Raw genomic sequence first — 57,671 nt, forward strand, 5'->3', positions numbered from 1 at the left:
GGAACAACCACATCCACATCGCCGCCCACAACGGACCCAACAACACCGTCGTCTCCGGCGACGCCACCGCACTCGACGAACTCCAACACCACACCGAGACCCACAACATCCACGCCCGACGCATCGCCGTCGACTACGCCTCACACTCCCACCACGTCCAACCCCTCCGCGACCGACTCCTCACCGAACTCGCACCCATCAAACCCCGCCCCGCCCACACCCCCTTCCACTCCACCGTCACCACCACCCACATCCAAGACACCACCACCCTCAACGCCCACTACTGGTACGACAACCTCCGCAACCCCGTCCTCCTCCAACCCACCATCGAACAACTCACCCACAACAACCACCACATCTACATCGAAACCAGCCCCCACCCCGTCCTCACCCACCCCATCACCGACACCACCGAGGGCCACAACGTCCACGTCATCGAAACCCTCCGCCGCGACCAAGGCACCCACCACCGCTTCACCACCAGCCTGGCAACCCTGCACACCCACGGCATCGCCCCGTCCTGGCACGCCCACATCCCCACGCATCGCACCACAGCCGACGATCCCCAACTGCCCACCTACGCTTTCCAACACCAGTCCTACTGGCTCGAGTCACTGCCCTCGGACCGAAACGCGACCGGTCTGGGACTGCACCCGGTCGAGCACCCGCTGCTGACCGCGGCCGTCGAACTCGCGGACGCCGGAACGCACTTGTTCACCGGGCGGATCTCGGTCCGCACCCATCCGTGGCTCGCGGACCATGCCGTCCTGGACACCATCCTGTTGCCGGGTACCGCGTTCCTGGATCTCGCACTGCACGCGGTGGAGGCGACCGACACCGTCGCCCTGGAGGAACTCACGCTGGAGAGCCCCCTCGTCATTCCCGCCGTGGGCGCCGTTCAGCTTCAGGTCGCGCTCACCGCCCCGGACGACACCGGCCGACGCACCATCACCATCCACTCCCGCACCGACGACCCGAACACCGACCAACCCTGGACCCGACACGCTGTAGGCGCCCTCACCGCCGACGAATTCGTCTCTGCGACGCCCGCGTTCGATGCGACGAGCTGGCCTCCGCCCGGGGCGGTCGAGCTGGATGTGTCGGACCACTACGACCGGTTGGCCCTGCACGGCCTCGGCTACGGACCGGTCTTCCAGGGTCTCCGGGTCGCCTGGCAGCTCGGCGACGAGCTGTACGCCGAGGTCGACCTGCCCCCGGACACCGATGTCTCCCGCTTCGGCCTGCACCCCGCACTTCTCGACGCCGCGCTGCATCCGATGGGGCTGGCCCCGGCGCCGGAGCCGGTGGCGGATTCGAGCGCGTCGGAGGTGCCTCGCCCGGTGGTGCTCCCGTTCTCCTGGAACGGGGTACGGCTGCACCGCACCGAGTCGACCTCGGTCCGGGTGCGGCTCACTCCCGTCGGCGAACACGCGGTGGCGCTGGAGGTCGCCGACCGCACCGGTGCCCCGGTGGTCACCGTCGAATCCCTCACCGTACGTCCGCTCTCACCCGAGCAGCTCGCCTCGGCGCGCGGCGGCGGTGCGACGGACTCGCTGTTCCGGTTGGGTTGGCAGCCGGTACCGGCCGGCCCGGTCGAGGCGGGTGCCTGGGCCACCCTGAGTGCGGACGGCCGGTTCCACCACGCCGACGCCGAAGGTGTCTCGTACGCCGATCTCGCAGCGCTGCGCGCGGCGTTGCACGAGTCTCCGGGCTCGCCGCCGGGCATCGTCCTCGCGCCGGTCGGGTCCGCACTCGACGGGGACGCCGCCCCGAAGGCGGTACGTACGGCCGTCGGCGAGGCACTGGCCCTGCTCCAGGAGTGGCTGGCGGACGCGCGGCTCGTCGACAGCCGGCTCGTGGTGGTCACCACCGGCGCCGTCGCCACCCGGTCCGGCGAGGACACGTCCGATCTGGCGGGCGCGGCCCTCTGGGGCCTGTTCCGGTCCGCGCAGAGCGAGCACCCCGAGCGGTTCACCCTGGTCGACACCGACGGCAGCGCCGGGTCGCGCCGGGCCCTGGCGTACGCCGTCGCGGGTAGCGAACCGCAACTGGCCCTGCGGGAGGGAAAGATCCTGGTCCCGCGCCTGGCTCGGGCCGGCTCGGCGGGCGCCGGGGACGATCCGGCGCCGCGCGTCCTCGATCCGGAGGCCACGGTCCTGATCACCGGCGGCACCGGAACGCTCGGCCGGCTGGCCGCGCGGCAGCTGGTCACCGAACACGGGGCCAGGCACCTGCTGTTGGCCAGCCGACGCGGACCGACGGCCGAGGGTGCCGGCGATCTCGCCGACGAACTCATCGGTCTGGGCGCCACCGTGACCATCACCGCGTGCGACACCGCCGACCGCGCAGCGCTCGCCGAACTGCTCGACGCGATCCCCGCCGAGCACCCGCTCGGCGCGGTCATCCACACCGCCGGCACGCTGCGAGACTCCGTCGTCACCGGCCTGACGGGTGAACATCTCGACGCGGTCCTGCGGCCCAAGGTCGACGCGGCCTGGCATCTGCACGAACTCACCCGCGACCACGACCTCAGCCACTTCGTCCTCTACTCCTCGGCGGCGGGTTGCTTCGGCAATCCCGGGCAGGCCAACTACGCCGCCGCGAACACGTTCCTGGACGCGCTAGCCCACCATCGTCGGGCCCGGGGGCTCGCCGGCACGTCGCTCGCGTGGGGCCTGTGGGCCGAGACGAGTGCGCTGACCGGCGGCTTGGACCCGACCGACCGGGCCAGGGTGACCCGTGGCGGACTACTGCCGCTCGACACGCGGGAAGGACTCGAACTGCTCGACGCGGCGCTCGGGCTCGGCGCGCCGGCGCTGCTGCCGGCTCGGCTCGACCCGGCCGCGTTGCGCGCGCAGGCGGCCGACGGCACGCTGCCGGCGATCCTGCGCGAGCTGATCCGGCTGCCCGGTCGACGCACGTCGGCCGTCGCTGTGGAGCCGCTCGCGGACCGGTTGAGCGGGTTGTCCGATGTCGAGCAGTCCGCGCTGCTGCTCGACCTGGTGCGCGGCCAGGTGGCGGCGGTACTCGGGCACGCGAGTCCCGATGCGGTGGTCGGCGATCAGGGCTTCAACGATCTCGGCTTCGATTCGCTCACCGCCGTCGAGTTGCGCAACCGACTCAACGGCGCGACCGGCCTGCGGCTGCCCGCGACGCTGGTCTTCGACTACCCGACCCCGGTCGCGCTGGCGGGCTACCTCCGGGACGGCCTCGCGCCACGCACCTCGCCGTCCGCGCCGGCGCTGGCCGACCTGGACCGCCTCGAAGCGAGCCTGGCACGCCTGGAAGCCACCGAGGACGAGGCCACACGCGGTCGCATCACCCAACGCCTCCAGGCGGTGCTCTCCCGCTGGACGGCTCCCACGACCACCGCCGACGCGGACGTCACCGACCGCATCGACACCGCCTCCACAGACGACATCTTCGACTTCATCGACAACGAACTCGGCCGCTCCCTCCAATAGCCCTTCCCCAAACACCCCGTCCACCCGGTCCACCCGCGCGCGCCCCGTCGAGGAGAAGTTCCGATGGCAACGAATGAAGAGAAGCTCGTCGACTACCTCAAGTGGGTGACCAACGACCTGCACCAGACCCGCCGTCGGCTCCAGGAGGTCGAGGCCAAGGAGGCCGGTCGCGGCCGCGAGCCGATCGCGATCGTCGCGATGAGCTGCCGCTATCCGGGCGGCGTCCGCACGCCCGACGACCTGTGGCGACTCGTCGCCGAGGGCACCGACGCGGTGGGCGGCTTCCCGACCGACCGTGGTTGGGGCGTCGAGGAGCTCTACCACCCCGATCCCGATCGGCTCGGCACCTCTTACACCCGCGACGGCGGCTTCCTGCACGACGCGCACCACTTCGATGCGGAGTTCTTCGGGATCAGTCCGCGCGAGGCGATCGCCACCGACCCGCAGCACCGGTTGCTCCTGGAGACGGCCTGGGAGGCGTTCGAGCGCGCGGGGATCGAACCGACCTCGCTGCGCGGCAGCCGTACCGGCGTGTTCGCCGGCGTGATGTACAGCGACTACGGGTCACGGCTCCAGACCCACGCGGCCGAGGAGTTCGAGGGATACATCGGCAACGGCAGCGCGAGCAGCATCGCGTCGGGACGCCTGTCGTACACGTTCGGTCTCGAAGGACCCGCGCTGACCATCGACACGGCGTGCTCCTCGTCCCTGGTCGCCATTCACCTGGCCGCCCACGCGCTGCGTCAGGGCGAGTGCACCCTCGCCCTGGCCGGTGGCGTCACCGTGATGGCCTCTCCGGGCCTGTTCGTGGAGTTCAGCCGCCAACGCGGACTCGCGCCCGACGGCCGGTGCAAGTCGTTCGCCGCGGCGGCGGACGGCGCCGGCTTCGCCGAGGGTGCGGGCTTGTTGCTGCTGGAGCGGCTCTCCGACGCCGAACGCAACGGACACCCCATCCTCGCCGTCCTGCGCGGCTCCGCCGTCAACCAGGACGGCGCCAGCAACGGACTCACCGCACCCAACGGCCCCTCCCAACAACGGGTGATCCAACAGGCCCTCACCGGAGCCGGACTGACGGCCGATCAGGTGGACGCCGTCGAAGCGCACGGCACCGGCACCACCCTCGGCGACCCGATCGAGGCACAGGCCCTGCTCGCCACCTACGGCCAGGACCGACCCGCCGAACACCCCCTCTATCTGGGCTCGTTGAAGTCCAACATCGGCCACACCCAAGCCGCCGCCGGTGTCGCCGGCGTGATCAAGATGGTGCTGGCCATGCGGCACGGCATACTGCCCAAGACACTGCACATCGACGAACCGTCACCACACGTCGACTGGACCGCCGGCGCCGTCACCCTGCTCACCGAGGCCGAACCCTGGCCCGAGACCGACCACCCGCGCCGCGCCGGCATCTCCTCCTTCGGCATCAGCGGCACCAACGCCCACCTCATCATCGAGCAGGCACCCACCGTCGAACCCGACGCGGTGTCGGCGGCCGATCCGACCACCGGGACCGGCGACGCCCGCCCCGTCCCATGGCTTCTCTCCGCCCGTAACCCGCAAGCGCTCCGGGACCAGGCGCAGCGCCTGCACGCGCACATCGACGCACATCCCGAGCTCGATCCGATCGCCGTCGCGCACACACTCGCCACCCGGCGGACCACGTTCGACCACCGCGCGGCCGTCGTCGCCGACAAGCGCGAGGACTTCCTGCTCGGCCTCACCGCGCTGGCCCAGGGCCAGGTGAGCACCACGACGCTCCGCCACCACCACACACCCGCGGCCGGTCGCGTCGCGTTCATGTACACCGGGCAGGGCAGCCAACGACCCGGCATGGGTGGGCAACTGCGATTGGCCCACCCGGTGTTCGCCGATGCCTTCGAGAACGCCTGCGCCCACCTCGACCCGCACCTGGACACGCCACTGCGCGACGTGATCGACCACCACCCCGAACTCCTCGACCAGACCCGCTACACCCAACCCGCACTCTTCGCCCTGCACATCGCCCTCCATCACCTCCTCACCCACCACGGCATCACCCCCGACTACCTCATCGGCCACTCCATCGGCGAACTCACCGCCGCCCACCTCGCCGGAGTCCTCACCCTCCCCGACGCCGCCACCCTCGTCACCACACGCGCCCGCCTCATGCAAACCGCACCCACCGGCGGCACCATGATCGCCATCAACACCGCCCCCACCGAACTGGCCGAACTCCTCGACGGACACCAAAACCTCGTCTCCATCGCCGCCCACAACGCACCCCACGCCACCGTCATCTCCGGCGACCGGCAACTCTGCCTCCACATCGCCGAACAAGCCCGCACGGCCGGCCACAAAACCAAGGAACTCAAGGTCAGCCACGCATTCCACTCACCCCACATGGACCCCATCCTCGACGAGTTCCACACAATCGCGAGCACCCTTACCTACCACCCCCCACACACCCCACTGATCTCCAACACCACCGGCACCATCGCCACCACCGAACAACTCACCGACCCCACCTACTGGACCAACCACATCCGCCACGCCGTCCACTTCCACGACGGCATCACCACCCTCCACCACCAAAACGTCACCACCTACCTGGAGTTGGGACCCGACACCACCCTCACCACCCTCACGCAGGAGACCGTGCACGCGCTCCGCCGGGACGAGTCCGGTGCCCGGGGCGAATCGGCGTTCGTCCCGCTCCTGCGCGGGCACCGGCCGCAGGCTCGGAGCGTGGCAACCGCCCTGGCCACCGCCCACCTGCACGGGGTGTCCGTCGACTGGCCGTCGGTACTCACCGGACCCGCCGGTCCGCCGCCGCCCGTCGACCTGCCGACGTACGCCTACCAGCGGCAGCGCCTGTGGCTGGACGTACCGGAATCCCCGGGCGCCGAGGCCGGGTTCGACGGTGTGGCGGAGGCGCCGGCCGACGCGCGCTTCTGGGCGGCGGTGGAGAACGACGATCCGGATGCGCTGGCGGACGCGTTGCACGTGGATGCCGACGGACAGGCCGCCCTGCGTGCGTTGTTGCCCGCGCTGACCGCGTGGCGGCGGCAGCGCCGGTGGTGGCACCGGGTGGTCTGGCAGCCGGTACCGGAGCCGTCGAGTGCGGTGTTGTCGGGCACGTGGCTGCTGCTCGCGCCGGCGGATCATCCGGCCGCCGACGACGTGTTCGCCGCGCTCGGCCGGCATGGCGCGCGGCCGATCCGGATCGAGGTCCCGGTCGCCGCGGACGGCGCGCCGGACGTGCACGCGTTGTCCGCCGCTTTGGCGCGGCATTGCGATCCGGACGGAGTGCTGGCCCTGGCACCGCTCGACCCGGATCCGGACCCGGACCCGGCCGGTCGGCTGGTGCGGGTGCTGACGGAGAGCGGGATCAAGGCGCCGCTGTGGTTGCTCACCCACGACGCGGTCGCGCTCCGCGGCGACGCCGCGCCGGCGCGGCCGGACCGGGCGCTCGCGTGGGGCTTGGCCCGGGCGGTGGGCACGGGCGCACCGGACGCTCCGGGTACGGTCCGCCTGGTGGATCTGCCCGAGCGGCCGGACGGGTGGGCGACGGCGCGGCTGGCAGGCGTACTGGCGGGTGCCGACATCGAGGACCAGGTGGCGATTCGGGCCACCGGGGTGTTCGTCCGCCGACTGGTGCGGGCCGCGCCCGGTGCCCGGGCGGCCGACGGCGGCGACTGGAAGCCGCGTGGCACCACGCTGATCACCGGGGGCACCACATCCCTCGGTGCCCAGGTCGCCCGCCGGCTGGCCCGACGCGGCGCCGATCATCTCCTGCTCACCCGGGCCGTCCCGGGTGACACATCGGCGCTGGAGGAGGAACTGGCCGGCCTGGGCACGCGGGTGACGGTCGCCGTCTGCGACCCGGCGGATCCGGCCGAGACGGCGCGGTTGCTCGCGCTGGTCCCGGCCGAGCACCCGCTGTCCGCGGTGCTGCACACGACACCCGCCCCGATCGCCGAAACCGAAACCGTGGCAACCACGCTTGAGGACAAGGCCGTTCACCGGTCGGCGGCGGCGAACCTGGATCGGGCCACCGAGCACCTGGACCTGTCCGTGTTCGTGCTCTTCTCCTCGCTGGCCGGCCTGCTCGGCACCTCGCCGGATCCGGCCGACGCCGGTACACACGCGTATCTGGAGGCGCTCGCCCACGCACGCCGGCAGCGGGGGTTGCCGGCCGGTGTGGTGGCATGGGGTCCGTGGGACTCGACCGGCGCGGGGGCGGTCGAGGTGGACGGGCTGCGGCCGGTGGCCCCGCAGCCGGCGATCGAGGCGCTGTTCGAGGCGCTGGCTCAGGCGCCGGATCGGGACGTGCCGAGCCTGGTCGTCGCGGACGCCGCGTGGGATCGCCTGCCTGCCCGCTCCGCGGGGGTGGGCGCGGCCGCGCTGGTGCGCGATCTCGCGGCGACGGGCGCCTCGTCGGGCCCGGCGGACGCCGGCGCGGCGGCCGACGCGGGTGATCGGTCCGTCGAGGTTCGGCGGCGGGTGCTGGCGGCCCCGGACGACGCGGCGGGCGAGCGTGTCCTGCTCGACATCGTGCTCGGGCACGTGGCGGCGCTGCTCGGGCACGGGTCGGGCGCGGCGATCGACGCCGACGAGGACTTCGTCGCGTTGGGTTTCTCCTCGTTCACCGCACTGGAGTTGCGCAATCTGCTGAGTGCCGCGATCGGGGTCGAGTTGGCCACGGTGGCGGTGTTCGACAATCCGACGCCTGCCGCGCTGGCCCGGTTCCTGCGGCTGGAGATCGAGGCGAGCGAGCCGGTCCCGGCCGCGGTTTGAGCGAACTCCCGGTACACGTACGGCGTCCCGCGACCGATTCGGTCGCGGGACGCCGTGCGTGGGTGTGGGCAATCGGTGCCGTGACCGGGAAACACACACGAGCACTCGGTGCCGTGGCCGGGAACGTACACGAGCGCTCGCTCCCGTGGTCGAATCACGAGTGCTCGCTCCCGTGATCGGAAACTTGCCCGGGTGCACGGTGCTCTGGCCTCGGACGGTACACCGGAGCTCGCTCCGTGACCGGAAACATGCCCGGGTGCTCGGTCCGCGCCGGGCGCCGGTCGGTCAGCCCGCGCGCGCCGGTGTGGCCTCGGCCGTGCGCAGGCCGCCCATGGTGAGTTCGAGGAGCCGGTCGGTCTGACCCGCGTCGCTTGGGGCCTGTTCGATGGCCCAGGCGATGCCGTTGGCGATCTTGAGCAGATCGGAGATGTCGGTGTCCTTGCGCACGGTGCCGGCCTGCTGGGCGCGCAGGAGCAACGCGGCGCCGGCCGAGCGCATCCGGGTGTGGCACGAGGACGCGGTCGTTTCCTGTTCGAGCATGGTGGCCATCAGCGACGCGGCGAGCCCGCGGTAGGTCGTCGCGTAGGCGATCACCGAGCGCAGCCAGGTGGCCAGCGCCTCCTCGGGCACAGGTGCGTCCAGCAGGGCCTGTGCCTCGCTGCACAGCCCCTCGACGCCGTCGTGGAACACCGCTTCGAGCAGTGCGTGTCGGGTCGGGAAGTTGCGGTACAGCGTGCCGGGGCTGACCCCGGCGCGGCGCACGATGTCGTCCAGTGGCGCGTCCGGCCCGTGCTCGGAGAATGCCTCGCCGGCCGCGACGATCAGCCGTTCGTAGTTGCGCCGGGCGTCCGCGCGCATCGCACGTGCCGGGGGCTGCTCAGTCGTCATCGCCGATCCCCTGGTTGCACTGTTGCCGAAATCCTGGAAACGGGGCGTCCAGGATACGTCGGGGGCCGAACGGCCTTTGTACACGGTACCCGGCAGGCCAGGCGTCCGGTGCCGCACCGGGCCTGCCGGGGACCGCCTTTCGGTCGATTGCCGAGTCCCAAAGGCGGGATTAGCGCGAGCAAAGAACGGCTTAAGCCCGCGACCGCACCCTCGAACCGACCGCCGCGTGATACCGGCTCGCCCCGGAGCGCTCGGCGCGGTCGATCGGCTCCCCGCCCGTACCGCCCGCCGTTGCCGGGCCGCCGACAGGAATGGCGATCCATGACCGGAATCGATTCCGCAAAGAAACAGAGCACGCTGCCCTCTCTCACCGGCATGCGGTTCTTCGCCGCACTGATGGTGTTCCTCGCGCACGCCTCGGATCAGCGGTTCTTCCGGGACGCCGGTTTCAGCGCCGACTTCAATGATGTGGTGCGCGGTTCCGGATATGTGGGGGTCGCCTTCTTCTTCGTGCTCAGCGGCTTCGTGTTGACCTGGTCCGCTCGGGCCGGCGACACTGCCCGGGCCTTCTGGCGCCGGCGCGCGGCGAAGGTGTATCCGAACACGGTGGTCGCGGTCGTACTCGCCGCGATCTTGTTGAGCACCACCGATCGGGTGCTCGAGGCGAGGGTCCTGATCCCGAACCTGCTGCTGATCCAGTCCTGGATTCCCGACCTGGAGATTTTCCTCGGGGTGAACCCGCCCACGTGGTCGCTGGCCTGCGAGTTGTTCTTCTATCTCTCGTTCCCGCTGCTGCTGGTGGGCATCAAGCGCATCCCGGGCCGCTACCTGTGGCCGGTGGCGGCGGGCGTGGCGGCGGTGGTGGCGGTGATGCCGCTGGTGGCCGAACTCATCCAGGGCGGCGTGATGTTCCCCCCGCCGGTGTCGGTGTCCTTCCCCAGGTTCTGGTTCGTGTACGCGTTCCCGCCGGTGCGGATGCTGGAGTTCGTGCTGGGCATGCTGATGGCCCGGATCGTGCTGACCGGTCGGTGGATTCCGCTCGGTCGGTTGCCCGCGCTGGCGCTGGCGATCGGCGCGTTCGTGGGGCTCAAGCACGCGTCGACGCTGTTCTCCATCGTCGCGGTGATGGTGGTGCCGATCGCGCTGTTGATCTCCTCGGTGGCCGCCGCCGACGTGCGCGGCGCGCGGTCGTGGCTCGGCAGCCGGTTCGTGGTCCGGCTCGGCGAGATCTCGTTCGCGTTCTACCTGTTGCACCAACTCGTGCTGTCCTACGGGCATCGCTGGTTGGGCCTGCACCGGACCTGGAGCACCCCGGGCGCGTTCGGTGTGCTGGCGGCGCTGCTCGTGGTGGCGCTGGCGTTGAGCGCGGTGCTGCACGCCGTGGTGGAGCAGCCCGCGATGGCACGATTCGCCCGGCCGAGGCGTCGGCCCGCCCCGATCGAGCCGGCCGCCGAGTCCGCTTCCCGAGGCGGACCGGGCGCCGGGTCCGATTCCGCCGGCGGTACGGGTTCCGCGTCCGATCCCCGCGGCGGTCCGGACGCCGGGTCGTCCGAACAGCGTCCGACGCTGCCGGCGGCGAACGCGTCGTCCGCTCGCGGCGAGCCGTCCACCGTGGACTGACGGCCCGTCACCTCAGGCCCCCGGTGCCACCGGCGCGGACGTCCGCGTCGCACCTTTCGCCCTCCTCGTTCGTTCGTCGCCCATCGGGCCACGGACCCACGGGGAGGGCGTCCTGTGTTTCCGTTCGGTTTCCCCAGCGTGTCCGCCCGTTGGACGCTCGGTCACGCCCAGCACGGATTTTCAGACAAGATCTGCACTCGGTGACCGGCCACCGCCTGTTGCGTGACGACTCGTGTGATCACCGGGTCTTTCGCCGTCCGGCCGTCGCGGACCAGGGCGAATCCGGTGTCCGCGAGTACTCGGATCGAAGAGACGTTCGGTTGGCGGGTGACCGAAAACCGCGTGCGGGCCGGATCGAACGGCTAAACGGAGAGAGTGTCGGGTTAGCCTGATCCCGCACTGAACCCTGCGGGCCCGACCGACCCGGGGCCTACAGCCGAGGACGTTGACAGCACTCGAGGGGTCATCGTGATGTGCTTCATTCGACACCGCTCCACCTCAGCGATCCAAGTGGGCACCACCTCCGACCGCTGCTGTCCGGGGCGCTGTCCGCGCCCGTAGGGTCACTCGTCTCGCGTCCGAATCAGCCGGAGTCGCCCCATCCGCCCGCCCCGGCGGGGCGTGATCCTCCCCAAGGCATCGGATCGCGACATTCGACGTCGCATTCGTCCGCGCCCGGTTCCGGGTGCGGTCGAACCTGCCGTCCGTCGCCACGTCGGCGAGGTCGGCGAATCCTTCCCGGAGCCATGTGCCCGGGGTGAATTTGGTGTGCGCGGGGGAATGGAGTTGTGCCGTTATGCACGGGGATACGGTCGGATTGGTGGAACGCGGACGCGAGTTGGCGATATTCGGGGAGCTGCTGACCGGCTGCCGGGACCGGCGGGGCCGATTGTTGTTGGTGGAGGGCGCGGCCGGGGCCGGAAAGTCGTCGCTGCTCCTGGGCTTGCGCGAAGAGGCGTCGACGGGCGGATTCCGGATTCTCCAGGCCCGGGGTTCGCGGTTCGAGGAGAGTTTTCCGTTCGGGATCGTGCGTCAATTGTTCGAGCCTTTGCTGGCCTGTGCGCCGCCGGAGCTGCGGGCGGCCATGTGGTCCGGCGCGGCGGAATTGTCGGCTCCGCTGTTCGAATACGCCGGTGGTCTGCTTCCGCTCGGTGACGACGACGCGCGGGGCAGCGCGGCCGAACGGCAGGCATTGTTTCACGGTCTGTATTGGCTGTGCGTGAATGTCGCCGACCGCGAGCCGCTGGTGCTGGTCGTCGACGACGTGCAATGGGCCGACGAGTCGTCCCTGCGTTTCCTGCATTATCTGGCCACCCGGCTGGACGAGTTGCCCGTGGTCGTGGCGGTGGCCACCGAGTCGATGCGCTGGGGGCCGCAGGCGGACGTGGTGCGCGCCATGGTGTCTTCGCCGCTGGCCCGGGTCGTGCGCGCCGAGCCGTTGACCGAGACGGGCGTGCGCGAGTTGGTGATCCGCGTGGTCGGCGCGGATCAGGGCACCGGATTCGCCCGGTTGTGCCACGAGGCCACCGGTGGCAACCCGTTCTTCCTTCGCGAGTTGCTGGGCGAACTCCAGGCGGACGGCGTGGTTCCGGTCGATGGGCCGGGCTCGCCCGCCGTGGTCGTTCCCGAACCGGCCTGCCCCGACGGCGAGGGGGTGCGGGTGTTGTCCCGGGCGGGCGACGGCCGCAGTGTGTCCGTCCCGGTGGGCCCGTGGGCCGGGTCGGCACCCGGCGGCGACACCGTGGCGATGGCCTTCGGGAAGGCCGTCGACCGGAGCGTACGGACCGGCGAGGCGGTCCTGGGCGCCGAGGACCGCGCGCGGGGCGCCCTGGTCGAGGTGGCATCCGGTGCGCGCGCCGACGGGCCGGCCCCCGCCACCGGGCGGGCCGGGTTCACCTCCCGGGCGGGCGGCACGTTCCCGGTGACCTGGCGCAACGAGCCCGCCTCGGCGTTCGAGGGTGTGGGCTCCGGTGTGCCCGGGCCGGCTCCCGGGGGCGGCGCCGAGCGCGGCGACGCCCGGCGCGCGGTGTCCGTCCGTACGGTCTCCGCCGAGGACGGGATCGACGCCCCCACCGAGGACGGTCGTTGCGGGGACGTGGTGGCCCGGGTCTCCCGGCTCGCGCCGGGCAGCGTCTCGCGCAGCGTGGTGCGCCGCCTGCGGCTGTCGCCCGGCCCGGTCGCGGTGTTCGCCGAGGCGATGGCGGTCGTGGGGTTGACCGCGGATCCGGTACTGGTGGGCCAGATCGCCGGGTTGAGCCGGGCCGAGGCCACCGAGGCGGTGGGCGTCCTGGTCGAACTGGGCATGGTGCACGCCGGTTCGCCGTTGCGCTTCGTGCACCCGATCGTGCGCGAGACGTTGTACCGGGATCTACCGCTGCGCCTGCGCCACCGCGCGCATGTGCGGGCCGCGCGGGCGCTGACCGGCGCGGGCACGTTGCGGGGCGAGGCGGCGGGCGAGGCCGCGGACCATCTGATGGAGGTGCCGCCGGCCGCGGATCCCTGGGTCGCGGACGTCCTGGCGGTGGCCGGGCGCGGCGCCCTGGCCCACGGCGACCCCGGGGCGGCGGTGCGCTATCTGCGCCGAGCCCTGCACGAACCGGCGCCGCCCGCGACTGTGCCGGCGTTGTGCGCGACGCTGGGCCGGGCCGAGTTGCGCGCGCGTGGCGGGCACGCCTGCCGCCGACTGGCCCAGGCCCTGGACGCCGCGCCCGATCCCGAGGCCCGGGCCCGGGTCGGTGTGGATCTGGCCTCGGCGCTGGTGGCCGCGTGCCGGCACGACGAGGCGATCACGCTGCTCCAGGGGTTACGCGAGGAACTGGCCGCCGTCCTGCCGACGGACGGCTCCGATCCCGACGGCGAGGGTTTCCTGCGGGTGTGCATGGCGCTGACCGTGGTCGCCCAACTGATGCCCGCCACCCGGCATGTCGCCGCCCGCGAGCTGGCCGGCCTGGGCGAGTGGGCCGGCGAGCACCAGTGCGACGACCCGGCCACCAACCCGGTGCCCACCACACGATGGGGGCCCGACTGCGTGTGCGCCGACATCCGCCGGGTGCTCATCGCCGCCGACACCGTGCAGGCGCTGAGCGAGGGCAGGCCCGCCCAGCAGATCGTCGAACGCGTGCAACACGCGCTCACTCAGGGCTGCTTCGCCTACGGGCGGCTGGTCACCGGGCCGGACGGGGAACTGCATCCCATCCTGCTGCTGGCCGGGGCGCTCGCGCACTGCAACCGGCTGACCGAGTCGGACACGCTGCTCACCCGCATCCTCTCCGACGCGCGCGATCAGAACCTGACCCTGGCCGCGGACGCCGCGCGGGCCTCCCGGGCCTGGGTTCGGTGGCAGCGCGGCATGCTCGCGGAGGCCGAGACCGACGCGCGCACGGCCCTGCGGGCGATCCATCCGGACGTCGCCGCCGACGCCCCGCCACCGCCGGGGAGCGTGTTGTGCCTGGCCACCGCGGCGCTGGCGTCGACCCTTGCCGTCCGGGGCGACCTCACCGGCGCGGCCCGGCTGTTGGAGGACGCGCCGGACCTGGACACGCCACAGACCCTGACCCTGCTGCCGCTGCTGGTCGCCCGGGGGCGGGTACGGCTGGCCCAGGGGCACTCGGAGAACGCGCTCGACGACATCCTGCACGCCAGGGCGCTCTTCCATCGCTGGACCGCGCCGACCCCGGTCGCGTTCCTGCCCACCATCGACGCGGTCACCGCGCTGGTCCGGCTCGGCCGCACCGACGAGGCCCGGGCGCTGGCCGAGGCCCAGGTGCCCGCCGGGCGCGCGTTCGGGGCGCCGCGCACCATCGCCGGCGCGTTGCGGGCCACCGCGCAGACCGCGCGCGGTACCGACCGGGTACGGATCCTGGAGGAGGCCCTCCAGCACATCCGCACCACCCCGGCGGTGCCCGACCACACTCTGACCCTGCTCGAACTGGGCATCGCGCATCGACACAACGACCAGCACATGCAGGCCCGTTGCCGGTTGCGCGAGGCGGCCGACCTGGCCGAGAGTTGCGGCGCGACCGCGCTGGTCACCCGCGCCCGGGAGGAGCTCGACGCGATCACCTCGCGCACCCGGGGCCGGCAGCCGCGCCGGACCGGTCAGACCGGTCTGACGCCCCAGGAGCGCCGGGTCGCGGACCTGGCCGCGGCCGGATACCGCAATCAGGAGATCGCCCACACGCTGTTCGTGACGGTCAAGACCGTCGAGTGGCATCTCAGTCAGGTCTACCGCAAGCTCGGCATCAACTCCCGCGCCGAGTTGGGCGACACCCTGGAGACGGACGGCACCGAGAGCGCCTGACCGACCGACGAAACCGGGACCGGCCGCACGCGGGCCGGTCCCGCGTCGTTGCCTCTGCGGCCCGGGCCGGTCCGCGTCCTTGCCCTCGGCGGCCCGAGCCACACCCGCGTTCCGTGCCCCGGCAGCCCGGGCCGACTCCCGCGTCCCTGCCCCGGCCGCCTCGCGTCCGGGGTCCGCCGGACCTCGGCCCCGGGGCGCCGTCGGTGGTCGGACCCGTCCCGCCGGTGGTTTCCCGTACCGGTTTCGCTACCACCCCTGGGCGGATGGCTGGGGGCATGCTGGGGTGCCCGGGGGGCGTGACCGGGGTCCGGGCGAGACACAATCGTGGTGAGGCTCCGTATACGGCCGCCGGCGTCCGAGTCCGGCCGGCGCCGAGGTCTCGACGGGACGTCGCCCGACGGCGCGCGATACCCCGACCATCCGTCATCGCGTCGAGAGCGGTAGGCCCGGGCCGGCCACACCGGCCGGTCCGTCCGCCTCGACCGAAACCCATGGGGGAAGTCATGCGATATTCGATCCTGGGCCCACTGCACGTCATCGACGAGGCGGGCAACGGCGCCCCGATCAGCGCGCCCAAACTGCGCACACTGCTGGCGGCACTGGTCATCCGAGGCAATCAGGTCGTCTCGATAGATCAACTGATAGACGAGATATGGGGCGAGAATCCGCCCCGTCGGGTGACAGCGGCACTGCATGTGTACGTGTCCCAGCTCAGGCGATTGATCGGCAGGCCGGACGATCCCGAAGGCCCGATCGTCACCGGGGCGCCGGGATATCTGCTGCGGATGGCGCCGGAGGACCTCGACCTGTGGACCTTCCAGCGCCATGTGCAACAGGGGCGCGCGCATCTGCGGGTCGGCGCGTACCGCCAGGCGTCCGAGTCGCTGCGGGCCGCCCGGGACCTGTGGCGCGGGCCGGCGCTCGGGGAACCGTACGGCCAGGGGCCGCTGATCCGCGGGTTCATGACCTGGCTGGAGGAAGCCCGTTTGGAATGCACCGAGTTGCTGGTGGAGGCCGACCTGGAATTGGGCCTGCACCGGGAGTTGGTCGGCCCGCTGTACGCGCTGACCACCGAGCACCCGCTGCGTGAGGTGTTCCATCGGCAGTTGATGCTGGCGCTGTACCGGTCGGAGCGGCAGGCGGACGCGCTGCGGGTGTACCAGCAGGCCCGGGAGACGCTCAACGGCGAACTGGGCCTGGAGCCGGGACGGGCGTTGCGGGACCTGCAATTGGCGATCCTGACCGCCGACGAGCAACTCGACACCAGGCTCGCGAGTTGACGTCGGCCCGTCGGCGGCCCGAATGGGTCGCCGACGGACCGCGGCTCACGCGGTCGGCTCCTCCGCGATCGTGATGGCCTTCTCCGGACAGGCCCGGGCGCCGCGCAGGGCGGCGGCCCGTCGAGCCGGGTCGACCTCGAAGTCGCCCATCTCGTTGAAACCCTCGTCGGTGACCTCGTAGACCTCCGAGGCCAGCGCACTGCACATGGAATGCCCCATGCAGGCATCGGAGTTCACCCGGACGCGCATGCCCGCTACCCCCGTGCCCGGCCGAGCACGAGGTCGAGGTTGTGCAACCCCCGGCCGGGCGAGTAGTGATGCAGCGGCACGGTGCCCTCGGCGACGTGGTAGTTCGGCACGCGCTTGTGCCACTCCTCGATCGCGATGCCGATGATCCGGCGCGCGAGGTGCATCCCCAGGCACCGGTGCGGTCCGGTGCCGAAGGCGAGTTGACGGGTGGCGTTGCGGTCGAAGTCCACCTCGTCGGGGTTCTCGAAGGCGTCCGGGTCCAGGCCCGACATGCCCCAGGACAACAACACCCGATCGCCCTTGCGCATGGTCACGCCGTGCCGCTCGACGTCGCGGGTGACCAGGCGCCCGGTCGAGGAGACCGGTTCGTGTCGGATGAGTTCCTCCACCACGGCGGGGATCCGGTCGGGATTCGCGTTGATCAGGTCCTGGACCTCGGGGTGGCGGGCCAGGTACAGGAAGATCAGACCGAGCTGCGCGGTGGTGCTGTCCAGGCTGGCGAGCATGGTCACGAACGCGGCGTTGATCATCTCGTCGCGGGTGAGTTCACGGCCGTCGAAGCGCCCCTCGACGAGTTGGCTGATCACGTCCCGGCGGCCCTGGGTTCCCTCGGCGCGGCGCTGGTCGATCGCCTCGCCGAAGAAGTCCCACAGCGGCTTGTTCGCCACCCGCAGGTCCTCGTCGGTACGGGCGTTGGGGATGCCCTCGCGCCGCAGCCAGGTCTTGTGGTCGAGCAGCGTGCGCAGGTGCTCCCGGCCGATCCCGAAGCTGATCAGGAAGGTCTCGGCGGGCAGTTGGATGCCGAAGTCGGTGAGGAACTCGCAGCGCCCGGCGGCCACGATCGGCTCGATCGCGTCCACGGCGGCCTCCCGGATCCGGGGCGCGAAGTGGTTGACCACCCCGGGGTTGAACAGACTCGCCAGCGTCAGGCGCCACTTGCGGTGTTCCTCGCCGTCCAGCTGGATCGGGATCTGCTTGGTCGGGAAGATCTGCCGGTGCGGGATGACCAGTTCGGCGTTGGAGAACAACTCGGGGCTGCGCGCCGCCCATTCGATGTCCTCATAGCGGGTGAGGATCCAAAAGCCGCCCGCCTCCTCGGAGCGCACGATCGGCGCGCTCGCGCGCATCTGCTTCCAATACGGGATCGGGTCCTGCTGGAGCCAGGGCTGGTACAGGCTCCACTGCCGCGAGCGCTCGTCGACGGTGGCCGGCGCCTCGGGCACGGATGCCGGTGCCGGGGTCGGGGTCGGGGTCTGGGTCCGGGTGGTGTCGGTCATGCTCCTGCTCCTTCATGTCCTGGATCGGCCCGAAGGACGACGCCGGTGGGTGGATCCACACGTGCGGTGGCCCGTCGTCGATCGCTCGCCGGGTGGGCGCGCCGCCGCGGTCCGGGTCAGGCGGATGGGGCCGCCGGCGCGGCGGACGCCGCCTCGTCGGGTTCGCCGAACCACGTGGTCAAGGCCGCGCCCAGACCCTTGGCCCGGGCTCCGGTCGCGTCGTCGGCCCACGCGACGAACCCGTCCGGGCGGACCAGGACGAGCGTCGCGTCCAGGGCCGGCTCGGCGGAGCCCGCGGTGACGATGTCGACGCGGTCGGCCCACGCGATCGCCTCGGCCGGGTCGGCCCCGCCGCCCGCGCCGCCGGTCAGGTCCACGAGCAGGCCGCGTCCGGTGCTCAGGAGTTCGAGCAGCTTCGTGTCGCCGGCGCCGGTGTTCAGCGTGACCCCCGGGACCCGCCGGCCGACCAGCGCGTGCGTTTCGGCACCCGGATCGGCGTCGGCCGGCGCCGGGTAGCCGACCGCCGTGGTCATCTCCAGCAGGTGCCGGTTGACGCTCTCGATCGCGGTGAGTTCGGCGACCATGTCACGCAGCGGGGTGATCTCGGCCAGCGGGTGCATCAGCGCCATCTGGGCCCGCGAGTGCAGCGCGACCCGCTCACCGACCGGGCGACGCTCGCTCTCGTAGCTGTCGAGCAGGCCGGGCGAGGCGTGCCCGGCCAGCGTCGCGGCCAGCTTCCAGCCCAGGTTGAGCGCGTCGTGCAGGCCGGTGTTGACGCCTTGCGTGCCGGAGATGAACAGCACGTGCGCGGCGTCGCCGGCCAGGAACACCCGCCCGTCCCGGTAGCGTTCGGCCAGCCGGGTGGGGCCGCCGTAGCGGGCGAGGTAGTGCGTGCGGGCCACCCGGGGCGCCTTGCCCAGCACCCGCCGTACGCTGTCGAGCAGTTCCTCGGTGCTCACCGGGACATCGGCGGCCGGCGGCGTGGCGCCGAACTCGATCGTCATCAGCCGCAACCGGCCCGGCTGGAGCGGCAGCGCGCCGAACACCCCGGCCGGGTACAGGCCGCCGTCGAAGGTGTCGTGCTCGCTCTCCTCGAGCTCCACGTCGCCGAGCACCCCGGCGTACTCCTTGCCGGACGCGACGAACCCGATGCCGGCCAACCGCCGTACGGTGCTGTCCGCGCCGTCCGCGCCGACCAGATAGGCGGCGCGCAAGGTCTCCTCGGTGCCGTCCTCGGCGCGCGTGTGGACCGTGACGCCGTCCGCGTCCTGCGTGTAGTCGCTCACCCGCACGCCTCGGCGCAGTTCCACGCCCAGTTCGCCGGCCCGCGCGCGCAGCAGCCGCTCCAGGCGCCACTGCGGGTAGGCGTAGGTGTATTCGGTCGGGCCGACCGAGGTCAGGTCGAGCCAGTGGAAGGCGAACGGGGTGCGCGGCCAGGCGAACATCTCGTGTTCCCCGATGCGGTCCGCGAGTCCGCGCTGTTCCAGGATCTCCAGGGTGCGGCCGTGCACGGCCATGCCCGGGGAGAACTCGGGATCGTCGGTGCGCGGCTCCACCACCACGGGTTCGGCGCCGGCCAGGGCGAGTTCGCACGCGAGCAGGAGGCCGGTGGGGCCTCCCCCGGCGATCACGACGGTGCGGCTCATGCTCTTCTCCTCCGCGCTGGGCGTTGGGGGTCGGCCCAGAGCTTGAGCGCAGCGGCTAAGGCTGGGCTTAAGGGCGCCGGGCGGCCGGGCTCGCGGGGGCGTGCCGAAGCGCCCTTCACCCGGGCTCGGAAGCGCCGCCCCGGCGCCCCGGCGGGCAATGCGGTGAGCCGCCGGCACCGGCCGCGTGAGCGGTCGTAAGAGTCGCTTTAGAACCGGCTGTGACAGTGGGCGCGAACGACCGGGGGCACCCGCCGGCGAGGCAGTGGGAGGGCCTGCCGCGGGCGTGGTCCCGCCCGGCGGTTGCGGTCTCACGGTGCCGAGGAGAAGCAGTCCATGACAGCACGGATCATCGCCGCCGACCGGGTGCTGCCCGGCGCGGGGGCCCCGGAGGTGCCCGACGGGGCGGTCCTGGTGGCGGACGGACTGGTCCGGGACGTGGGCCCGCGTGCCGAGGTCCTCGCCCGGGCGCCGGTCGGCACACCGGTGGCCGATCATCCGGGCGCGAGCGTCCTGCCGGGGTTGATCGACAGCCACGTCCATCTCGTGTTCGACGCGAGCGCGGATCCGGTGGCCGCGTTGGCCGGGGTCGACGACCTGGACCTGTTTCCGGCGATGGCGAGCCGGGCTCGGCAGTTGCTGGACAGCGGCGTGACCACGGTGCGCGATCTCGGCGATCGGGGCGGCCTGGCCCGGCGGTTGCGGGACGCGATCGCCGCCGGGTTGCTGCCGGGGCCGCGGGTGCTCGCCGCGAACACGCCGCTGACCGTGCCCGGCGGGCACTGTTGGTTCCTCGGTGGCGAGGTGGCCGACCACGACGAGTTGCTCGCGGCGACCCGCGCGCACATCGCCTCCGGCGCGGACGTGCTCAAGGTGATGGCCACCGGCGGGAACCTGACCCCCGGCGGCCCCCAGGCGTGGCAGCGCCAGTTCGGCGCGGACGCGATCGCGCTGGTCGTGCGCGAGGCGCACGCCGCTGGGCTGCGGGTGGCCGCGCACGCGCACGGCGCGGTCGGCGTCGAGGCCGCGCTGGCGGCGGGCGCGGACACCTTGGAGCACTGCACGTTCATCCCGGAGGCGGGCCCGGCGGCGGGCCCGGACGTACGGCTCGATCTGGTCCGCGAGATCGCCGACCGCGGGGTGTTCGTGTGTCCCACCTTCAGTCGCGCGTTCGATCTGACCCGGGAGCGGATCGGCCACGAGGCCATGGGCCCGTGGCTGGACGTGGCCCGGGTGTTGCACGAGAACGGCGTGCGCCTGATGGCCGGTACCGACGCCGGCATCGCGGGGGCGAGCTTCGACGCCTACGTGACCGGCCTGGAGTGGTTGGCACGATCCGGCCTGGCCAACACCGACGTGTTGGAGATGGCCACCACGAACGCGGCGGACGGGCTCGGGCTGGGTGATCGCACCGGGCGGCTGGCCCCGGGCTTCGCCGCCGACCTCGTGGTCGTCTCCGGCGATCCGCGCGCCGATCTCGCGGCGCTGCGCGCGGTCCGGCTGGTGCTGGCCGACGGCCGCGCGCATCTGCCGCCGGCCGAGGTCGAGGCCCGGCTTCGCGCCCACCGCTGAGCGCCGGGCGGACCCGCGCGGGACCGCCCGCTCGCCCCCGAGGCGCCCGGGGCCGTACCCGCCTGTCGGCGGACCCCCTCGTCACACATCGCACATCGCACGTCGGACATCGGACATCGCCGAGGAGTCGAGATGGAACGCAACGAGCACAGCGATCGCACGGTAGTCGTCGCGGGGGCCGGGCCCAGCGGCCTGATGTTGGCCTGTGAGCTGGCGCTGGCCGGCGTGCGCACGATCGTGCTGGAGCGGTTGGTGGAGCCGCCGGGGTGGTCCCGGGCGCTCGGGCTGCAGTACGGCTCGATCCGGGCGTTGGAGCAACGCGACCTGGCCGCACCGGTGTTCGAGTACGCGCCGATCAAGCACTTCGGTTTCGGGATGTTGCGGTTCACCGGGCTGGAGGAACACCTGGTGCCGCGCCGGGTGCCGCAGCGCCGGATCGAGCAGCATCTGGAGGAGCGCGCGGTGGAGTTGGGGGTGGACGTGCGCCGGGGGCACGAGGTCGCCGACTTCACCCAGGACGAGTCCGGGGTCACCGTCACGGTGCGTACGGCGGACGGCGAGTACCGGGTGGCCGGCGCGTACCTGGCCGGGGCCGACGGCGGCGCCAGTGTGGTGCGCAAGCGGGCGGGCATCGACTTTCCCGGCACGCCGTCGGTGGCCGACGGCATCACCGGCGACCTGCGGATCCCGGTGGAGCGGCAGATCCGGATCGACCCGTCACTGCATCCGAACGGGATGTTCGCGCTGATCCCGTTGGAGGGCGAACTGGTCCGGGTCACCGTCGCGGAGTTCGGCGCGCCCCGGACCGGGCGCGAGGTCCCGGTCACCGAGGAGGAGTTGCACCGGCAGATCCGACACGTGGTGGGACGGGAGTTCGACCTGGGCACACCACAACTGTTGTCCCGGTTCGGCTCGTCCGCGCGGCAGGCCGAGCGCTATCGGCAGGGGCGGGTGATCCTGCTGGGCGACGCCGCCCATGTGCACTTCCCGATCGGCGGCCAAGGCTTGAACACCGGCTTGCAGGATGCGGTGAACCTGGGCTGGAAGCTGGCCGCGACGATCCAGGGATGGGCTCCGGAAGGGTTGTTGGACACCTACGCCGTCGAACGGCACCCGGTGGCCGCACGGGTGTTGATGAACACGCGGGCCCAGTTGTCGCTGATGTTCCCGCTCTCCGAGGCCGAGCCGCTGCGCGAGGTGCTGGGCGAGTTGCTCGCGCACGAGGAGGTCAGCCGGCATCTGGTGCACATGATCGCGGGAGTGGACATCCGCTACCCGGTCGCGGAGCGGTCCGGGATCGGCGCGGACGGAGGCGCCGCCGCCGAGGTGGGCGGGCACGCCCTGCTGGGCGAGCGCTTCCCGGACGCGACGCTGCTCACCGAGGCGGGCGAGACGAGCGTGGACCGGGTGTTGCGTACCGGCCGTGCGGTGCTCCTGGATCTGTCGGCGGGCGACGCCGAGCCGTTCGACATCACCGGCTGGAAGGACCGCGTGGATGTGGTGCAGGCCGCCCCGATCCCGGAATCGGCCGCCTCGGCCGTGCTGCTGCGGCCCGACGGGTACGCCGCCTGGATCCGCCCGGAAGGCGTGAGCGGGGACGGGGGCCTGCGACGCGCCCTGACCGGCTGGCTCGGCGCGCCCGCGTAACCACCGCCTGATCGCCCGGTCGGCGCGCCCGCGCAGCGATCCGCTCGTTCACCCGGTCGGACGCACGGTGTTCTCGGTCCGAATTGCCTTGCCGGACACGTGTGTTGCCGATGCGATTGAAAAGTCGAGAGTTCCTCCGTATCGTAAGTCGAGAGATCCTCCGGTTTGCTTTCGGCCCGGAAGGGGTGCCGTCGCGTGCCTCGCCCCGGCCGGCCACACCCGACCGGCACAACGGTCATCGCTGCGGGCGCGCGAGCCCGCGCACGCTCACCGTTCCCCCTTCTTGGCCCCTTGTGGAGGCACCATGTCGACCCCGCCGGCAGTTGGCACACCGGCCGATCCGGTCTCGGCCGTCGAACGACGCGAGCGCCGCCCCGGCCTCGCGCTGGCCGTGATCCTGGCCTGCCAGCTGATGGTCATTCTGGACGCGACCATCGTCAACATCGCGCTGCCGGACATGCAGGAGGCCCTGGACTTCTCACCCACCGGCCTGACCTGGATCATCAACTCGTACACGCTCGCCTTCGGCGGCCTGCTCCTGCTCGGCGGGCGTGCCGGCGACATCCTCGGGCGCCGCAAGGTCTTCATCGCCGGCATCGCGCTGTTCACGCTCGCGTCGCTGGTCGGCGGCTTCGCCAACTCCGAGGCGATGTTGCTGACCGCCCGGGCCTTCCAGGGCGTGGGCGCCGCGTTCGCCGCGCCCAGCACCCTCGCGCTGTTGAACACCAACTTCGAGGGTCCCGCCCGCGCCAAGGCGCTCGCCGTCTATTCGGCGGTGTCCGGCGCGGGCATGGCCTTCGGCCTGGTCTTCGGCGGCCTGCTCACCGACGCCACCTCCTGGCGCGCGGTGTTGTTCATCAACGTGCCCATCGGCATCGGCATCCTCGCCCTGGCACCGCTGTACATCCGCCAGCCCGAGCGCCACCCCGGCCGCTTCGACATCCTGGGCGCGGTCACCTCGACCGCGGGCATGGTCGCCCTGGTCTACGGCTGCATCCGGGCCGCATCCGACGGTTGGAGCGACGGTCTGACCATCGGCGCGCTCGTCCTGGCCGGGGTGTTGCTCACCGCGTTCATCGCGATCGAGTCCAAGGCCGCGCAGCCGATCACCCCGCTGCGCCTGCTCGCGCACCGCAACCGGGCCGGCGCGTACCTGAACATGCTGCTGCTGCCGGCCACCATGTTCGCGATCTTCTTCTTCCTCACCCAGTTCCTGCAGACCGTGATGGGCTACAGCCCGCTCAAGGCGGGCTGCGCGTTCCTGCCGATGGCGCTGTGCCAGTTCGCCTTCGCCCGGGCAACGCCCAAGCTGCTGCCCAAGTTCGGCCCCAAGCCGATCCTGGTCTTCGGCGGCGTCCTGGTCGCGCTGGGCATCCTGTGGCTGACGCAGATCGACGACTCCAGCAGCTATGCCGGCGGCGTGGTCGGACCGATGCTGCTGTTCGGCATCGGCTCGGGACTGAGCTTCATGCCACTGAACATGATCATCCTGTCCGAGGTCCCGCCCAAGGACGCGGGCGCCGCCTCCGGCCTGCTCCAGGCCCTCCAGCAGGTCGGCGCGAGCCTGGGTCTGGCCATCCTGGCCACCATCTCCGGCACCGCGAGCAAGAACGCCGCCAAGCACCCGCCGGCCGGCCTCGATCCCGAACAGACCGCACACCACGTGCTCACCGAAGGCATCTCCACCGCGGCCATCGGCGCGTCGGTCTTCGCCGTCGGCGCACTCGTCGTGTCGATCTTCGTGATCCGCCCCAAACCCCCCGCCCCCAAGCCCGCCGCCTGACCGCGTCCCGTGCCGCGTCCGGCGCCGACCGGCCCTTCGGAAGGAACTTCCCGCATGACGGACACAAGCAGTCGACTTCCCCTGTCGGTGCTGGACTTCGCACCCGTGGCCAGCGGTGCCTCGGCCGCCCAGGCTCTGCGCGACACCGTTCGGATCGCGCAGAGCGTGGACCGACTCGGGTACCTGCGCTACTGGATGGCCGAACACCACAACGCGCCCAACATCGCGAGTTGCTCGCCGCCGTTGATGATCGGTCGGATCGCCGCCGCCACCTCGCGGTTGCGGGTGGGTTCGGGCGGGGTGATGTTGCCCAACCACGCTCCGCTGGTGGTCGCCGAGCAGTTCGGCACCCTGGAGGCGCTGCACCCCGACCGGATCGACCTGGGCATCGGCCGGGCCTCGGGCACCGATCCGATCACCGCCCGGGCGCTGCGCCGCAGTTCCGACCCCGGTGACGACTTCCCGCAGCGCTTCGCCGAACTCCTGGACTACTTCGAGTCGCCCGCACACGGCGGCCCGATCTCCCCGGTCAGCGCGATCCCGGCGGAGGGCAACCGGCCGCCGATCTGGATGCTCGGCTCGAGCCCCTCCAGTGCCCGGATGGCCGGCATGCTCGGCCTGCCGTTCGCGTTCGCGCACCACTTCAGCGCGGAGAACACCATTCCGGCGTTGGCCACCTACCGGGAGAACTTCCGTCCGTCGGCCGACCTGGACCACCCCTACGCCATCGTCGCGGCCATCGTGATCGTCGCCGAGACGCAGGAGCGGGCGGAGTGGCTGGCCGGACCGATGGGGCTGTCGTCGCTGCTCCAGCGCACCAGCGGAATCACCGGGCCCTACCCCAGCCCGGAGTATGCCGAGGCCTTCGAATACAGCCGGGAGGAACGGGAGTTCGTCCGCCAGCGGATAGCGGCGCACCTGGTCGGCGGACGGCACGACATCGCGGCCAAGATCGACGCGTTCGTCGACCGCACCGGCGCCGACGAGCTCATGGCGCTGACCCTGGTGCACGGCGTCGACGACCGCATCCGCTCGTTCGAGATCCTCGCCGAGGCGACCGGCCTGGTGCCCTCGGCGCACTCGGCCGACTCGCTGACCCGCTGACGCGCCGACCCGCAGACCGCCGATTCGCCGGTCGCCGATTCGCCGGTCGTGCCGACGAATCGGCCCGCGAACCCGGTTGCCTCGCCGGTGGCGGGGCAGCTATACCACCAGACCGCTCGACGGCCCGACCCCGGCCGTCGGGCGCACCGTGCCCGCCCGCCTTCATCCCCGTGAGCGGGCGGGCACCAGCCCCGGTCCGGCGCGCGTGCGGGTCTCAGGCCGCCGGACCGGGGGCCATCTGCTTGTCGAACCAGCCCGGCAACCGGGCGCAGTGGTCGATCAAGGCCGAGAAGGCGCGCACCCCGTGGCCCTCCCGGGGACACATCACGAGCGTCGACTCCGCGCCCGCCTCCACCAGCGCGCGAAGGAGCTCCCGGGCCTGCCCGGCGGGCGTGCAGCGGTCCAGCGCGCCCGCCGTCACCAGGGTGGGCGTGCGCACGTCCGCGCCCGGATGGCTCAGTGACGTGATCGTGCGCACCGATTGCTCTGTCACGACCGCCGGTTCCGGACAGCGGTCGTAGCCGTGCCGCACTCCGGCGTGCCCGTGCGCGGAGAAGGAGAGTTCGGGATGGCGGCCACCGAAGGTCTCGGTGCCGCGCCGGAGTTCGGGGACCTTGCCAAAAGTGCGGTCGTACTCGCCGACCACCGTGTCCGGCCCGGCTATGCCGGCCCACCCGAGCCAGTCCTCGTCGAGCCGGCCGGTCGAGGTGACGTCCACGCCGTTCGTGTCGATCCGCGCCGCCTCCGTCCCGGTGCCGTCCACCACAAGCAGCACAAAGTCCCCGGCAACCACCTTGCGATCGGAGCAGAACGCCTCCACCACGGCCACCGCGCGGCCCTACGGCGACCCGGACGGCACCCCGAACTGCCGGTCACCGGTCCGCAATACGGTCCGCCTCCCGTCGGCCCGGGCGATCCACCGCAGGTCGGCGGTGTACCGAGCCTCCTCGCCCGCCCGTGGGCTCGTCACGCAGACCAGCGCGTCGGGGCCCGCCCGGCACGCCTCCCACACGTTCGTCCCGGCCCCGCTCACCTGCGGAACGCAATCGGAAAGCGATGAGGAGCGCGGATCGGAAGGCGATCAGGAGTGCGCTGCGAAGGCGATGCGGAAGGCGGATCGGCGTGCCGGTTACCGGGGGCGCGGCGGCATCAGCCGAACACCGTCCCGGAGTTGGCCGTGTTGATGCTGCGCCGGCGGGAGAACGCGCCCAGGTCGATCGGCTCGCCGGTGTGTACGCCGACGAACCGCACCGGTTTCGTGTCGTGATCGATCCCGCTCTCCACCCCCTCGATCAGGGCTGCCATCAACTGCCCCACCAGCGGCGCGTTCTTGAACTGGTTGCCGCTGGTGCCCATCGCCACATAGAAGCCGTCCATGGCGGTGCGGTCGTAGATCGGCGTCCAGTCGTCGGCGACGTCGTACACCCCGGCGATGCCGCGCGGCCGGTTGGGCACGGTCAGCCCGGTCAGGCGCCGGGCCGCGCGGGTCACCTGCGCCTCGAAGACGTCCGGCGTCGGGTTCGGGTTGGCGGCGTCGGGGTCGTCGAGCCACTGGAGCGGGTCGCACTCCGGCTCGGTCCCGCCCACGAGCAGTCCGCCGTCGACCTCGCCGCGCAGGTACACGCCCAGATCCAGATCCGCCACGGTGACCCCGGCCGCCCCGTCCGGGTTGTAGCCGGCGGGCGCCCGCAGGTATCCGACCTCCTGCCGCATCGGCCGCACGCCGATGGTGAAGTCGGCTCCCACCCCGGCCAGTTCGTTGACCCGACCGGACCACGGCCCGGCCGCGTTGACCACGGTCGGGCAGGCCACCGCCGTGCCGTCGTCCAAGGTCACGCCGACCACCCGGCCGCCGGTCGACCGCACCGCGACGACGGTCCGCCGGAACCGGAACTCGGCGCCGAAGCGCGTCGCCGCCGCGGCCAGGTTCTGCGCGGCCAGTTGCGGATCGCTGATGCAGCCCGCGTCGGGCGTGAAGACCGCACCGAGCGTGCCGGTCGGCTCCGCCCAGAAGTCCTCGTCGTCCAGGCGCTTGGGCGGCCCGTACCGCCCGGTGTCCAGACCCGGGATCCTGGTCGCCAGGGTGTCGGCGTCCCACTCCTCGTAGGGGACCCCGACCGCGTCGAACAGCGGCAGGTAGGCACCGCGCGGCGCGGCGTCCACGTCGAGCAGGGCCAGGCCGCTGCGTTCGAAGCGGACCGGGTCGTCGACGTCGCAACCCAGGTGCTCGCGCCAGGCGCGCCAGCAGAACTGCGCCTCCCACGACGCGGCCACCCCGGCGTGCGTGGAGAAGTTGAACCGGATGACGGCGCTGGAGGCGCTGGTGGAGCCCAGGCCGACCCCGCCGGCCTTGTCCACCACGAGCACCCGCCGTCCGGCTCTGGCCAGTTCGAGCGCGATCGACGCGCCGATCACCCCTGCTCCGACCACCACGACGTCCGTGTTCATCCGGGTTTCCTCCCTGCCGATGCGGCGGCACACGGACGGGTGCCCGGTGGGTCGTCCCGGTCCGTGTCACCAGTCCAGTCTGACCGTCGCCCAGCGCTCGCGGGCCTGGATCCTGCTGGTGCCGCCGGCCGCCGCGGCGGCGGAGCTGCCGGGACGTGCTCGGTGCGCGGATCACCGCCAGGTTCCGGGGCCTGACCCACGGCGCCGGGCGGGTGGTGGTCGGGGTCGGCGCGCCGGTGGATCGCCTCGACCTGGTGCCGGACTCGTACCGGCAGGCGCGCCGTGCGCGCGACGCTGCTGGTGCCCGGCTTGGGCGACATCGCCCGTAGTGGTGCGCCGGACCCTACGACCTGCTTCTGCGGCTGCCCGCGGCGGAGCTGGGCGCGGCGGCTCGGGTGCCGGCCCTGGTCGTGCTGGAGCGGGCGGACGGTCACGGAGTGCTGCTGCCGACGCCGGCCGCGTTCCTCGACCACGCCGGCGACGTGCGGCGCACCGCCGCGTTGTTGTGTGTGCACCTGGCGACGTTGTACCGACGGCTGCGTCGGATCGAGGCGCCCACCGGCTGCCGGCTGGACCACGGCGACGACCGGCTGACCTGCACCTGGGCCTCAAACTCCGCGCCTTGGCCGGTCCGGACCGACCCGACACCGTGTGACCCCGTGGCTGCCGGGACGGGCGGGGGGCGGGACGCGAAGGGTTCCGCCGCAAGATATCTTGATGTCGAGCAATGTTGCGGACATGGAGCGGAGCATCCTGTGACTGACCCGACCATCATCTATACGCACACCGACGAGGCCCCGGCCCTGGCGACGTATTCGTTCCTGCCCGTGGTCCAGGCGTACGCGGCGACGGCCGGGGTCAAGGTGGAGACCCGTGACATCTCCCTGGCCGGGCGGATCATCGCCCAGTTCCCCGACCACCTGAAGGCGGACCAGCGGCTCGAGGACGCGCTCGCCGAGCTCGGTGACCTGGCCAAGACGCCCGAGGCCAACATCATCAAGCTGCCGAACGTCTCGGCCTCGATCCCGCAGCTCAAGGCGGCCATCGCCGAGCTTCGCGAGCAGGGCTACGCGCTTCCGGACTACCCGGACGACCCGAAGACCGACGAGGAGAAGGACGTCCGGGCGCGCTACGGCAAGACCCTGGGCAGCGCGGTCAACCCGGTCCTTCGCGAGGGCAACTCGGACCGCCGCGCCCCCGCGTCGGTCAAGAACTACGTCCGGGCGCACCCGCACCGCATGGGCGTGTGGACGGCCGACTCGAAGACCAACGTCGCGCACATGGTCGCCGACGACTTCCGCTCCACCGAGAAGTCCGCCGTGATCGCCGAGCCGGGCTCGCTGCGCATCGAGCTGGTGGCCGAGGACGGCACCACCACCGTGCTGCGCGAGTCGGTACCGGTGCTCGCGGGCGAGGTCGTGGACGCCTCGGTGATGCGCGCGGCGGCGCTGCGCGAGTTCCTCGCCGCGCAGGTGGCCCGGGCCAAGGCCGAGGGTGTGCTGCTGTCGGTGCACCTGAAGGCCACCATGATGAAGGTCTCCGACCCGATCATCTTCGGCCACGCGGTCCGCGCCTACTTCCCGCAGACCTTCGCCGAGCACGGCGACGCGCTCGCGGCGGCCGGTCTGAGCCCCAACGACGGTCTCGGCGCGATCCTCAAGGGTCTCGAGTCGCTTCCGGACGGCGCGAGGATCAAGGCGTCCTTCGACGCCGAACTGGCCTCCGGCCCGGCGCTGGCGATGGTCGACTCCGACCGGGGCATCACCAACCTGCACGTGCCCAGCGACGTGATCGTGGACGCCTCGATGCCGGCCATGATCCGTACCTCCGGTCACATGTGGGGCGCGGACGGCAAGGAGGCCGACACCCTGGCCGTGCTGCCGGACAGCAGCTACGCCGGCGTGTACCAGGTCGTCATCGACGACTGCCGCAAGAACGGCGCCTACGACCCGGCCACGATGGGCTCGGTGCCCAACGTCGGTCTGATGGCGCAGAAGGCCGAGGAGTACGGCAGCCACGACAAGACGTTCGAGATCCCCACCGCGGGCACCGTGCGGGTCGTCGACGGCGCGGGCACCGCGATCCTGGAGCAGGTCGTCGGCGCCGGTGACATCTTCCGGATGTGCCAGACCAAGGACGCGCCGATCAAGGACTGGGTCAAGCTGGCCGTCACCCGCGCCCGCGCGACCGGCAGCCCGGCGGTGTTCTGGCTCGACGAGGGCCGCGCGCACGACGCGAACCTGATCGCGAAGGTCCGCGCGTACCTGCCCGAGCACGACACCGAGGGCCTGACCATCGAGATCATGTCGCCGGTCGAGGCGACCGCCTTCTCGCTGGAGCGCATCCGTCGCGGCGAGGACACCATCTCGGTGACCGGCAACGTGCTGCGCGACTACCTCACCGACCTGTTCCCGATCCTGGAGCTGGGCACGAGCGCGAAGATGCTCTCGGTCGTCCCGCTGATGGACGGCGGCGGCCTGTTCGAGACCGGTGCCGGCGGCTCGGCGCCCAAGCACGTGCAGCAGTTGGTCAAGGAGAACTACCTGCGCTGGGACAGCCTGGGCGAGTTCCTCGCGCTCGCGGTCAGCTTCGAGCACCTCGCGCAGTCCGTGGGCAACGCCCGTGCCCAGGTGCTGGCCGACACGCTCGACCGCGCCACCGGCACCTTCCTGGACAACGACAAGTCACCCAGCCGTCGGCTCGGTGGCATCGACAACCGGGGCAGCCACTTCTTCCTGGCGCTGTACTGGGCCCAGGAGTTGGCCGCGCAGACCGAGGACGCGGCGCTCGCCGAGGCGTTCGCGGGCCTGGCCCGGACGCTGACCGAGCAGCAGGAGACGATCGTCGCCGAACTGATCGCGGTACAGGGCTCGCCCGCCGACATCGGCGGCTACTACCGTCCCGACCCGGCCAAGGCCTCGGCCGTGATGCGCCCGTCGGCCACCTTCAACGAGGCCATCGCCTCGCTGGGCTGACCCGTTCGGGGCGGGCCGACCTCGTCGAGGTCGGCCCGATCCCCGCGAACCCCGGGCCGACACCTTCGAGCCGCCCCGACCGGCACTGCGCCCGGCCGGGGCGGTTCGGCGTTTCCCGTGCCGGGAGTGGCCGGCCCGGTGCTCAGTCGACGGTCACCGGGTGGCGCACGACAGCGTCGAAGAAGTAGCCCTGGGTGTTGAACGTCGAACGATCGGGCTGGACCCGCCCCGAGGTGTCGCTCGCCCGGGCGAGCAGTTCCGTCGGGCCGGTGGTGGTGGGACGCCAGTCCACACTCCAGCGCACCCAGCCGTCCCGACGCGGCTGGTCCCGCAGCCGCGCGCGGCGCCAGGTCGCGCCGCCGTCCGTGCTGACGTCCACCCGGCGTACGCCGCCCGTGCCGGACCAGGAGCGGCCCTCCAGGCGGTGCGTGACGCGCGACGCGAAGCGGGCACCGGTGGGCAGTTCGAAGGCGCTCTTGAGGGTCTGTCGGGTCAGCGGCGCGCTGCCGCCCTCGGGGTGGGCGGGCCCGAACAGCCGGTAGAAGTCGGTGTTCCACGGCGAGTAGAGCGGCTGAGCGGAGACCTCGATGTCGCCGACCCACTTGATCGAGGAGATGCCCACCCACGACGGCACGACCACCCGCACCGGCGCACCGTGATCGGCGGTCAGCGGCTCGCCGTTCATCTCGTACGCGAGCAGCACGTCGTCGAGCGCCTTGGCCAGCGGCAACGGCCGGCGGACCCGGCCGAGGTTGACGCCGCCGGTGACGTACTCCTCGTCCAGCCCCCGCGGCAGCACATCCACCGCCTCGCGGCGCAGACCCGCGCGGCGCAGCACGTCCGACAGCCGCGCGCCGCGCCACCGGGCCATGCCGATCGCGCCGAGCGTCCAGGCGGTGCCGGCCACCGACTCGCCCTGTTGCGAGGTGTAGAAGCTGCGGCCGTTGCCGGCGCACTCGATGGTGGCCGAATGGGTGTGTGCCGGCAGTCGGCGCAGGTCGGCCAGGTCGAGTTCGATCGCGTGGGCCTGGTCCACGGATCCGCGCAACCCGCTCCCCCACAGCCGCAACCGCCAGTCCCGCGCGGACAGTTGCGGGGTCGAGGTGTGATTGCGCACGAAGAACCGGTCGACGGGGGTGTGATAGCCGCTCCCGCGCAACGCGTGGAAGTTGGTCTCCGCGTTGGTGCCCCGGATGGTGAACAGTTCGGGCGGCAGCGGCTTGACGATCCCCGGGGCCGCGACGGCACCCGGGGCGGTGGGCGGCGCGGCCGGCGCGGGTGGGCGGCTCGGGTCGGTGGGGGCGGTGGAGGCGGTCGGGTCGGCCGCGTACGCGGTACCCGCGGGCAGCGCGGTGAGGACGCCCGCCGCGCCGAGCAACTTGAGCAGGTCGCGTCTGGGCACCCCGTCGGCGCGGGCGGAGCCGCCGATCCACTGCCGCAACCGGTGTCGGTCGTACGAGACTTCGCTGATCGGTGTCATCGAGGCTTCCTCTGCTGAAGGGACGTCGGGAGGCGCGCGCGGGCATACGGGCGCGGCGGTGCGTCGATTGCGCGGAGAAGGTCGGATCAACAACAGCGACGGCGCGGCACGGCGACGCGCGACGGCGCGTTCTCGCCGGTGCGGCGGTGGCTGAGGATCACAGCGCGATGCTAGAGGACCCGACCGCGAGCCGTCGATGGCGCGCAGACAGCCGATCGGTCCCGGGCTCGCCCCTCGGGTTCGGTCGGGCACCGCGCAGCGTCGCGGCCGTGCCGACGGGGGTGGAGCCGGAGTGACCCGTGCGCGGCGACCGAGGCGGGCGGCTGAGCGCACCGTCGACTCCCGGGAGTGCCCGGGTATCGGCCGCCGAGGCGATGGGCGCGGCGGCCGGGCGGCTGGGCCTCAGCGGCCGGCCAGCGGCCAGGCGTCCACGTCGCGGTAGTGGATCGGGCCCGGGCCCCGGCCGAAGTTGCTGCCGACCAGGTGCAGTCGGCGCGCGGACCAGCGGCGGCCGACGAAGTCCTCCAGTTCGCGGGCGGCGACTCCGATGCCGTCGGGGTTGTCCCGGCGGGCCCGGGCCAGGGTCAGGTGCGCGCGCAGCGGCCGGTCCGCGGGCACGACGCCGCCCGCCCGGACCACGCCGCGAACCGCGTCGGCCAGGGTGTGCAGCGCCGCCAGGTCCCCGCGCACGTCGCTCCACAGGACCCGCTCGTCGAACTGCCCGGCGCCGCGCAGTTCCAGGTCGACCGGCCGGGTCGAGGCGGCGACCTCGGCCAGCGGTGCGCGCAGGGCCTCGACCACGTCCGGGGCCACCTCGCCGAGGAAGACGAGGGTGATGTGCCAGTCCTCGATCCGGTTCCAGCGCAGCCGCGGATGCGCGGCGTGCACCGGCCGCAGCGCCCGGGCCAGTTCGTCCTTGGCATCGTCCGGCGGGGCGAGCGCCACGAACAGTCGTACGGTCCTGGGCGGCGTCGGGGCGTCGTCGATCACAGGTGATTTCGTACCGCATCACCGCCGACCACCGCGCGCCGGCCCACCGACGCGGCCGAAAACTGCGCCGCTACGCGCCCGCACCCGCGGCGTTCCGCGGCCCGACGCACCGCGTCCGATGCCGCTCCACGGTCCCGCCGCCCCGCCGCCCTGTCGCCCCGCTGCCCTGTCGCCCGGGTCGCGCGCTTCCCCGTACATCCGACGAACCCACCGTCGATCACGCGCGCCCCGGACGCGCCGGCGCTCGCACCTCTCCGGCCCGCCACCCCCGTTCACCCGGCGGGCCGGCCCGGCGAACGGGTTCGACACTGCGGGCCCGGAGCGGCCGGCGGGAAGGTGCTCCGCGTGTCCTGGACGGCGACCGCGTGTCCCGGCTGGTCACGACGCCGACCGGAACACGTTTCGAACGGAACGGGACAGGGGTCCGGACCGAACGCCGATCCGAGGATCGTCGCGGACCGGCTGCCGGCCGCTCCCCGGAATCGATCGATTCGGGTCCGGATTATCGCTTTTCTGGGACTCCCCGCCCCGTCGAACTGCCGGCACGATGGGTGCCGCGTCAGCTACGGCGAGTGTGTGTCGGTCCGAGGGAACGGGAGAAGCGTGACACGGCGTGACGACAGCGCTCCACAACCGGACAGCGCGACCACGGCGGCGGAGTACGTGGCCGCGTTACGTGCCCTGCGCGAGTGGTCGGCGCTGACGTACCGTCAACTGGCGGCCAAGGCCGAGGCGTCCGGGCATGTACTGCCCGCCAGCACGGTGGCCGCGGCGCTCGGTCGCAGCACGTTGCCCAGGGCCGACCTGGTCGAGGCGCTGGTGTTCGCCTGCGGGCTGGACGCCGACGCCGCCGCGCGCTGGCTCGCGGTCCGGGAGAATCTCGCGGCGGGACGCGTCCCCGAACGCCGGGTGGCCGAACCGCCCGGGCCGGCCGCCGAGTCGGCGGGCGAACCGCCGCCGGAACCGTGGTGGCGTCACCACAGTGCGGTGCCGGTCCTGATCGGCGTGATCCTCGTACTGATCGCGATCGGCACGATCCTCACCATCCGCCACTACTCCGACGACAAGGATGTTTCCCGCCTCGCCGACGGGCACTACCTGGTCAAGCCCGGCCAGATCGCCGACGAGTCGCTGTGCCTGGGTGAGGGGCTCGAGCGCAACGGGCGCACCGACCGGCCGTTGGCCGTGCAACGCCCGTGTGCGGGTCTGGTCCCGGACACCTACCTCAAGGCGCTGGCCCCGGACGTCTACCAGATCGAGTGGCACCACCCGGTGGAGGGCATCGGCTGCCTGCGCGTGGACGACGCGTTGCTGGCCCCCGGCGCGCTGCTCAGCCCCGGCGTATGCACGGGTGCCGCCAACGAGCGCTTTCTGATCGAACCGGCCGACCCGCTCCTACCCGGGCTCTTTCGACTCCGCCCGGTGCACAGCGGCTTGTGCGTGGGGATCCTCGGCGGCCCCGCCGAGATCTCACCCGGGGCCGAGGCCGCACAGGCCGGCTGCTCGGGCACGGCCGACCAGCGCTTCCGGTTGGAACTCGTACCGGACCGAAAGAAGCCCTGAGCCCCAGGGGGCGGGCCACGCCCGGCTCAACGGCCCGGTCAGGCGGGAAGGTTCGGGTGGCCGATGCCCTCGAACGGCTTGATCCGGACGATCGGTTCCCGGCCGCCGCGCTGCGGCACGGACTGCACGGCGCCCCAGGGTCGGTCCGGGAGGGACACGGTGAAGGAATAGGTGTTCGCGCAGCCGGTGCAGTCGTACCGGTCCTGCCAGAGTTCGACATCGGTGTCGCTGCCGGGGATCCGGGCGGCGTGCCGGTAGGTCGCGTGGCAACGGGTGCAGCGCTCGCCGGGAGCGCAGGTGCCGCCGCACGGACAGGGCAGGTCGAGGCTCTCGGCGGGCTCCCAGTAGCGGGTGGCCAGCGCCGCGGCGGTCCGGGCGTCGGGGGCCTTGGACCCGCGCGGGACGGTCATCCGCCGGGCGGCGACGACGTACGACTCGCCGGAGGCGGCCATCCGGCCTCGGATCACGCCCTTGCGGACTCGGTTGGTGGTCATGCTTCCTCCGGCGATTGCCCACGGATCGGGTGTCGGGTACGGCCGGCGGCGCGGGCGGGACCTCGGGACGTCGGACCCGCGTGGGCGGGGCCGCCGTACCTCACGATATCCGCCCTTCGCGGCGAGCCCGAATCCCGGCGGCGCGATCAGCCCGGACGCACCGCCCGGGGACCGGTCACCTCGGCGGCGAACGCGCGCACCCGCTCCCGCAGGCCGCGGTCGGCGGTCACCACGAGACAACGACGCGCGGGCGTTCTCGCGTGCTCGGCCGCGACGAACTCGACGATGCGGTCGTCACCGCTGCCCGAGGCCCGCACGACCCGCACACCGGGCACCTCCGCGACTTCGCGGGCCGCGCCCTCGACCACCAGGACCACGTCCAACGGCCCGCGCCGCGCCCACTCCGGCACGGAGCCGCCACCGGGCAACCCCGCCGCCGCCATCCCCACCAACGCGTCCCGCAACCGCTCGGTGGCCCCATGCCGATCCCGCCACCACCCATCCGGCACAGCCCCCACCACATTCGCCCCGTCCACCACCACCAACGCCACCGCAGCACCCATCCCCCCATCCTGCCCACCCCCACCCCCGTAACAGCCCCGACACGACAACAAGCGACAACGACGCAGCGCGGCGACGGAACCGCGGGTCGCAGCAACGAGCCGGGATCGCGGTACGGATCAGCAAGGCGCGGCGGCGGGACGGGGCGGAGACGGAGCACGGGACGGGTCGGCAGGGCGGCCCGGGTCGGCGGGGCGGCGCAGGGCGCGGGACGGGGCGCGGCGCGATGGGGCGCGAAGCGCGGCGCGGGACGGGGCAAGGCGGGGCGGGAGGCGTCTCGGCGTGGTGGCGGGCGTGCGGCGGAGGTCGGTTTCCCGCCTGTGGTTCCCGTCGGCGGATCAGGGCGCACGTGCGGCGAGGTGCGGCTGCAAGCAAAGTTGGCCAGACTCACGTCCTCAGCCCGCCGGGACCCCCTCATCCCGTCCGGCGTTTGAGAACAAAACCGCAACAGACCCACCGGCCCAACCGGGTCCGCACGACCAAGACCCGCCACCGGCAGCCAAGGCCGCACAACCATCCGTCCCGTCAGAACCGCCCCAGCCCGTCCGGCGTTTGAGGACAGAGCCGCAACAAGCCCACCGATCCCACGGGTCCGCACGACCGAGGCCCGCCACCGTACGCCGCGGCCGGCGGAAAGGGCCGAACCGCCCCAGCCCGTCCGGCGTTTGAGGACGGCACGGGTGTCGGGGTCCACCGAGGGCCCGGACGAAGGGACGCGCGCCCCAGGCATGGAACGGCACCCGGCCACCGCGGGGGGCGGTGGTCGGGTGCCGGATCAGGGGACGAGGTGACGCGCAGGGGAGCCCGGAGTGTCCAGGTGCGCGTCGCCGGATCGGGTCAGGAGGCCGCGGCGGAGAACGCCACGAGGCCGTTGCGCCAGAGCTGGTTCACCCGCGCGCGTTCCGCGGAGTTCGGGTTGGCGTTGGTGCAGGACGTGCCGGGGCCGCCGCCGGACATCAGTTCGCTGCACGGACCCGAGTAGTGGTCCGGCAGGCCGAGCACGTGTCCGGTCTCGTGGGCGGTGACCCGGGTCGAGTTGTACTGCTGGTTCTGCCGGTAGTCGAGGAAGATGTAGCCGTTGCCGTGGCCGTCGGTGCTCGCGTACGAACCTCGCGAGTCGTTGCCCTCGTAGTACCGGAAGTCGGGGTTGCTGCCCTCTTGGAGGCGGACGTTGGTGACCGAGCTGTTCCAGATCTGCGTGGAGCGGGCGATCTGGGTGCGGAAGCTGGGGGCGTTCGCGGTGCTGTACACGACCGTGACCGCCGCCGCCGAGTTCGGCGCCGCGGCACGCTTGGCCGCCACGGACTTCATCACCGCGTCGAGGAAGGCCTGGTTCTGCGCCTGGTCCTCCTGGGCGGAGGTGTAGTGCGCGGAGGCGCGGAGGGGGGCCGCGACTCCGTCGGTGCCGGCCGCCGCGGCGGGCGCGGCGATCAGTCCGGCGGCGAGGCCGAGGCCGAGCATGGCGGTAACGATGGTCTTACGGGGATTCCGGGGACGCACTGGGGACATGGGGGGCTCCTTGGGTGCCGAAGACCTGTTCGGTGCGCAACGAGTCTCACGGGAGCCCGGTCCGGCCCGGATGATGACAATCGGCGATAGCACGGTCGTATCACCAGCCGTTCCCGCACCGTCACCGCGCATTCACGCATCGTGTTACGCAAGATTCACGCTTCCCCCGCCCATCCCGCGCGCACAGGTGTCTGGTACGACCTCGGTGGTGCGTCCTATCCTCCGCATCATGGAGCTCGAGGTGAGGCACCTCCGCGCACTGTGTGCCATCGGCGACACCGGCAGCCTGCACGCCGCGGCCCGGTTGCTCGGCATGACCCAGCCGTCCCTGACCGCACAGCTCAGACGAATCGAAAACGCTCTGGGCGCACCGTTGTTCGTCCGCGACCGGACCGGCAGCCGACCCACTCCACTGGGGCTCACGATGCTGCATCGGGCCCGACCCATCATGGCCGAGATGAGCGCGCTGGTCATCGACACCCAGGCCGAGGCGGTCCGAACCGCCGGTCCACACCTGCGGATCGGCGGCACCGCGAACCGGGTGATCGCCGACTGGTTGCGCCGGTTGCGACTGCGACTGCCCACCACGGACACCTATTTGCGGGTGGACGTGTCCGCGAGCACGCTGCTCGGGATGGTCGCCGCCGGCCAGCTCGACGTCGCGTTCGTGCACGAGGTCGAGGGCTTCCCGCTGCGCGTGCCGGACGGTGTGCGACGCCGCGTTCTGGTCGAGCGGGAACCGCAGTTCATCGCGATGTCCCCGGACCATCCGGCCGCCGCCGAGTCCGAGGTCAAGCTCGCCGAACTGGCCGACGACCAGTGGATGGTGGACCCGAGTGTGGACGGCGAATGGGAGGGCCTGCGCGAGGTGTTGACCGACGCGGGCATCAACCCCCGGATCCTGCACGGTGACTACCTCACGGCGGCGTCCCTGGTCGCGATCGGCGAAGTGGTCACCCCGTGCCAGCCCACGTCGCGGCCCCGACCGGACATGGCGGTGCGACCGCTGGCCGGCGATCCGCTCGCGGTGCGGCTGTTCCTGGCCTTCCGCACCGAGAACGGTCCCGCCCCGGCCCTGATCGACACCGTCTATCACGAGCTGGAGGCCGCCTACCGCGAGGCCGCGTGGCTCGCGGTGGCCTATCGACAACGGCTGCTGCGCGAGGACAGCCCGATCCTGCGCTACGACGCGTAGGACCGGTCGCCGCACCGCGGGCGGAGCCCGGCTCGGAGGCGCTCCCACGGCCGGCACACGGCCACACGGCCACTCGCGCCGGTGCCGATCCGGGTTCGCCGCGGCGTGGGTGAAATGATGGCCCGAACTACCGGTTCGACCACACTGTGAGCCGGTGCGTCCGGACCGTGAACAGTGAGGAACCCCCATGACGACCCCCGACGCCGGCACTTCCGCCTTGGTCCCGGCCTCCGTGCGCGCGGACGCCGGCGCCACCCTCGCGCGGGAGGCCGCGCGCTTCGCCGGGCTCGGCTGGATGCGCGGCACCTCCGGGAACCTGTCCGTGGTGCTCTCGCGCGACCCGCTGCGGCTCGCGGTCACCGCTTCGGGCCTGGACAAGGGCGAGTTGACGCCGGAGGACCTGGTCGTGGTGGACGCGGCAGGCGTACCGGTCCCGGAGGAGGCGAGCACGCCGCCGCGTCGGCCGTCCGCCGAGGCCGGGCTGCACGCCCGGGTGATCGCGTTGACCGGCGCGAACGCGGTCTTCCACGTGCACGCCGTGTCCGCCGTGCGCGCGGGTCGGCGCTGGCCGGCCGGGATCGAGTTGCGCGACCTGGAGATGCTCAAGGGCATCGGCCGCTCCGCGCACGACGAGACGGTCACCATCCCGGTGATCGCCAACAGCCAGGACATGACCGAACTCGGCGACCGGCTCGAGGCCGCGCTGATCCCGGGTGTGCCGGCCGTCGTGGTCGCCTCGCACGGGATGTACGTCTGGGGCGCGGACCCGATCCAGGCCCGGCACCACGTCGAGATCGTCGAATGGCTCCTCGACTACCGCATCGCCGAGGGCTGAGCCCGACCCGCGACACCCACAGACCGGTAGGCCCACAGGCCCACACGACGAAAAGCGCGCGGGGCCGGGACCACGATCCGCTCGTGGCCCCGCCCGCGTGCCGCGGCTCAGTACTCGCGTACGCCCGTCTCGTTGACGATCGCGCTGATCAGTCGAGCCGGAGTGACGTCGAAGGCCGGGTTGAACGCACGCGAGCCGGCCGGGGCGACCCGGACGCCGGCCACCTCCAGCACCTCGGACTCGGGGCGCTCCTCGATGGTGATCTCGTCGCCGTGCGCGGTCGCGTCGTCGAACGTGGTCAGCGGCGCCGCGACCACGAACGGGATGCCCGCGTCGGCGCAGGCCAGCGCGACGCCGACCGAGCCGATCTTGTTCGCGGTGTCGCCATTGGCGGCGATCCGGTCCGCGCCGATCACCGCGACGTCCGCCAGGCCGCGCAGGATGGTGCTCGCTGCCGCGCCGTCCGGTTGGACCAGGTGCGCGATGCCCTCCTGGTCCAACTCCCAGGCGGTCAACCGCGATCCCTGGAGCAGCGGGCGCGTCTCGTCGACATAGACCAGCTCCAGGACGCCGCGCGCGTGCAGTTCGCGGATGATCCCCAGCGCGGTCCCCCATCCGGCGGTGGCCAGCGAGCCGGTGTTGCAGTGGGTCAGTACGCGCAGCGGCCGCCGCTCGACCCGGGACAGGATCCAGTCCGCGCCGTGCCGGCCGATCGCGTGGTTGGCCTCGACGTCCTCGCGGACCACCGCCTCGGCCTCGGCGAGCACCGCGTCCACGCCCTTGGCCGCGAACGGCAACACCCGGTCCACGCCGCCGGCCAGGTTGACCGCGGTGGGCCGGGCGTCCCGGATCCGGGCGATCTCGGCGGCCAGTCGGTCCGCGTCCCAGCCCTCGCGTTCGGCCTGCCGCATGGCCACCGCGACGCCGAACGCGCCGGCCGCGCCCAGTGCCGGCGCGCCGCGCACCGCGAGCCGGCGGATCGCGTCGATCAGCGCGTCCACATCGGTGATGTCCAGGTGCACGATCCGCTGCGGCAACGCGGTCTGGTCGAGCAGGCGCAGGCCGGTGCCGTGCCAGGCGAGCGAGCGTATCTCGGAGGCCATCAGGGGTCCTTTCCGGGCGGGTGATCGAGCGCCGGGCGCGGGCGGCGGCCACGCGGGCGGGCGAGGGCACCGGCCCGCCGGCGCGCCGCGCGTGGGAGCGAGCGCGTGCCTCGGCACTACGGATGCTACGTGGCGGGCCGGCTCGGTCCCGACTCCCGCCCGGCATCCGGGACGACCGCGTGTCGATCCGGTCACCCAATGTTCACATCGTGGACAATCTGTCCACATTCTGAACAAGAGCGAGAAGTGCCTGGTGAGGGTGCTAACCTCCCCCGAAACCAGTCGGATGTGATGATCACATCGAGACCCGGACTGGTGCGATCGGAAGGGAGCAGGCTGTGGCCGAAACGCGGCGTCATGACGTACGTATCGAGTGCCGCGGCCGCTCCATGGCGTGGGACCGTCCGCCGCTTCCGCTCGACAAGCGCGGTGTACGCGGCGTCTGTGTCCGCCGCACCGGCCGCTGTTGTCGGCGCCTGTACTGATCGATCGCCCGCCGATCGATCGCCCGAACGCCGATCGAGACACGCGAACCCGTCGCCACCCCGAAGCCGCGGCGCCGTCCGGCGCCGAGCCCGCGGGTCCGCGAGGTTCCCGTCCCCGAACCGCCGATTCCGCACCGCCCCGCCGGGGTCGACACTCCTCCCAAGGACGCTCATGTACCGCATCACCTCCCGCCACCGCCTGACCGTGGCCGCCGTCGTCGTCGGCACCGCGCTGGCCGCCACCGCGTGCAACGCCTCCGCCGACAAGGACAAGTCCCCGGCCGCCGGCGGCACGGGCGGCGACCCGGCGAAGAACATCGTGTTGGTGACGCCCGAACCGATCGGCGTCAACGACTTCCTCAAGCTCGCCGCCACCGGCGCGCAGAACGCGGCCCGCAAGGCCGGCGGCAGCGCGACCGTGCTGGAGAGCAAGGACACCAGCGCGATCCAGCAGAACGTCGAGGCCGCGGTCCGCCAGAAGCCCGCCGTCGTGGTCGCCGTCGGCTTCGAGTTCGCCGACGTGCTGGCCCAGCAGGCCGAGGCCAACCCGAAGCAGCAGTTCCTGTTCGTCGACTCGTGCACCACCAAGCCGTACCCGAACATCACCTGCGCGACCTTCCGCGAGCACGAGGGCACCTTCCTCGCGGGCGCCGAGGCGGGCCTGTTGACCAAGAGCGGCAAGGTCGGCGCGGTGGTCGCGCTGGACAGCCCGCAAATCCGTCGCTTCTCCGACCCGTTCGGCGCGGGCGCCAAGCAGACCAACCCGGCGAGCGCCTTCACCCAGTTGTTCGTCGGCGGCCAGAAGCCGTTCAACGACCCGGCCCGGGCCAGCGAGCAGACCGCGTCGCTCAAGGCCAAGGACGTCGACCAGATCATGGGCGCCGCCTCCGCCGCGGGCAACCTGGGCGTGTTCAACGCGGCCAAGGCGGCCGGCGTCCAGGCGTACGGCGTCGACGTCAACCAGTGCTCCGCGGCGCCGGGCACGGTCGTGGACAACGTGATCAAGCACACCGACATCGCGGTCGCCCAGGGCGTCGAGCAGATCGTCGGCGGCAAGCCCGGCGGCGTCACCTCGTACGGCCTCAAGGAGGGCGGCATCACGCTCACCGGCATGGAGCCCGGCCTGGAGACCTCGCAGTGCCTGATCGCCCAGCACCCGGACGTGCTCAAGACCGTGCTGGGCCTGCGTGACCAGATCGTCGCGGGCACGATCACCGTGGCCGACCCGGCCGCCGCCAAGTAGTCGCCGAGCAGTCGCGGACTGCCGCGGTTCGCCGGTGTCGGGTCCACCGACCCGACACCGGCGACCACCCCGCCCGGCCTCGCCCCCTTCCCACCGGAGATACGCCCGATGAACGATCAGCACGCCGCCGCCCCCGGTGCCATCGCCGAGGTCGAGATGCGCGGCATCGTCCGGCGTTTTCCGGGCGTGCTGGCCAACGACCGGGTCGACCTGCGGGTCGAGCGCGGCGAGATCCACGCGGTCATGGGCGAGAACGGCGCGGGCAAGTCGACCCTGATGTCGATCCTGTACGGCCTGCAACGACCGGACGCCGGCCACATCCTGCTGCGCGGCACCGAGCACTCGTTCGGCTCGCCCGTGCAGGCCATCGCGGCCGGACTGGGCATGGTCCACCAGGGCTTCAAGCTGTTCCCCTCGCTGACCGTCACGGAGAACGTGGTCTACGGCAGCGAGCCCACCCGGCGCGCCCTGGTCGACCGCGCCGCGGCGCGCGCCCGGGTCGCCGCGCTGGTCGAGACGCACGGCCTGCACGTCCCACCGGACGCGCGCGTCGCGGACCTGCCGGTCGGCGTCCAGCAGCGGGTGGAGATCCTCAAGCTGCTCTACCGCGACGCGCGGGTGCTGATCCTGGACGAACCCACCGCCGTGCTGACCCCGGCCGAGGCGGACCGGCTGCTCGAGGTGATCCGCGGACTGGCCCGCTCCGGGCGCACCATCCTGCTGGTCACCCACAAGCTGGGCGAGGTGATGGCGGTCAGCGACCGGGTCACCGTGCTGCGCGACGGCCGGGTCACCGCCCGGCTCGCCACCGCCGAGACCACCCCGGCCGAGATCGCGCTGGCGATGACCGGCCGCCGGATCGACCTGGACCGCACCCACCCGGCGGGCGCCCCCGCCGCCGAGGTGCTCGACGTACAGGGCCTGACCGTCTCCGCCGGCCGCGGCGCCAAGCCGCTGGTCGAGGACGTGTCGCTGACCGTGCGCGCGGGCGAGATCGTCGGCGTCGCGGGCGTGGCCGGCAACGGACAGAGCGAACTGGTCGAGGCGCTGGCCGGGTTGCGCCCGAGCAGCGCGGGCCGGGTGCTCGTGGCCGGCCACGACGTCAAGGACTCCTCGGTGCAACACCGGCGCCGAGCGGGCCTGGCCTACGTACCCGAGGACCGGGCCACGGTCGGCGCCGCGCGCGACGCCTCGCTGGCCGACAACCTCGCGATGGGCTTCCACCGCAGCCCGCCGCTGGCCGGCCGCGGCGGCTTCCTGCGGCGCACGGCGATCCGCGAGCACGCCGCGCGCGTGATCGAGCGCTTCGGGGTCAAGGCCGCGTCCTCCGCCGTCACCATCGGCACGCTGTCCGGCGGCAACCAGCAAAAGGCCATCCTCGGCCGGGAGATCACCCACGACGCGCCGCTGCTCCTGGTCGAGCAGCCCACCCGCGGCGTGGACATCGGCTCGATCGAGAACATCCACGCGCGGTTGATCGAGTATCGCGACGCCGGTCACGGCATCCTGCTGGTCTCCGCCGAATTGAGCGAGATCCTCGCGCTCTCGGATCGCATCCTGGTCATGTACGAGGGCCGGATCGTCGCCGAACTGCCGCGTGCCGAGGCCGACGTGCACACGATCGGCATGGCCATGGCCGGCGGCGCCACCACCCGCGCCACCGCCGACGCCGCGACGCACGCCGATGTCGACAGCGACGCCGACGGCCGGCAGGCCACCGCACCGACCACCGCCCACCAGGCCTGACGGGTTATCAGATATGACTGCCAGCAAGGCCGGTACGGCCACCGAGCACCCATCCGGTCCACTCGCGCACCTGGCGCTGCGCGTGCGCGGCGTGGTGTTCTCCCCGGTCACCGTGTCCATCGTGGCCGCGCTGATCCTGGGCGCGATCATCCTGGCCGGCACCGGCGCCGACCCGCTGACCGCGTACGGCTCGGTGCTCACCGGGGCGTTCGGCTCCGAGGGAATCGGCGACACGCTCGGCGAGTGCATCCCCATCGTCGGCATGGCGCTGGCGCTGGCCATCCCGCTGCGCGCGGGCCTGGTCAATCTCGGCGGCGACGGCCAACTCGTGCTGGGTGGCCTGGCCGCCGCCTCGGTCGGCCTGTACTCGCCCTTCCCCGACGTGATCACCGTGATCCTGGCGCTGCTCGCGGGCGTGCTCGCGGGCGGTCTGTGGGCCGCGCTCGCCGCCGTCCTGGAGACCAGGTGCGGCGTGCCGCTGCTGGTCTCCAGCCTGCTGCTGAGCTACCCGGCGATGTCGTTCGTGTCCTACATGGTGCGCTTCCCGCTGCTCCAGAAGGGCTCCGGCATCCCGCAGACCGACCGGCTGCCGGAGGGCGTCAAGCTGCCCGAGTTCGCCGCCGGATCCGGCGCGGGCACCGGGGTCAGCGTCGGCATCGTGCTGATCGTGCTGGCCGCGGTGGTCTACTTCGTGGTCGACCACCGCACCGCCGCCGGCTACGAGGTGCGGATGACCGGCCTGGGCGCGCGCTTCGCCGGCTACGCCGGGGTGGACCGGTCCCGGCTGACCCTGCGGCTGATGTTCGCCTCCGGGTCGCTGGCCGGGCTGGTCGGCGCGATCGCCGTGCTCGGCTTCCCGTACCGCCTGGTCGACGGCGCGCTGATCACCCCGGGCTACACCTGGACCGGCCTGCTCGCCGCGCTGCTCGCCGCCGCGTCCCCGCTGGGCACGGTGGCCGCCGGCTTCTTCTTCGCCGCGCTGACCATCGGCGGCTTCGGCATGGAGCAGGAGACCGCGGTGCCGCAGCAGCTCACCGCCGTGCTCCAGGCCGTGGTGATCCTGTTCCTCGCGGTGCGCGGCGGCGTCTTCCGCAAGGGCGGTTGGTTGCGCCGGCTCGGCCGAGGACCCGAGGCCGAGGCCCATCCACCACCACCCGATGCCAAGACCGGCCTGGTCGACACCGGCGTACTCGAGACCGGCGTCGCCGGGCCGCTCGCTCCCGCGCGCGGCGACGGAGGTAACTGACCATGTCCTTCGACGCGGAACTGATCTTCTCCGCACTGCGCGCGCTCACCCCGATCCTGTTCGCCGCCCTCGGCGGCGCGCTGTGCGAGCGCGCCGGCGTGTTCAACGTGTCCCTGGAAGGCACCATGCTGATCGGCTGCTTCGCGGCCGTCACCGGTAGCTGGTTCGGCGGCAGCGTGTGGGTCGGCGTGATCTCGGCGGTGCTTGCCGCGATGGTCTTCTCGCTGCTGCTCGCGATCGGCGCGGTCACCCTGGGCGCGGACGCGGTCGTGTTGTGCATCGCGCTGAACCTGCTCGCCGTCGGCCTGACCGGGTTCCTGCTGCGCACGATCTTCGGCAAGCAGGGCACCTTCGGCGACCCCGACCTCAAGGGCCTGCAACCGGTGGACATCCCCGGACTGGAGTCGGTGCCCTTCCTGGGCCGCGCGCTGTCCGGCCACTCGCCCCTGGTGTACCTGTCCTGGGTCGCGGTCGTGGTGATCGCCGTACTGCTGTCCCGACACCCGTGGGGCGTACGGCTGCGCGGCGTCGGCGAGGCGCCGGAGGCCGCCCAGTCGCTGGGCGTCAGCGTCGCGCGCTACCGCTACGCGGCGATCCTGACCTCGGGCGCGTTGTGCGGACTCGCCGGCGCGCAGCTCGCGCTGGGCAACGTGACCCTGTTCTCCGAGAACATGACCGCCGGCCGCGGCTGGATCGCGGTGGTCGCGGTGATGCTCGGTCGTGCGCTCCCGGTCGGCGTGCTGCTCGCCGGCATCCTGTTCGGCCTGGTCGAGGCGGTCGGTTTCCGGCTCCAGGGCGAGGGCATGCCGCAGCAGGCCGCCGACGCCGCGCCGTACGTGATGACGCTGGTCGCGCTGTTCCTGGCCACCCGCTCGCGCGCCAGGCGCGGCACCGCACCGCCCGGCCGGCTCACCGGCCGCATCCCCCGTCCCCGCCGCCTCGCCCGCACCACCTCGGAGCCGTCCACATGAGCAGCACCACTCGTCCGGCCGTACTGCCGATCACCAAGATCCCCAGCAGCGGCCTGCCCGCCCACGCGCTGGTCGTCGGCGACCCCGCCCGCGCCGCACTGGTCGCCGAGCGACTGGACGACGCGCGACAGATCGGCGCCAACCGCGAGTACGTCAGCTACGCGGGCAGTTGGCGCGGCGTACCGGTCGTGGTGTCCTCGCATGGCGTGGGCGGTCCCGGCGCGGTGTGCCTGTTCGGCGAGCTGGCCGAGGCCGGCGTACGCACCTTCATCCGGCTCGGCACGGCGGGCGCGATGGCGCGCGGTGTGGGCGACGGCGACCTGGTGGTGGCCACCGGCGCGGTCCGCGACGACGGCGTGACCCAGCAGTTGGTGCCGGCCGAGTTCCCGGCCTTCTCCACCCCCGAGGTGGTGCTCGCGCTGCACGGTGCGGCCCGCGAGCACGGCGCGCCGCACCACCGAGGCGTCGTGTGGACCCGGGCGGCGTTCATGCCGGGGGTGCTCGAACTGCCGATGAAGCCGTACCAGGCGGCCGGCGTGCTGGCCATCGAGATGGAACTGTCCGCGCTGCTCGTGTTCGCCGCGCTGGGCGGGCACCGGGCCGGCGGCGTGCTGGTCGTGGACGGCATCGCGGCCGACGACCTGGTCGACGAGTCCGGCAGCTCGACCTACGATCCGCACCGCCGGGTGGTCGCCGAGGGCGTCGAGCGCGGCGTCGTGGTGGCGCTGGACGCGCTGTACCGACTGGCCCTGGACGAGGCGGGCGAGGCGGCGGATCGGGGGTGAGCGACCTGCTCGTCACCGGCGGCGCGGTGCTCACCGCCGACGCCGCCGACACGTACATACCCGACGGCGCGGTGGCGATCGAGGGCGGCCGGATCGTCGCGGTGGGCACCGCGGGCGAGCTGGGCGCCCGGTATCGCGCCGCGCCGACCCTGGACGCGCGCGGCTGTCTGGTGTTGCCCGGGATGGTCAACGCGCACGCGCACTCGGCGATGACCCTGTTCCGGGGCCGGGCCGACGACGTCGACCTCCAGGTGTTCCTGGAGCGGTTGGTGGCCGCCGAGAGCGCGGTGCTGACCGCCGAGGTGGTGCGGGTCGCGGTCCGGCTGGCGCTGGCCGAGTCGATCCGGGCGGGGGTGACCACCGCGATGGACATGTACTGGTTCCCCGAGGCGGGGCTCGCGGCCGCGGCCGAGGCGGGCTTTCGGCTGGTCACCGGGCCGACGTTCATGGACGTGCCCGGACCGCCGGACGGTCTCGACTTCGCCGCGCGCCTGCGGCTCGCGCCCGCGTTGCTGGGCCGCTCGACCACCCGCTGCGTGACCCCGCACAGCGCGTACACGCTGGCCCCGGAGCAGTTGCTCGCGGTGGCCGAACTGGCCCGGGAGCACGACGCGCTGCTGCACATCCACGCCGCCGAGAACGCGGTCGAGGTGGCGAACGTGCGCGCCCGGTACGGCCGCCGCCCGGTGGAGCTCCTGCACGACCTCGGGCTGCTCCGCCCGGGCACCCTGCTGGCGCACGCGGTCTGCCTCACCGGCGAGGAGATCGCGCTGATCGCGGCGTCCGGCGCGGGCGTCGCGCACTGCCCGGTGTCCAATCTCAAGCTCGCCTCCGGGGTGGCCCCGCTGCCCGAACTGCTGGCCGCCGGCGTGCCGGTGGGCCTGGGCACCGACGGCGCGGTCAGCGCCAACGCGCTCGACCTGTTCGGCCCGATCCGCGCCGCCGCGACGCTGCACCGGGTCACCCCCGGCGCGGCGCCCGACCCGACCCTGATCGGGGCGCGCGCCTCGGTGCGGATGGCCACCGTCGACGGCGCGCGGGCGATCGGGATCGGCGCGCTGACCGGGTCGATCGAGGTCGGCAAGGCGGCCGACCTGGTCGTCCTGGACCTGAACCGGCCGCACCTGACGCCCCGACACGACCCGTGGTCGATGCTCGCCTACGCGGCCGGGCCCGCCGACGTACGGGACACCGTGATCGACGGCCGGATCGTCATGCGCGATCGTCGACTGCTTACGATCGACGAGGGCGCGGCGATCGAGGAGCTGAACGCGCTCGCCGCCACGCTGCCGAACCCGTCCGGTCGACCGAATCGGGATCCCGAGATGAACGACACCACACCGACGCGAGCATCGGAGGTCGCGCCATGAGTTCCACCACGCGCGGCTTCGTCGGCCGGCACACCGCCGCCGAACGCGACCCCAGGCTGCCACCGGGTCAGTACGACGCGCGCCACGACTTCCCCGTGCTCTCCGCCGAGGTCACCCCCGAACTGGCGCCGGCCGACTGGTCGTTCCGGATCGACGGACTGGTCGAGCGGCCGCGCGCGTGGAGTTGGGAGCAGGCCCGCGCGCTGCCCCGCGAGAGCTACGACGGGCCGATCCACTGCGTCACGTCCTGGTCCAAGCTGAGCACCGACTTCACCGGCGTCTCGCTGGACACGTTCCTGGCCGAGGCCGACCCCCTGGCCACGGCCACCCACGCGGTGGCCTACTCGCACACGGGCTACACCACCAACCTCACGCTCGCCGACCTGACCGGCGGCCGGGCCTGGATCGCGTTCGACTTCGAGGGCGCCCCGCTGACCCCGGCACACGGCGGGCCGGCCCGGCTGCTGGTGCCGCACCTGTACTTCTGGAAGAGCGTCAAGTGGATCGCGGGCCTGCGTCTGCTCGACCACGACGAGCCGGGCTTCTGGGAGGTCAACGGCTATCACCACCGCGGCGACCCGTGGGCGGAGGAAAGGTACTCGGGTGACTGAGGCGACCGCGGTGACCGAGGCGGGCGGGGCGAACGGGCCCGGCGCGCCGCCGATTCCGGCCTTCGCCGCGCCCGGTCGGGCCGCGCCGAGCCTGCGCGGGAAGGTGGACTGGCAGGCCGCGAGGGTGGTCGAGGTGCGCCGCGAGACCCCCAACGCGGTCACCGTACGACTCGCGCTGCCGGTGTGGAACGCGCATGTCGCGGGCCAGCACTACATGTTGCGGCTCACCGCCGCCGACGGGTACACCGCGCAGCGGCACTACTCGGTCGGCTCGGCGCCGGACGACGCCGGGCACATCGAGTTCACCGTCGACCGCATGCCGGGCGGTGAGGTGTCCGGCTTCGTGCACGATGTGGCCCGGCCCGGGGACCTGCTGGAGGTACGCGGCCCGCTCGGCGGATTCTTCGCGTGGGCGGGCGATCGACCGGCGCTGCTCGTGGCCGGCGGTTCCGGCCTGGTCCCGCTGATGGCCATGGTCCGCCACCGCCGGCGGCGCGGGCTCGCCGTGCCACTGCGCCTGGTGGCCTGTGCGCGCACCCCGGAAGACCTTTTGTACGCACGCGAGTTGGCCGCGCTGCCGGGCGAGGAGCACACCGTGCTGTACAGTCGCGCGGCACCGAGCGGGTATCCGCATCCGGTGGGCCGGCTGCGCGCGGAGACGCTCGCGCCGCACGTGGCGGCGGTGCTCGCGGACGAGCGCTACGAGGTGTTCGTGTGCGGCTCGACCGGCTTCGCCGAGCACGCGGGCCGGTTGCTCACCTCGGCGGGGGTGCCGACCACTCGCATTCGGGTTGAGCGCTTCGGCTGAGCGCGGCCGGTGGTACGAACCGCCGTACCACCGGCCGCGTTCGGCTATCGGGCGCGTTGGCCACCGGGCGCGATTCGTCGCCGGCTCACGCGCGTGCGGGCTCAGATCTCGCGCAGGATCGGGCGGTCGCCGGTCAGATCCAGGCGCGCGAACGTCGCCGTCTCCGGGTGGTCGCCGACGCCTCGGTCGTAGTACGGCTCGTCCGCGTCGGGACGGCGTACGCCGATCGTCCACCAGCCCGCCTCGCGCGCCGCGTCCAGTTCCTCGACCAGGTCGGACAGGAAGACCAGCCGCTCCGGTCGCGGCTCGCCGATCATCTCCGCGATCGTGTTGTACGACTCGGCCACCCGCTTGGGGCCCGCGTTCTCGGTGTCGAAGTGACCGGAGAACAGCGGCAACAACGAACCCTCCGGCGAACTGCCGAACCACGCGCGCTGCGCGGCGACCGAGCCGGACGAGAAGATGTACAGCCGGTGCCCCGCCGCGTGCCACGCGCGCAGCGCCGGGATGGCGTCCGGGTAGAAGTGCGAGGTCAGTTCGCCGGACGCGAAGCCCTCGGCCCAGATCAGGCCCTGGAGGGACTTGAGCGGGGTGACCTTCTCGTCCCGGTCCAGCCAGCCTTCGAGCGCTTCGACGATGCGCTTGGTGTTTGCCTCCGGCTCGCCGATCAGCGCCCGCACGCCCTCGGCCGCGCGCACGACGTCCGGGTGGTCGCCGTGTTCGTCGAGCCAACGCGCGAAGTGCGTGCGGGAGTACGGGTAGAGCTGCTCGGTGATGAAGCCGGTGGCGCTGGTGGTGCCCTCGATGTCGACGACGACCTTCAGCGGGGCGGTGGTGGTGCCGTCGCTCACGCCGCGTACCCCGCCCAGATCTCGTCGAAGTCCGGGAAGCGGGAGGAGATCGGGTCGCCGGTGAAGTCGCCGATCCAGCCGTCCTCGTCGTGGAAGAACCGGATCGCGGCGACCGAGGGTTCGACGCCCATGTCGAACCAGTGGGTGATGCCCTTGGGCACCGAGAGCAGGTCGCCCGCCTCGCACAGCACGGCGTGCACCCGACCGGCGATGTGCAGGTAGAAGATGCCCGCGCCCTCGACGAAGAAGCGCACCTCGTCGTCGTCGTGCGTGTGCTCGGTGAGGAACTTGGCACGCGCCCCGGCGGCCTTGGCCGGCCACTCCGGGTCGTCCGAGGGCTGGAGGCGGATCACGTCGACCTGGATGTAGCCCTCGGCGGCGGTGATCCGGTCCACCTCGGTCCGGTACGCCGCGATCACCTCGTCCTGGGTCGCGCCGTCGGGCAACGCTACATCGGCCGTCCAGCGCTCGAAGCGCACGCCGATCGGCTCCAGGGCACGCGCGATCTCGGCCGGGTCAGAGGTACGCAGAATCGGCGCGGCGGCGTCGGTCTCGGGCCAGACGGTCAGCAAGGACATGGCGTCCCTCCTTGGCTACTGAATCGGGGCGGACTCCCCGAGCGATCGGTCCTCGTTCGCGACCGGTCGCGGAGGCGATCGTGGACCGATCCCAAAACTACCGTCTCGACCGGTTCCGACCGAGAGCGCGGTCACCCTCCGAGACGGCGCCGCCGGCCCGAGCCGCCGTCACGTCCGAATAACGAACGCGATCGGTCGCCGACCGCGACGAACACGCCCGCCACCTCGGGTATCCGACAAGTCGGACACCAGTCGTTATCGATCCGTGACAATCGACATCGGAGGCCACAGGGCGATCACGAAACGGGCATTCGGGTTTGCCCGGACGCTTTGTCGCCCCCTTCCGGATCGGCCTAGGGTCGCCACTTCGCACCACCGGGTCCCGACAGCTTCCGAGCGCCGACTCCCGACCGTTTTGGGGCATTCGCGCGCCGACGGCTCTCGGGAGTCGGGGCTCGACGGCTTCGGTCGACGGCCGCGGCGGGGCGTGACCTGTCCCCTGCGAAAGGAGCTGACCGCGTTTGCGTGCCGCCGATGCGAGACCCCGACCCGGTCCCGGAATATCCCGGCGCGGCCTGCTGCGCGGCGTCGGCGCCGTCGGCCTGGCGGTGGCCGCGGCCGGCACCGCCGCCGCGACCACCGGCTGCAGCCGGGTGGACCTCAACGACGAACCGGACGGCGGCACGTTGCTGCACCGACTGCGCGAGCGCGGTTCGGTACGCGTCGGCTTCGCCAACGAGGCGCCCTACAGCTTCCTCGACAAGGACGCCGAACTCACGGGCGAAGCAGCCGAGTTGGCCAAGGCGGTCTTCGATCGCCTGGGTGTGCGCCGGATCGAGCCGGTGCCCTCCGACTTCGGTGCGCTGATCCCGGGTCTGCGTGCGGGCCTGTTCGACATCGTGGGTGCCGGTATGTCCATCACTCCCACGCGGTGCGCGCAAGTGTTGTTCACCGACCCCGAGTTCGACGCCGCCGAGGCATTCCTGGTGCCGAAGGGCAACCCGCGAGGGCTGGCCACCATGGCCGATGTGGCCGCGAACTCGAACGTGCGGCTGGGCGTCCTGCTCGGCACGGTCGAGGCGGAGGTGGCCGAGCGAAGCGGCGTACCCGGCGCCCGGATCACCCGGTTCGCCGACCAACCGAGCGCCTTCGACGGGATGATCGGCGGTCGGGTGGACGCGGTCGCGCTCACCTCGATCTCGCTGAACTGGGGTCTGCGCCAACGGGCACACGCCGACCTGGAGGTCACCGCGCCGTACCGGCCGGTGGTCGACGGCCGACCGATCACGGCGGCGGCGGGTGGGTTCGCAGTGACGCCCGATCAGACGGACTTCGTCGCGGCCTTCAACCGGGAACTGCACACGCTTCGAGACAGCGGCGAACTCCTGCGCATTCAAAGGCCGTTCGGCTTCACCGAGGCCGATGTACCGGCCCCGGAGCTGACCGCACAGCGGGTGTGTGCGACATGAGCGACGGCAATCGCGCCGACGTGCGCAGACCACCCGCCCGTCCCGGAATGGAGGCCGCCGGATGACGTCCGGGCAACTCGAACTGTTGCTCCACGGTGCGCTGAACACCGTCTACCTCACGTTGGGTGGCGGGGCGCTCGGCCTGGCCCTGGCGCTGGCCGCCGGGCTGGCCCGCTGCAGCGAGCATCGACTGCCCCGGTGGATCGGGGCGTGCTACGTGGAGGTCTTCCGCGGCCTGCCGACCCTGGTACTGGCCTTCTGGTTCGTCTTCGCGGTCCCGGCCCTGGGTTGGCAGTTGAACCCGATGTGGGCCGGCATGCTGGCCCTCGGCCTGAACATCGGCGCGTATGCCGCCGAGGTGGTACGCGGCGCGATCCAGGCGGTGCCGACCGCACAGATCGAGGCCGCGATCGCCCTCAACTTCACCCGCACCCAACGGATCCGACGGGTACTGCTGCCCCAGGCCTACCGGGCCATGCTCCCGCCGCTGGGCAACAACCTGATCGAGTTGCTCAAGATGTCCGCCGTGGTGTCCATCGTGTCGATCCCGGACCTGACCTTCAACGCCCAACTCATCCGGATGTCCTCGGGTGAGACCACCCTGGTGTTCACCGGCCTGCTGTTCGGCTACGCGCTGATCGCCCTGGTGCTGATCACGCTGGTCCGCGCGCTGGAACGGCACGCCGTGCGCTCGCTCGGCCGAACACCGGAGCCGGGCCCGCTGCAACGGCTGCTGCGACGCGCGGAGGTGGCCCGATGAGTTGGGATTGGGACTACGCGTGGGACATCGTCCCGGATCTGTGGTCCGGCATGCTGGTCGCGCTTCAGGCCACGCTGTACGGCTACGTGTTGGCGCTCGTACTGGGCCTGGTGTTCGCGCTGTTGCGGCGCAGCCCCACCCGTTGGGTTTCCGTACCGGTCGCGCTGATCTGTGAACTGATCCGCTGTACCCCGCTGTTGGTGCAGTTGTTCTTCATGTTCTACGTGCTGCCCACGATCGGGATCGACTGGGCGCCGCTGACCGTGGGCGCGTTGACCCTGGGCATCCACTACGCCACCTACGTGTCCGAGGTGTACCGCGCGGGCATCGAGGGCGTGCCGGTCGGCCAGTGGGAGGCGGCCGTCGCACTCCACCTGCCACGCCGGCGGGTGTGGACGTCGGTGATCCTGCCGCAGGCGGTGCCGCGGGTGTTGCCCGCGTTGGGCAACTACCTGCTCTCGATGTTCAAGGACACGCCGCAGTTGATCGCGATCACCGTGGTGGAGGTGTTCTCCACCGCCCGGGAACTCAACGCGGAGACCTTCCGCACGCTGGAGCCGTTCACCGTCGCCGGCGTCTTCTATCTCGTCGTCACGCTGATGATGTCCGCGCTGTTGCGGCTGGTCGAGCGGCGGTTCGGGCGGGTGCGCTCGATCTGACGCCGCACGCACGCACGGACCGCCCGGCTCGACGTTGGAGGAACACACGATGACCCAGACCCAGACCCCGCCGACGCCCTCCACGGACCCGGTACCGCCCACCGACCTGATCACCTTCGAGGGGGTCGGCAAGCGCTTCGGCGACAACGTGGTGCTCGACGACCTGTCGTTCGGCGTGCGCGCCGGCGAGCGGGTCACCCTGATCGGGCCCAGCGGTTCCGGCAAGACCACCATCCTGCGGATGTTGATGACGCTGGCCCGGCCGGACACCGGCGTGATCGAGGTGGGCGGCGAACCGCTGTTCCACGAACGGCGCGAGGGTCGCCTGGTGCCCGCCTCGGAGCGGCACATCCGGGCCATGCGCAGTCGGATCACCATGGTCTTCCAACAGTTCAACCTGTTCCCGAACATGCGGGTGCTGCGCAACGTCACCGAGGCTCCGATCCGGGTACACGGCGTCCCGAAGGAGGAGGCCGAAGCCCGCGCCGCCGACCTGCTCGAACTGGTCGGCCTGCGCGACAAATTGTCCGCATATCCGGCCCAACTCTCCGGCGGCCAGCAGCAACGGGTGGCGATCGCACGGGCGTTGGCGGTCGAGCCGGACATCCTCCTGCTCGACGAGGTCACCTCCGCACTCGATCCCGAACTCGCCGCCGAGGTCCTGGACGTCCTGCGCGAGGTGGCCCACACCACCGACGTCACCATGCTGTGCGTCACCCACGCCATGCGCTTCGCCCGCGACGTCTCCGACCGAGTCCTGATGTTCTGCGACGGCCAAATCATCGAATCAGGACACCCGGAATCCCTCCTCACCACCCCCACCCACCCCCGCACGCAACGCTTCCTCAAATCCATCCTCACCGAATCCTGACCCCCACCACCCCAACAAACCACGGGCGGACCGGCGCGGCAGGCGGACCGGCGCGGCAGGCGGGCGGCGCAGCGGGCGGGTCGGCGCGGCAGGCGGGCGGCGCAGCGGGCGGGTCGGCGCGGCAGGCGGGCGGCGCAGCGGGCGGGTCGGCGCAGCGGGCGGGGCGGCGCAGCAGGCGGGCCGGCGCGGTTGGGGTCGCGAGCGACCCGGGGCGGGGGGAGCGGTTGCGGGAGGTGTGCGGGAGGACGGCGCGGCGGACGAGGCAGTAGTCAACGCGCGGCGGCGGGCGAGCCGTCCCAGCGAGCAGCGGGCGAGCGCAACCCATCCAGCCCGTCCGGCGCTTGAGGACAACCGGGCCGGAGGCCGGCCTCAGCCACCGACGCACACACAACACACGAACGAACCACAGCCGCGCCTCAAGCACCCACCCAACCAATCCAGCCCGTCCGGCGTTTGAAGACAACCGGGCCGGAGGCCGGCTTCCCAACCGGCCCACCCAACGCGCACACGAGCGAACCGCAGCGAAACCCCGAAAGTCCGCCCAACCAAATCAGCCCGTCCGGCGTTTGAGGACAACCCACGCCGGAGGCCACGTGTGCATCGGGGCCAACCACCCCGGGCCTACGGCAAGAAGCCCCCCGCACGCGCCGCAACCACCGCTTCGACGCGGTTGTGCGCCCCCAACTTCCGCATCGCCGACCGCAGATAACTCTTCACCGTCTCCGGCCCCAGCACCAGCACCCGCGCCACCTCCGCGTTGGTCCGCCCCACCGCGACCTGAGCCAGCACATCCGTCTCACGAGGCGTCAGCCGTACTCCCCGCGCCGCTCCGCCGGACGCACTCGCGGCCGTCCGCGCCAGCCTCCCGCACACCTCCCGCAACCGCTCCCCCAGCCCCGGATCGCTCGCGACCCCCGCCAGCGCCAGCAGATCGGCGTGCGCCAACCGGATCTCCAACGCCGCCCACCCCGGCAACTCGGCCGCCCGCGCCATGCGTTGCTCGACCTCGCGGGCCACCGCGATCTCGTGCCCGGCGTCCCGCGCCGCGTCGCAGGCCGACGTCAGGATCCCGTCTCCGAAGTCGGACGGCCGCCGCAGCGCCCCGTACAGCACCGCCGCCACCCCGCGCCCCGCGAGCACCGGCACCGCGAACACCGCGCGCACCCCCTCCGTGGTGACCGCCCGGTCGTACTCGTGGCTGATCGCCGACGCCGCGACGTAGTCGACCACCCGGACCGGCCGCCGCGTGGTGATCGCCTTGCCGCCCACGCCGGTCCCCGCCACCACCGTCAGTCCCGACAACACGCGCGTCGAGGTCCCGCTCAGATACGAGATCACCAGCCGATCCCCCGCATCGGGACACGGCCCGGCGAACGCGACGTCCACCCCGGTCCGCGCCCGAAACCGCTCGACGGCCCGACCCACCGGGTCACCGACCGACCCCGCGTATCCGCTCACGGCTCCTCCATATATCCCGCCACGGACGTCCCGCCCGACCTCGGCACCCCACCACCGGCGCCCCACGCGCCACGCGCCACGCGCCACGCGCCACGCAAGGGCAACGTACTCCCGCCCTCACCCCCACATCACCCCCATTCGGGGGTACTCCGCTCGCCGCCCCCACCCCCTCCCACCTACCTTCGCGACAGCACCGCCCAGCGCCCCACAGCACCCCGCACTGCCCCACACCGACGGCACCCCGGCACCACCCCTGGCCCACGGCACCACCGCACCACCCGCGCCACCGCGCCACCGCGCCGCCTCGCGCCCACAGCACCACCGCACCCCCCTCGCGCCCACAGCACCCCCCGCATCCCGACCAGGCAGGTGACCCGCGATGACCGCTCCCGCGCCGCCCCCACCCCCGCAATCCCCGGACGACCCGCCGGCCGACACCCCCCTCGCCACCCGCCAGGGCGAGCGCACGCCGCCGCTCCCGCACGAGACCATCGGCGCCAACCTGGCCCGGATCGCCGCCACCTACCCCGACCACGACGCCCTCGTCGAGTGCGCGAGCGGCCGGCGCTGGACGTACGCGGAGTTCGACGCGGCCGTCGACGACCTCGCCCGCGCGCTGATCGGCGTCGGGATCGAGGCCGGCGACCGAATCGGCATCTGGTCGCCCAACTGCGCCGAGTGGACCCTGGTGCAGTACGCCTCCGCCCGGGTCGGCGCGATCCTGGTCAACCTCAACCCGGCCTACCGTGCACACGAGATCGAGTACGCGCTCGCCCAATCCGGCACCAGGCTGCTGGTCGCCGCGTCGCGCGTGAAGACCAGCGACTATCCGGCGATGGTCGCCGAGGTCCGCGCCACCTGTCCCGACCTGGAACGCGTCGTACACATCGACACCCCGGACTGGCCGGCCCTGGTCGCCGAGGGCGCCGCCGTCTCGATCGACCGATTGCGCGCCCGCGAGGCCACCCTGCGCCCCGAGGACGCGATCAACATCCAGTACACCT

42 protein-coding genes and 1 pseudogene (1 of these 43 running past the window's edge) are annotated in these 57,671 nt (G+C 72.4%); 28 read left to right on the plus strand and 15 right to left on the minus strand.

Features of this window, described 5'->3' with window-relative positions; genetic code table 11:
- Both ACIBSV_RS47560 and ACIBSV_RS47565 read left to right on the plus strand, forming a co-directional pair.
- On the plus strand, positions 1-3,464 hold a 3,464-nt coding region (locus ACIBSV_RS47560), incomplete at its 5' end, for an SDR family NAD(P)-dependent oxidoreductase (RefSeq protein WP_395873816.1).
- 63 nt (positions 3,465-3,527) lie between these two features.
- Entirely contained in the window at positions 3,528-8,240 is a 4,713-nt protein-coding gene (locus tag ACIBSV_RS47565; RefSeq protein WP_395873817.1) for a type I polyketide synthase, read from the plus strand.
- 285 nt (positions 8,241-8,525) lie between these two features.
- Here ACIBSV_RS47565 and ACIBSV_RS47570 read toward each other — a convergent pair whose 3' ends face one another.
- Positions 8,526-9,128: a TetR/AcrR family transcriptional regulator gene (locus ACIBSV_RS47570; protein WP_395873818.1), complete on the minus strand. Its 603-nt coding sequence runs from the start codon at positions 9,126-9,128 to the stop codon at positions 8,526-8,528.
- Positions 9,129-9,449: 321 nt separating this feature from the next.
- Between ACIBSV_RS47570 and ACIBSV_RS47575 the strand changes: the two genes are divergently transcribed.
- The 3 genes from ACIBSV_RS47575 to ACIBSV_RS47585 all read left to right on the plus strand — a co-directional run bounded on the left by ACIBSV_RS47575 (position 9,450) and on the right by ACIBSV_RS47585 (position 16,328).
- Positions 9,450-10,748 carry an acyltransferase family protein gene (locus tag ACIBSV_RS47575; RefSeq protein ID WP_395873819.1) on the plus strand — a complete coding sequence of 433 codons (1,299 nt, stop codon included), beginning with the start codon at positions 9,450-9,452 and terminating at the stop codon, positions 10,746-10,748.
- 820 nt (positions 10,749-11,568) lie between these two features.
- Positions 11,569-15,048 carry an AAA family ATPase gene (locus tag ACIBSV_RS47580; protein WP_395873820.1) on the plus strand — a complete coding sequence of 1,160 codons (3,480 nt, stop codon included), beginning with the start codon at positions 11,569-11,571 and terminating at the stop codon, positions 15,046-15,048.
- Positions 15,049-15,551: 503 nt separating this feature from the next.
- Positions 15,552-16,328: a BTAD domain-containing putative transcriptional regulator gene (locus tag ACIBSV_RS47585; protein WP_395873821.1), complete on the plus strand. Its 777-nt coding sequence runs from the start codon at positions 15,552-15,554 to the stop codon at positions 16,326-16,328.
- Between the two features lie 45 nt (positions 16,329-16,373).
- Here the strand turns inward: ACIBSV_RS47585 and ACIBSV_RS47590 are convergent, their stop codons facing one another.
- From ACIBSV_RS47590 to ACIBSV_RS47600, 3 genes are all read right to left on the minus strand, one after another.
- Positions 16,374-16,577: a ferredoxin gene (locus ACIBSV_RS47590; protein WP_395873822.1), complete on the minus strand. Its 204-nt coding sequence runs from the start codon at positions 16,575-16,577 to the stop codon at positions 16,374-16,376.
- A 5-nt stretch (positions 16,578-16,582) separates the two neighbouring features.
- Positions 16,583-17,854, minus strand: coding sequence for a cytochrome P450 (locus ACIBSV_RS47595; RefSeq protein WP_395873823.1), 1,272 nt, complete (start codon positions 17,852-17,854; stop codon positions 16,583-16,585).
- A gap of 116 nt (positions 17,855-17,970) precedes the next feature.
- The gene (locus ACIBSV_RS47600) at positions 17,971-19,500 is read right to left on the minus strand and encodes an FAD-dependent monooxygenase (protein ID WP_395873824.1); all 1,530 of its coding nucleotides are present in this window, start codon (positions 19,498-19,500) and stop codon (positions 17,971-17,973) included.
- Positions 19,501-19,833: 333 nt separating this feature from the next.
- Between ACIBSV_RS47600 and ACIBSV_RS47605 the strand changes: the two genes are divergently transcribed.
- From ACIBSV_RS47605 to ACIBSV_RS47620, 4 genes are all read left to right on the plus strand, one after another.
- Complete coding sequence (locus ACIBSV_RS47605; RefSeq protein ID WP_395873825.1) at positions 19,834-21,069, plus strand: amidohydrolase family protein; 1,236 nt, start codon at positions 19,834-19,836, stop codon at positions 21,067-21,069.
- A gap of 132 nt (positions 21,070-21,201) precedes the next feature.
- A complete protein-coding gene (locus ACIBSV_RS47610) occupies positions 21,202-22,716 on the plus strand; it encodes an FAD-dependent monooxygenase (RefSeq protein ID WP_395873826.1) in 1,515 nt (504 codons plus the stop codon).
- A 304-nt stretch (positions 22,717-23,020) separates the two neighbouring features.
- Positions 23,021-24,499, plus strand: coding sequence for an MFS transporter (locus ACIBSV_RS47615; RefSeq protein ID WP_395873828.1), 1,479 nt, complete (start codon positions 23,021-23,023; stop codon positions 24,497-24,499).
- Positions 24,500-24,553: 54 nt separating this feature from the next.
- Entirely contained in the window at positions 24,554-25,603 is a 1,050-nt protein-coding gene (locus ACIBSV_RS47620) for an LLM class flavin-dependent oxidoreductase (RefSeq protein ID WP_395873829.1), read from the plus strand.
- Between the two features lie 214 nt (positions 25,604-25,817).
- Here the strand turns inward: ACIBSV_RS47620 and ACIBSV_RS47625 are convergent, their stop codons facing one another.
- Together ACIBSV_RS47625 and ACIBSV_RS47630 are read right to left on the minus strand one after the other, a co-directional pair.
- A complete protein-coding gene (locus ACIBSV_RS47625) occupies positions 25,818-26,432 on the minus strand; it encodes a prolyl oligopeptidase family serine peptidase (RefSeq protein WP_395873830.1) in 615 nt (204 codons plus the stop codon).
- Positions 26,433-26,752: 320 nt separating this feature from the next.
- Complete coding sequence (locus ACIBSV_RS47630; protein WP_395873831.1) at positions 26,753-28,051, minus strand: NAD(P)/FAD-dependent oxidoreductase; 1,299 nt, start codon at positions 28,049-28,051, stop codon at positions 26,753-26,755.
- Positions 28,052-28,206: 155 nt separating this feature from the next.
- Between ACIBSV_RS47630 and ACIBSV_RS47635 the strand changes: the two genes are divergently transcribed.
- The 3 genes and pseudogenes from ACIBSV_RS47635 (at position 28,207) to ACIBSV_RS47645 (ending at position 31,026) form a co-directional block, all read left to right on the plus strand.
- Positions 28,207-28,380 (plus strand): hypothetical protein, encoded by a 174-nt coding sequence (locus ACIBSV_RS47635; RefSeq protein WP_395873832.1) that lies wholly within the window; start codon positions 28,207-28,209, stop codon positions 28,378-28,380.
- A 108-nt stretch (positions 28,381-28,488) separates the two neighbouring features.
- Positions 28,489-28,647: pseudogene (locus ACIBSV_RS47640) on the plus strand (helix-turn-helix domain-containing protein); the annotation flags it as partial.
- A gap of 159 nt (positions 28,648-28,806) precedes the next feature.
- Positions 28,807-31,026 carry an NADP-dependent isocitrate dehydrogenase gene (locus ACIBSV_RS47645; protein WP_395873872.1) on the plus strand — a complete coding sequence of 740 codons (2,220 nt, stop codon included), beginning with the start codon at positions 28,807-28,809 and terminating at the stop codon, positions 31,024-31,026.
- Between the two features lie 142 nt (positions 31,027-31,168).
- On the opposite strand, the gene ACIBSV_RS47650 is transcribed toward ACIBSV_RS47645, so the two are convergent.
- Entirely contained in the window at positions 31,169-32,506 is a 1,338-nt protein-coding gene (locus ACIBSV_RS47650; RefSeq protein WP_395873833.1) for a sulfite oxidase, read from the minus strand.
- 402 nt (positions 32,507-32,908) lie between these two features.
- Positions 32,909-33,496: an RNA 2',3'-cyclic phosphodiesterase gene (gene thpR / locus ACIBSV_RS47655; RefSeq protein WP_395873834.1), complete on the minus strand. Its 588-nt coding sequence runs from the start codon at positions 33,494-33,496 to the stop codon at positions 32,909-32,911.
- A 603-nt stretch (positions 33,497-34,099) separates the two neighbouring features.
- Here thpR and ACIBSV_RS47660 point away from each other — a divergent pair.
- Positions 34,100-35,059 carry a hypothetical protein gene (locus ACIBSV_RS47660; protein WP_395873835.1) on the plus strand — a complete coding sequence of 320 codons (960 nt, stop codon included), beginning with the start codon at positions 34,100-34,102 and terminating at the stop codon, positions 35,057-35,059.
- 38 nt (positions 35,060-35,097) lie between these two features.
- Here the strand turns inward: ACIBSV_RS47660 and ACIBSV_RS47665 are convergent, their stop codons facing one another.
- The 3 genes from ACIBSV_RS47665 to snpA form a co-directional block, all read right to left on the minus strand.
- On the minus strand, positions 35,098-35,553 hold the full coding sequence (locus ACIBSV_RS47665; protein WP_395873836.1) for a hypothetical protein: 456 nt from the start codon (positions 35,551-35,553) through the stop codon (positions 35,098-35,100).
- A 146-nt stretch (positions 35,554-35,699) separates the two neighbouring features.
- On the minus strand, positions 35,700-36,116 hold the full coding sequence (locus ACIBSV_RS47670) for an NTP pyrophosphohydrolase (protein ID WP_395873837.1): 417 nt from the start codon (positions 36,114-36,116) through the stop codon (positions 35,700-35,702).
- An 835-nt stretch (positions 36,117-36,951) separates the two neighbouring features.
- Complete coding sequence (snpA, locus tag ACIBSV_RS47675) at positions 36,952-37,623, minus strand: snapalysin (RefSeq protein WP_395873838.1); 672 nt, start codon at positions 37,621-37,623, stop codon at positions 36,952-36,954.
- A gap of 229 nt (positions 37,624-37,852) precedes the next feature.
- Here snpA and ACIBSV_RS47680 point away from each other — a divergent pair, with 229 nt between their 5' ends.
- Together ACIBSV_RS47680 and mtnB are read left to right on the plus strand one after the other, a co-directional pair.
- Positions 37,853-38,818 carry a LysR family transcriptional regulator gene (locus ACIBSV_RS47680; RefSeq protein WP_395873839.1) on the plus strand — a complete coding sequence of 322 codons (966 nt, stop codon included), beginning with the start codon at positions 37,853-37,855 and terminating at the stop codon, positions 38,816-38,818.
- 187 nt (positions 38,819-39,005) lie between these two features.
- Complete coding sequence (gene mtnB / locus ACIBSV_RS47685) at positions 39,006-39,653, plus strand: methylthioribulose 1-phosphate dehydratase (protein WP_395873840.1); 648 nt, start codon at positions 39,006-39,008, stop codon at positions 39,651-39,653.
- A gap of 107 nt (positions 39,654-39,760) precedes the next feature.
- Here the strand turns inward: mtnB and mtnA are convergent, their stop codons facing one another.
- The gene (gene mtnA, locus ACIBSV_RS47690; protein WP_395873841.1) at positions 39,761-40,756 is read right to left on the minus strand and encodes an S-methyl-5-thioribose-1-phosphate isomerase; all 996 of its coding nucleotides are present in this window, start codon (positions 40,754-40,756) and stop codon (positions 39,761-39,763) included.
- A 657-nt stretch (positions 40,757-41,413) separates the two neighbouring features.
- Between mtnA and ACIBSV_RS47695 the strand changes: the two genes are divergently transcribed.
- The 8 genes from ACIBSV_RS47695 to ACIBSV_RS47730 all read left to right on the plus strand — a co-directional run bounded on the left by ACIBSV_RS47695 (position 41,414) and on the right by ACIBSV_RS47730 (position 50,021).
- The gene (locus ACIBSV_RS47695) at positions 41,414-42,484 is read left to right on the plus strand and encodes a BMP family ABC transporter substrate-binding protein (RefSeq protein ID WP_395873842.1); all 1,071 of its coding nucleotides are present in this window, start codon (positions 41,414-41,416) and stop codon (positions 42,482-42,484) included.
- Positions 42,485-42,592: 108 nt separating this feature from the next.
- The gene (locus ACIBSV_RS47700) at positions 42,593-44,230 is read left to right on the plus strand and encodes an ABC transporter ATP-binding protein (protein ID WP_395873843.1); all 1,638 of its coding nucleotides are present in this window, start codon (positions 42,593-42,595) and stop codon (positions 44,228-44,230) included.
- Between the two features lie 13 nt (positions 44,231-44,243).
- Positions 44,244-45,476 carry an ABC transporter permease gene (locus ACIBSV_RS47705; RefSeq protein WP_395873844.1) on the plus strand — a complete coding sequence of 411 codons (1,233 nt, stop codon included), beginning with the start codon at positions 44,244-44,246 and terminating at the stop codon, positions 45,474-45,476.
- Positions 45,477-45,478: 2 nt separating this feature from the next.
- The gene (locus ACIBSV_RS47710; protein WP_395873845.1) at positions 45,479-46,447 is read left to right on the plus strand and encodes an ABC transporter permease; all 969 of its coding nucleotides are present in this window, start codon (positions 45,479-45,481) and stop codon (positions 46,445-46,447) included.
- The gene (locus ACIBSV_RS47715) at positions 46,444-47,232 is read left to right on the plus strand and encodes a nucleoside phosphorylase (protein ID WP_395873847.1); all 789 of its coding nucleotides are present in this window, start codon (positions 46,444-46,446) and stop codon (positions 47,230-47,232) included. The genes ACIBSV_RS47710 and ACIBSV_RS47715 overlap by 4 nt, the downstream gene beginning before the upstream one ends.
- A complete protein-coding gene (locus ACIBSV_RS47720; protein WP_395873848.1) occupies positions 47,229-48,602 on the plus strand; it encodes an amidohydrolase family protein in 1,374 nt (457 codons plus the stop codon). The genes ACIBSV_RS47715 and ACIBSV_RS47720 overlap by 4 nt, the downstream gene beginning before the upstream one ends.
- Positions 48,599-49,213 (plus strand): sulfite oxidase-like oxidoreductase, encoded by a 615-nt coding sequence (locus ACIBSV_RS47725; protein WP_395873849.1) that lies wholly within the window; start codon positions 48,599-48,601, stop codon positions 49,211-49,213. Before ACIBSV_RS47720 ends, ACIBSV_RS47725 begins: the two co-directional genes overlap by 4 nt.
- The gene (locus ACIBSV_RS47730; RefSeq protein ID WP_395873850.1) at positions 49,206-50,021 is read left to right on the plus strand and encodes a ferredoxin reductase; all 816 of its coding nucleotides are present in this window, start codon (positions 49,206-49,208) and stop codon (positions 50,019-50,021) included. Before ACIBSV_RS47725 ends, ACIBSV_RS47730 begins: the two co-directional genes overlap by 8 nt.
- Before the next feature lie 101 nt (positions 50,022-50,122).
- Here the strand turns inward: ACIBSV_RS47730 and mtnC are convergent, their stop codons facing one another.
- Positions 50,123-50,872, minus strand: coding sequence for an acireductone synthase (gene mtnC, locus ACIBSV_RS47735; protein WP_395873851.1), 750 nt, complete (start codon positions 50,870-50,872; stop codon positions 50,123-50,125).
- The gene (locus ACIBSV_RS47740; protein WP_395873852.1) at positions 50,869-51,450 is read right to left on the minus strand and encodes a 1,2-dihydroxy-3-keto-5-methylthiopentene dioxygenase; all 582 of its coding nucleotides are present in this window, start codon (positions 51,448-51,450) and stop codon (positions 50,869-50,871) included. The genes mtnC and ACIBSV_RS47740 overlap by 4 nt, the downstream gene beginning before the upstream one ends.
- Before the next feature lie 521 nt (positions 51,451-51,971).
- Here ACIBSV_RS47740 and ehuB point away from each other — a divergent pair.
- The 4 genes from ehuB to ehuA all read left to right on the plus strand — a co-directional run bounded on the left by ehuB (position 51,972) and on the right by ehuA (position 55,209).
- Complete coding sequence (gene ehuB, locus ACIBSV_RS47745; RefSeq protein ID WP_395873853.1) at positions 51,972-52,919, plus strand: ectoine/hydroxyectoine ABC transporter substrate-binding protein EhuB; 948 nt, start codon at positions 51,972-51,974, stop codon at positions 52,917-52,919.
- A gap of 61 nt (positions 52,920-52,980) precedes the next feature.
- Entirely contained in the window at positions 52,981-53,679 is a 699-nt protein-coding gene (gene ehuC, locus ACIBSV_RS47750; protein ID WP_395873854.1) for an ectoine/hydroxyectoine ABC transporter permease subunit EhuC, read from the plus strand.
- Positions 53,676-54,338 (plus strand): ectoine/hydroxyectoine ABC transporter permease subunit EhuD, encoded by a 663-nt coding sequence (gene ehuD / locus ACIBSV_RS47755; protein WP_395873855.1) that lies wholly within the window; start codon positions 53,676-53,678, stop codon positions 54,336-54,338. The genes ehuC and ehuD overlap by 4 nt, the downstream gene beginning before the upstream one ends.
- A gap of 49 nt (positions 54,339-54,387) precedes the next feature.
- Entirely contained in the window at positions 54,388-55,209 is an 822-nt protein-coding gene (gene ehuA, locus ACIBSV_RS47760; protein WP_395873856.1) for an ectoine/hydroxyectoine ABC transporter ATP-binding protein EhuA, read from the plus strand.
- Positions 55,210-55,830: 621 nt separating this feature from the next.
- On the opposite strand, the gene ACIBSV_RS47765 is transcribed toward ehuA, so the two are convergent.
- On the minus strand, positions 55,831-56,667 hold the full coding sequence (locus ACIBSV_RS47765; protein ID WP_395873857.1) for a LuxR C-terminal-related transcriptional regulator: 837 nt from the start codon (positions 56,665-56,667) through the stop codon (positions 55,831-55,833).
- Positions 56,668-57,046: 379 nt separating this feature from the next.
- On the opposite strand from ACIBSV_RS47765, the gene ACIBSV_RS47770 reads away from it, so the two are divergent.
- A protein-coding gene (locus ACIBSV_RS47770; protein ID WP_395873858.1) for an AMP-binding protein crosses the window boundary here: on the plus strand, positions 57,047-57,671 show its 5' end (the start). It continues 1,064 nt past the right edge of the window; only the first 625 of its 1,689 coding nucleotides appear in the window; it begins with the start codon at positions 57,047-57,049; the stop codon falls past the right edge of the window.

The sequence above is a fragment of the Embleya sp. NPDC050154 genome (genome assembly GCF_044460165.1).
Classification (GTDB): domain Bacteria; phylum Actinomycetota; class Actinomycetes; order Streptomycetales; family Streptomycetaceae; genus Embleya.

Bases quoted from the DNA above. Each gene is read 5' to 3' on its own strand.
- ACIBSV_RS47565 (WP_395873817.1), top strand. From the start codon at position 3,528: ATGGCAACGAATGAAGAGAAGCTCGTCGACTACCTCAAGTGGGTGACC.
- ACIBSV_RS47570 (WP_395873818.1), bottom strand. From the start codon at position 9,128: ATGACGACTGAGCAGCCCCCGGCACGTGCGATGCGCGCGGACGCCCGG.
- ACIBSV_RS47575 (WP_395873819.1), top strand. From the start codon at position 9,450: ATGACCGGAATCGATTCCGCAAAGAAACAGAGCACGCTGCCCTCTCTC.
- ACIBSV_RS47585 (WP_395873821.1), top strand. From the start codon at position 15,552: ATGCGATATTCGATCCTGGGCCCACTGCACGTCATCGACGAGGCGGGC.
- ACIBSV_RS47590 (WP_395873822.1), bottom strand. From the start codon at position 16,577: ATGCGCGTCCGGGTGAACTCCGATGCCTGCATGGGGCATTCCATGTGC.
- ACIBSV_RS47595 (WP_395873823.1), bottom strand. From the start codon at position 17,854: ATGACCGACACCACCCGGACCCAGACCCCGACCCCGACCCCGGCACCG.
- ACIBSV_RS47600 (WP_395873824.1), bottom strand. From the start codon at position 19,500: ATGAGCCGCACCGTCGTGATCGCCGGGGGAGGCCCCACCGGCCTCCTG.
- ACIBSV_RS47605 (WP_395873825.1), top strand. From the start codon at position 19,834: ATGACAGCACGGATCATCGCCGCCGACCGGGTGCTGCCCGGCGCGGGG.
- ACIBSV_RS47610 (WP_395873826.1), top strand. From the start codon at position 21,202: ATGGAACGCAACGAGCACAGCGATCGCACGGTAGTCGTCGCGGGGGCC.
- ACIBSV_RS47615 (WP_395873828.1), top strand. From the start codon at position 23,021: ATGTCGACCCCGCCGGCAGTTGGCACACCGGCCGATCCGGTCTCGGCC.
- ACIBSV_RS47620 (WP_395873829.1), top strand. From the start codon at position 24,554: ATGACGGACACAAGCAGTCGACTTCCCCTGTCGGTGCTGGACTTCGCA.
- ACIBSV_RS47630 (WP_395873831.1), bottom strand. From the start codon at position 28,051: ATGAACACGGACGTCGTGGTGGTCGGAGCAGGGGTGATCGGCGCGTCG.
- ACIBSV_RS47650 (WP_395873833.1), bottom strand. From the start codon at position 32,506: ATGACACCGATCAGCGAAGTCTCGTACGACCGACACCGGTTGCGGCAG.
- ACIBSV_RS47665 (WP_395873836.1), bottom strand. From the start codon at position 35,553: ATGACCACCAACCGAGTCCGCAAGGGCGTGATCCGAGGCCGGATGGCC.
- ACIBSV_RS47670 (WP_395873837.1), bottom strand. From the start codon at position 36,116: ATGGGTGCTGCGGTGGCGTTGGTGGTGGTGGACGGGGCGAATGTGGTG.
- snpA (WP_395873838.1), bottom strand. From the start codon at position 37,623: ATGTCCCCAGTGCGTCCCCGGAATCCCCGTAAGACCATCGTTACCGCC.
- ACIBSV_RS47680 (WP_395873839.1), top strand. From the start codon at position 37,853: ATGGAGCTCGAGGTGAGGCACCTCCGCGCACTGTGTGCCATCGGCGAC.
- mtnB (WP_395873840.1), top strand. From the start codon at position 39,006: ATGACGACCCCCGACGCCGGCACTTCCGCCTTGGTCCCGGCCTCCGTG.
- mtnA (WP_395873841.1), bottom strand. From the start codon at position 40,756: ATGGCCTCCGAGATACGCTCGCTCGCCTGGCACGGCACCGGCCTGCGC.
- ACIBSV_RS47695 (WP_395873842.1), top strand. From the start codon at position 41,414: ATGTACCGCATCACCTCCCGCCACCGCCTGACCGTGGCCGCCGTCGTC.
- ACIBSV_RS47700 (WP_395873843.1), top strand. From the start codon at position 42,593: ATGAACGATCAGCACGCCGCCGCCCCCGGTGCCATCGCCGAGGTCGAG.
- ACIBSV_RS47705 (WP_395873844.1), top strand. From the start codon at position 44,244: ATGACTGCCAGCAAGGCCGGTACGGCCACCGAGCACCCATCCGGTCCA.
- ACIBSV_RS47710 (WP_395873845.1), top strand. From the start codon at position 45,479: ATGTCCTTCGACGCGGAACTGATCTTCTCCGCACTGCGCGCGCTCACC.
- ACIBSV_RS47715 (WP_395873847.1), top strand. From the start codon at position 46,444: ATGAGCAGCACCACTCGTCCGGCCGTACTGCCGATCACCAAGATCCCC.
- ACIBSV_RS47725 (WP_395873849.1), top strand. From the start codon at position 48,599: ATGAGTTCCACCACGCGCGGCTTCGTCGGCCGGCACACCGCCGCCGAA.
- ACIBSV_RS47740 (WP_395873852.1), bottom strand. From the start codon at position 51,450: ATGTCCTTGCTGACCGTCTGGCCCGAGACCGACGCCGCCGCGCCGATT.
- ehuC (WP_395873854.1), top strand. From the start codon at position 52,981: ATGACGTCCGGGCAACTCGAACTGTTGCTCCACGGTGCGCTGAACACC.
- ehuD (WP_395873855.1), top strand. From the start codon at position 53,676: ATGAGTTGGGATTGGGACTACGCGTGGGACATCGTCCCGGATCTGTGG.
- ehuA (WP_395873856.1), top strand. From the start codon at position 54,388: ATGACCCAGACCCAGACCCCGCCGACGCCCTCCACGGACCCGGTACCG.